This window comes from Runella sp. MFBS21 (genome assembly GCF_029433105.1).
In the GTDB taxonomy this organism is placed as follows: Bacteria; Bacteroidota; Bacteroidia; order Cytophagales; family Spirosomataceae; genus Runella.
This window is the reverse complement of the sequence record NZ_JARNTW010000008.1, coordinates 1-57,671: the sequence shown is the minus strand read 5'-3', so window position 1 is coordinate 57,671 and position 57,671 is coordinate 1. Positions and strand designations below refer to the sequence as shown.

Sequence of the window (57,671 nt, the reverse complement as noted above, 5' to 3'; positions counted from 1 at the left end):
ACCGAAGAACAAACAGTAGCGGCCACAGTCAACGAGAATACAGTAAAACTCACTGCGGTTCAGAGCAAAAATGCGGGAATCGTGACGGCGCCTTTAGAGCAAAAGCAAATTGCTTCGGTACTGAAGGTCAACGGTAAAATAGAAGTACCTCCCCAAAACGTGATTTCTATCAGCGTACCGATGGGGGGATATTTGAAAAACACCGATTTGTTGGTGGGTATGAATGTGCGCAAAGGGCAATTGTTGGCCGTTATGGAAGACCAGCAATACATTCAGTTGCAGCAGGATTATTTGACCGCCAAATCTAGAATCAGTTTTCTGGAAAACGAGTACCTGCGTCAAAAAGACCTGAACCAAAGCAAGGCCAGCAGCGATAAGGTCTATCAGCAATCGGAAGCCGAATTCAGAGGACAGCGTGTTTTGTTGAGTGCGTTGGCCGAAAAATTGAAATTAGTAGGGATTAATCCTGAAAGATTGAGCGAAAATACTATTTCACGCACGGTAAATATCTATTCGCCCATCAGCGGTTATGTGTCCAAAATCAACAGCAACATCGGCAAATACGTCTCACCAACCGAAGTAATGTTTGAACTCATCAACCCGACGGATATTCACTTGGCGTTGAAAGTGTTTGAAAAAGATGTAGATAAGCTCTTTATTGGACAAAAAATCATGACGTTTACCAACAACCGCCCGGATAAAAAATATATTTCCGAAATTATTATGATTGGAAAAGACCTTACCGCCGATCGAGCCACAGAAGTGCAGTGCCATTTTAAAAATTATGATAAAGCGCTCATTCCCGGCACCTATATGAATGCCGAGGTGGAGGTCAAAAACAACAACGCTTACGTATTGCCCGAAGACGCCATTGTACGCTACGAAGGCAAACAATACGCTTTTATCCGAAAGACTGACAGTGAATTTGAAATGAAAGAAGTAAAAATAGGAAATACCGAAAATGGGTTTACAGAACTACTTTTGCCTGAAAAACCCAATCAAGATTTTGTAATAAAAGGCACCTATACCTTGCTGATGAGTCTTAAAAATAAGTCAGAAGAATAGGTAGTGATTTCTAGGCTGTCGCTGTTTGTAGGGCATTGATCGGCTTTTTACAAACAGCGACAGCATAGGACTGTGTATATTAGGCATTGATGATAGAGCCTCCGTTGGGATGCAAAACTTGCCCTGTCATGTAAGAGCTGTCTTCGGAAGCTAAAAATACATAGGCTGGAGCAACTTCACAGGGCTGCCCGCCTCGTTGCATAGGGGTATCTTTACCAAAGTCTTCTAGGTTTTGGTCAGGAAAAGTAGAGACAACCAAAGGCGTCAGAATAGGCCCAGGGGCTACCGCATTTACCCGAATCCCTTTGCCTATGATACTGCCCGATAATGAGCGCGTAAAGCTGATAATAGCTCCCTTAGTAGCCGAATAATCAATCAGAAAGCCATTGCCCTGATAGGCTACTACCGAAGCCGTGTTGATAATACTACTTCCTGGTTTCATGCGTTTGATTGCTTCGCGAGTCAAGCGAAAAATAGCAAATACATTGACTTCAAATGTATCTTCCCATTGTTGATCGGGGATTTTTGTAAAATCATCGCAGGGCTTTTGGACAGCGGCATTATTGACAAGGATGTCAATTTTACCAAAATGTTCTAAAACAGTGTCAATGGCTTTGGCGGGCGTGGTGTGGTCCATTAAATCTCCGCTAATCAGTAAGCATTGACGATTTTCTTTTTCTATAAGTTGGCTAGTGGCTTGCGCATCTTCTTCTTCGATAGGATGATAAAGGATGGCAATATCAGCTCCTTCGCGTGCAAAATGGATGGCTACAGCTTTCCCAATTCCACTATCGCCTCCCGTAATAAGTGCTACCTTATTGTGTAGTTTTTGAGAGCCTGCATAAGTTTTTCGTATATATGTAATCGTGACCGGCATTTCTTCTGTCAAACCCGGGTCAAGATTTTGTGAGAGATTGATGGTATTCATTGCTATTCCTGAGATTAAAATCCTGTTTTACTTATTTAGTTTGTGTACATGTATTATCAGCGAGGTTGCTCATTCTCCTTGAGCGATAGCTGCTTACGATATATTTATTAAAAAAATGACCGTAGGAGTCGGCATTTAAAAATCCTTGATATACATGTAGAGGTACCTGATAATAGCGATACCGCGAACCATTAAGAAACTCTATTTCTAAGGTAGTGCCTTCATAGCCTATTGACTTTAAGGAAGAAGAAATGACATTCACTGTTTCCATTTTTTTAATTGATTGAATTGCCGAATAGATTCAGATGATAGTAGTATACGTTTAGGAATGTCTAAAAAAAGTATTCCATTGATAATGAGGTTACTAGTTGAAGTGTTTTGGGGTGGGAGATGCCCGATGTGGCAACACTTCTACAACCCTAAAATTCGACAGAGGATAGCAAAATATTTCTCTTTAGAGAAATCTCTCTTTATAGGATCACAAATGAGGCGGCATACCCAAGTTGTTGAGGAATACATGGGTCGGTGGAACAATATTTTAGGACGCTACTACCCAAAAACAACCATAAATTTTTTAGAACCATGAAAGCAACTTCCTCAAAATCAGAAATCGCCACTGGACTACGTGAATTGTTTGAAGACAGTCTGAAAGACATCTATTATGCCGAAAAAGCCCTCACCAAAGCCCTTCCTAAAATGGCTGATAAAGCTGTTTCGGGTGTGTTGGTAGAGGCTATTAAAGAACACTTGTCGGTTACAGAAGGGCATGTAAAGCGCCTTGATGAAGTATTTGAGGTAATAGGATTGAAGGCCGAAGCCAAAAAATGTGAAGCCATTGAGGGATTAATTAAAGAAGGGCAAGAGACAATGAACAAAACCAAAGAAGGTGTGGTGCGAGATGCGGGTATTATTGCTTCTAGCCAGAAGGTAGAGCATTATGAAATAGCTTCTTATGGTACACTTGTGTCTTTCGCCAAAACCTTAGGGGAGAATGAAGCGGCTCGCTTGTTAAGTGAAACGTTGGAAGAAGAAAAAGTAGCCGACAAAAAACTCTCAGCCATTGCAGAAAGTGCCATCAATGAGGAAGCGAGCAACTAACTTAGGCTATTCACCCCAATTTCCACAACAATGAAAAAACAGACAGACGCTAAACAGCAAGACCTTGCCAACAATAAAGAAAATGGTCAAGATAAATTTTTAACCACCAACCAAGGGGTAAAAATCAATGATAATCAAAACTCCCTAAAAGCAGGAGAAAGGGGGCCGTCGCTACTTGAAGATTTTATTTTGCGCGAAAAAATCACTCATTTCGACCATGAACGCATTCCTGAGCGCGTGGTACATGCGCGCGGAGAAGGTGCTCATGGGTATTTTCAGGTGTATGAGTCGATGGCCAGATTCACTAAAGCGGCTTTTTTGCAAAATCCCGACCAAAAAACCCCCGTATTTGTTCGATTTTCGACAGTAGCAGGTTCAAGAGGCTCTACCGATTTGGCGCGAGATGTCAGAGGTTTTGCGGTTAAGTTTTACACCGAAGAAGGCATTTATGATTTGGTAGGAAACAATATCCCCGTGTTTTTTATTCAAGATGCCATTAAGTTTCCCGATTTGATTCATGCCGTCAAGCCAGAGCCACACCACGAAATGCCCCAAGCAGCTTCAGCGCATGATACTTTTTGGGATTTTATTTCTTTGATGCCCGAAAGTATGCACATGATTATGTGGGTTATGAGCGATCGCGCTATCCCGCGTAGTTTGAGAATGATGGAAGGTTTTGGGGTACATACTTTTCGATTTATCAATAAGGCCGGCGAATCTCATTTTGTGAAATTTCACTGGAAACCCTTGCTGGGCGTACATTCGGTATGTTGGGACGAAGCGCAGAAAATTTCGGGCAAAGACCCCGATTTTCACCGGCGTGATTTGTGGGAAGCCATCGAAATGGGGCACTTCCCAGAGTGGGAATTAGGAGTACAAATAGTGGCAGAAGAAGACGAACATTCTTTTGGTTTTGATTTGCTGGATCCCACAAAAATCATCCCCGAAGAGCTAGTACCCGTACAGCGTATCGGAAAGCTTGTTTTGAATCGAAATCCTGATAATTTCTTTGCCGAAACCGAACAAGTCGCTTTTCATCCAGGGCATATTGTGCCAGGAATTGATTTCACCAACGACCCTTTGCTACAAGGAAGGTTATTTTCGTATACTGATACCCAGCTTTCCCGCTTAGGAAGTCCTAATTTTCACGAAATCCCAATCAACCGCTCCATTGCTCCTGTTCACAACAATCAGCGGGATGGTCATATGCGACAAACAATCAATCAGGGAAGGACAAGCTACGACCCCAATACCCTCGGGGGCGGTTGTCCTTTTCAAGCAAAAATGAAGGAAGGGGGATTTAGTAGCTATCCCGAACGAGTAGAGGCACATAAGATACGAGGGCGTAGTCAAAGCTTTTTTGACCATTTTAGTCAGGCAACTCTGTTTTTCAACAGCCAATCTGAGTATGAACAAAACCACATTGTAGATGCGCTTAGTTTTGAACTAGGAAAAGTAGAAACAGAAGCGATTCGTCAAAGAATGCTCAAGATGCTCTCCTATGTAGATGATGATTTGGCCGCTAAAGTGGCTTATAATTTGGGTTTATCAATTCCAGACGAATTAGAAAGTTTGCTCAATCAGAGCTATCCAGCAGATGCCGATAAAATGGCTTATCAGCCCAATATGGCCACCTCTTCAGTCGAAAAATCTAAGGCCTTAAGTATGGCATATACTCCCAAAAACTCGATTGCCACTCGTAAAATAGCTATTTTGGCCGCCGATGGCGTAGATGAAAAACAGCTTACCGCCATGAAAGAACGGCTGATGGCGGAAGGGGCAGTGGCAGAGGTAATTGCGCCCAAATTAGGATATATTGTTTCGGAGAGCAACCAAGCTCTTAAAGTAGATAAAAGTTTTTTGACGGCTGCGTCGGTGCTTTATGATGCCGTGTATGTACCAGGCGGAATGAACAGCATTGCTACGCTGACCGCTGAAGCAGATGCGATTCATTTTCTTAATGAAGCTTTTAAGCATTGTAAACCCATTGCGGCCGATGCTTTTTCTTTGCCGGTACTTAAAGAGACTTATTTTGGTAAACACCTTCCCGCCAATCACAAAGAAGCTTCCCAGATGATAGAAGGGGTGCTGGTGCATGATGGGTCGGAAGTCTTGAGGGCCGAGTTTATCAAAGCTATTGCTCATCATCGCTTTTGGCAGCGTGAAAAAAAACTTAAAATACCAGCTTAAATAAAGGACGTTTGAGGGGTCGGAGCAAAATCATAAAACAAGTAAAAACAGCCTCGAAGAGGATAAAATGGAAAGCTATGGAACATGCACAGGAAGAAGAAACATTGGTAGAAATCCTGAAAAATTTGGAAAGTAAGGGTTATACATTTGATTTTGGCTCAGAGTCGTCGGCCGAATTTAAAGATAAAATAGGGATTGCCGAAAAATACTACTATAGTCCCAATTTAGCAGAAAAGACTGAGGCGATTCCGCTCCTTGTACGAGAGGTACATCGCATTGAAGGAATGTCGGATCCTTCGGACAATTGTATCATTTATGCCATCGAGACAACCAACGGCTTGAAGGGCTTTTTGGTGAATGCTTATGGGGTTTATAGTGAAGACAAAGAAGCCGAACAAAACGCTATTTGTCCTCATGAGATTTCGGAAGAGCAAATTTATGATAATAATAAATTTGAAGCCCAGGTTAAATAGACCTCCCAAACGTCATTTTTTACCAGAGGCTTTAGCTGTGTTTAACTAAAGCCTCTGGTAAAAATGAATCTAATTTTGGCGGATACGTTGATAAATAATTTCAGGAATCCTTATCAAATCTCCCAAAAACATACCTCGTTGTTTAAAATACTTTACGAGTTGGACATACACATACAATTTATTGGAAGAGCTTCGCTTTATATCATAATACGACATGGCCATTTCTTCGATTATTTCCAATGGAATAGTGCGGTTGCTTATGATACTCTCTCCCTTATACGCCACCAATTCTCTCAATAAATTTACGCCATCTATTCCCACTTTTGCTGTTTTTTCCATACGTTTTTTATTTAAATGGATGTTTCAACAAAGTCACATTCTACGCCTGCCATTTGCTGAAGAATACTGGTCAATAAATTAGGATCTAAAGGTTTTATGATACATTTTACTACTCCCAACGACTTTGCTTTCCCTTCCAATACGGTATCTATCGAGGTGGAGTAGAGAATGATAGGCACAGCTTTCCAATTGAGGTGTTTTTTTATCTCTTTGATACATTCCAGGCCATTCCAGCGAGGCATGTTCATATCAACAAAGATAAAATCTGGTTGCAGCTCATCCAGCAATTTGATTGCTTCTTGACCCGAAGCTGCATAGGTACATTTAAACAGGGACGGGATTTTTTCTAAAGCCATCAGAAAAAACTCAAATTCATCCAAGTCATCATCAATCAATAGCACATGAAATTTTTTCATAACCAAACATTTTAATATCCAACATCCCTCGCAATCGTTTTGCGAAGTAATTTTTAAAGAAGTAGGGCAGGAAAAAAAGAGTGCTTTGGCGAAGACACACAACGGCTGTTGTAAATAGAAAATCTATTGTCTCTGCAACAGAGTAAAACAAAGGTGGACATTAATAATAGGTTTTCCAAACAAACACTTCTTTTTCGAGCCCATCTTTATGGACTTTTTTTTTATCTGACTTTTCTGGAATAAAAAAGGGGAAATGCTTTCCCAAAAACGTACAAAATATCCTTATATGTTATTGTGTATCAAGTGTTTTTGAAAGAAGGTGAGGGGTTGTAGTGATATACGTTAATTGGTGCGTTTTTTATTTTGAATGACTCAAACCCTCTATCAACATTAAGAGCATGTTTTGAAATCGGCGAAGGATTATTTGCTGCTTTACAAAAAGAGCATCTGTTGTAATTTTGAGATGTCAAACTAGATGAGAAATATGGTCCTTGGCAAAGCTTGTATTATTACTTTCGTAAATGGACGAAAAATGCTGTTTTTGATAGTATTATCACACATTTAGTATCCTATGAGCGGGTTGTCACACGCCACAGCAGGGACAATAAACAGTCAGAGCGTTTAAAAAGTAAGGTTAATTTCATTAGATACTGGTATTGACGGCAACAAATAAAGCGTAATAACTCTGGGCTTGTCTTTGGCTATTTATGTCTGTGCGGCTCATATTCACGATAGCGTATGCGGAATTGAACTCCTATCCACTCTGAATAAAACTGCCCCGGAACTCAAACTCATTCGTGCTGATAGTGCCTATAAAGGAGAGTTTGTTACGGCTGCTGGCTGGTGTGGGTACACCGTTGAAATTTCTCAAAAACCTCCCTGCGGGCAGGTATTTGTACCGCAAACAGGTCGCTGGCAAATTAAATGAAGGGTTACATGGGAAAATTTCTTTCGCCGTTTGTCCAAGGATTATGAAAAAACGGCAACGTCTTCGGTCTCTTTCATTTAGCTCGCTTTTTGTTCTATCATTTTGGCAAGAGTACCAAATTAAATTTCAAAACTTACTCTGAAACCGTCATCAGTATTCAAAAAAATGTAATGTATCTTGAACATACAAGGCATCGAAATCCAACTAATGCATTTACACATTCATTAGCGGCTAGCTGTGTTACTCTTTTTATCAACCACAACCCAAAGTTACTATAGCATTTCCATTGGGATTGAGAGCGTATTCTCCCCCAATCGCTGCGTAGATATTGAACAGTTCACGTTAAATTACGTTGAAACCTTTGTGCATGACACCATATAGTTATGTATAGTTATGTGCAGAAAATTTGTTATTCAGAATACAACAGTGTAAATGCGCAGAAGAGGTTTATAATGTGAATGAGACTGTTATCTATTCATTAATTTTTACGATTTGTTTCACTATTCTTTCGTTACTCTATATGTAGGATATTGAAATTTTTGACCTGCCTTCAATACCAACAGGTGCAGTTGAAAACAGCCTCTAAAATGGGGTTTAGAGGCTGGATTGACCGATTTTAATGGTAAAAATAAATAAAAAAGTCGTCAGTGTATATAATCACTCAGGCCGTTAGAACAAATTGATTTAATCGATATCACCAATCAGATTCGGGTAGTGTGGTCAATAACGGTAAGTAGTGTTGTCAGGATTTGTCATTACTTTAATTAAAAATCCGGGGCATCGAACAATTGAAAAATATGGGAAGAAAAGGGGCTAGTTTTCTTCGCTCGCACCAGTGCCTTCCGATTTCAATAGAGCAAGACTAAATCGTAACTGCCTGGGGCAAAGTCAGGCAACAGAAGCCACCCTTGTTCTACCGAGGCTTTCGCTGGTTTCCCATTGATGGTTAGTTGCCATTTCTTTTTTTTCTCAACAGGTAATTCCACCTTAGCAAGGGTATTGCCCGGCACCGTAAACTTCATGTGGTAACTTGATTGGTTTTGCCGGCATACTACTTCAACAGTTCCTCGTATGGTAGGGAGTCGCACCGTAGCGTATGTCAGTGAGCCGATTTGTGGTTTGATACTGAATGATTTCCAACCCGGTTCTAAAGGCTCTACCCCCATTAACTTACGGGGAATTGCGTTTGCGGGGACTGTACCCCAGGCGTGGTTCCAATCTAAATTGGATTTATATTTCTGGTCCCATGCCTCCATCGTCACGGTACTTCCCGAACGAATCATATTGTACCAACTACGTTCGGATTTTGACGTTAATAAGCTGAGTCCATAGTCGGCATCTCCTGCTTTGTAAATGGCATCCATCAGTAATTGTGATCCATAAGGCCCACACGCCATTCCACGGGAACGGATGAAGGTCATCACATCTTCTATCGACTCTGCTGGGACTAAGTTAAATGCCAGTGCAATCATATTAGCGTGTAGAGAAGCATGGTCGGTGTCCACTCCGTCGCGGAAGATGCGTCGTTTGCTATCCCAGAGTAATGAGTGAAATGCCCGATAGGTTTCATCAGCCAATCCGTTGAGCCATTCGACATCTCCTTTTTTACCAAGCGCATTGGCCAGTTTTGCCATATCTCTCAATGCCTTGTAGTGAATCGCATTGACCACGGTATTATAATCTGTGAATACAAAACCATCGGTTTCACCATTCCCAACCGTGCCAAAACCCCCAGCGTGTGGCCAATCGACAAGATCGCTTAACGATTTTTCCGTCAAATGAATAGCCTCTTTCAAGGCGTTCGACTGCTTCCCTTTACTAGTACTCATCAGGCCGTTTGGCTCACGAAGTGGAATGAGCAATTTGGCTTTCAAATCGTCATAGTAATGCTGAACAATCCTTAAGTCGCCTGTATAAAGATAATCGTTGTACGCCATTGGTACCGTGTAGAGTATGCAGTCTGTAAACCAAGTACCATGCTTAATCATGTATTCCAGCGACCGACGGGCTATACCATATTCACTGTCTACGTTATAATGACTCAATTGATTGATATACGCATCAACCTCATAAGGAATCCGCTCTCGATCCCCGTCCATGTATAGCCCTGCAAATGACACAACTTTCACACTATATTTACATAGCCCCCAAATTGCATTTAGAGTTGAGTCAGAGCTTTCAAAATGGGACGCAAAATCGTCAAATGGATAATGAACAAAGCTACGCGTAATGTCGGTTTCTTTCACCGATGCAACCTTGCCCTCTAACTCTACGTAGCGGAAGGGCAAAACCTCTCCTATATAAGCTGGCATCTTTACTGCCAACGGACCTGTATTCCGTTTGTCGGCTTTGAATTGTAGATGATAGGTATGACGGCCTCTTTGAAGCGGTATCCTGTATTCGGCGTATCGGATGGTCCCTCTTGGCTTCCGATTGATGCTTCCGTCAGCATGAATGGCTTCTCCCAGTCGTACAGTTAGGGAAGCCTTGTCTTCGGTTGTGCTAAGCGTAAATCGTAATTGACCAAAGCAAGCCTTCCCGAAATCAATCCGCATTACATCGCCCAGTTTATGAATTTGGCGAGGCCATTCATCTGTTTTCTGTAATGGATAATAGGCCGTCTGATAGTCTTTCTGTGCATCTGCCGTATAAAATTCGCTGATAGGCGACCAGGGAGAAGACTCATTTTTCTCGTTCCAAATCATGACCCTCCACGTATAACCTGTACTGAGTTGCAACGGTTGGCCCTGATACAAAACATTCACCGATTCTCCGGAATTGATTCTACCTGAATCCCAGATATCTCCGATACCTTTTTCGACACTATCACGTTGGGATGATACAATCACCCGATACGCAGCTTGAATGCCACCTGTCAGTTGCCAACCTAATACAAGTTGTTTAGGGTGAATCTGTGTACGGATAACCTCTTTTGGAGGAGCACCTGTCAGGATATACCCGTTTGATACCGCTAAATGGGGGTAAAGCAAGTGATTGACACGCAAATCAACAATCTGGACCTGCTGGCCGTTGGCCAAAAACGTCGTCAGGAAAAAAATACCGTACGTAATTTTCTTTTTTGATATAGAAAAAACATTCATAAAAAAAACGTTACAAAGTAAGGAATATGACTGCTGGTTGATTTTTAGGGGGTCATCTCCCTTTCCAGCCTTCATTTTGGGCCATCTTTACATCTTTATTTGTGTCAATGACCGTATTCGGAATAGGCCAGAGGTTATAATTAAAAGTCAAGGTAACCTTAGCTTCGGGCCAGAAAGCATATTTGCGAATGCGATCTACCGCAATCGTACCACCCATACGGAGCAATGTATTCCACCGAAACTCTTCATAGAGCAATTCACGGGCACGTTCGTCTAAGATAAGATTGAACTGGTCGTCCACATCGGCGGCAGTCACCAGATAGCTACATTGTGCCCGTTCACGTAATAGATTGATATCGGCTGCCGCGCCGTTTTTATCGCCCAACCGTTGCTTCGCTTCGGCACGTTGGAGAACAGTTTCAGAGAGTCTAATAAAATAGTCGTCACGAAACAGATTGCTTCGATTTTCACCATCGGCGAGACCCGTAAATTTGTCGGTGGCTATTTTGCACGATATAGGAAAAACCAGACTCTGGTTAATTTGATTGGTTGTGGCATTGGTACTTCCATTGTAAATAACTTCCCACGGAACCACTTTACCATAATAAGGAGAGGAAGGAACATTGGCAATAAAAATTCGTCGGAACACTATATCAGAGTTGCGCATGTCGTTTGCCCATTTTCCCTCATAGATGAGGTCGCGGGCATACCAAGTAGGAATGACCCCCGCAATGCCCCGACCGCCTAAGTCCTCAGCAGTACCTGTGAAATGGTCTTTGGCATAATCACGAAACACTGGACCAAAATTGCGGGCATAAGGCAAAACCGAATTATTGTCGCCTGCCCGGTAAGCTGCATAGTCTACTTGAAGTGTCCAGATAGATTCCTTGTTGCCATCCTGATAATTGACATTGCTCTCCTGAAATAAATCCCAAAATACATTGGGGGTGAAATTTACTTTATTGACAATTTCGTTGGTAGTAACCCCATTTTTGTAAACATTGATTGTCACTGAAGTTTCTTTTGCTCTTGCTCCAAAACGCGACTTCATCAACCCAAAAATACCTCCATTGATTACCTTGTCGGCATAGGCAATGGATTGATTAAAAGCTTTTTGTGCCGCTCCTGTATTTCCTTCGGCCGTCAGTTGTATTCCCTGAGCCAGACAGGCTCTGGACAATGTATGTTGAGCCGCTCCTCTAACCAGACGGCCTCCCTGAACCGTTGTTTCTGGCAGGTTATTTTCAATCGCCAGTAACTCATCAATGACAAATTGATAGGTGTCGACTCTACTTGCTCGTTGAAAATCATACCTGGGTTCTGTGACAATTTCCTTTACAATTGGGACCCCGCCGAACAATTCTGCCAGATTCAGGTAGGCAAAAGCCCGAAAAAAGCGAGCCTGAGCAATTGAATAGGCTTTTTCGCTTTCAGAAGGCCACGGAATCTGGGGTTGATTAGCCGCATGAATCGCAAGGTTTGCCCTTGAAATCATCAGATACCATCCGCTGTAAATACTATAGAACTCGCTACGGTCAGGACTGATATTACCATAGTCATTGAATGCGCTCGACTTTCTGATGCTCGGAACATCAATCATATCGGTACCGTTTCCACGTAGCACATTGTTACCCCAAATACTACGCAGTTGAGAATACAGGGTTACCAATACCTGATCGACCTGCGAGGCGGTACTAAATACATTATCTATTGTATAGAAAGTAGGAGGTACTTCGGTAAGCAGATTTTTATCAGACTCGCAACTTCCCAATAAGAGGGTTATCCCGAACAGTGTAATTCTCAGTGATTTGTAATATCTTTTCATTGCTATAAAATCTTTGATGTCTAAAAATTTAAGTTCAGTCCTAACGAATAAGTCGAAGCTACCGGCAGGCCGTTTTCTCGCATTCTCGAGCCGACTTCAGGGTCTCCGCCCACCCATTTAGTAAAAGTGGCCAGATTCTTGGCTGTTGTAAAGACTTTCAATGAACCCAACTTTACCTTGCTGAGAAATGCTTGGGCAAACGTATAGGACAATGATACGTCTTGCACTCGCACAAATGTTCGGTTTTGCAGTCCTAAGAAACGACCATCACCAGCGAAGGTAGCCGATGGATATTCGTTGCTTTGATTTTCGGGAGTCCAGTACGGAATATAATGGGTGTTATCATAGGGGCGGTTGGTTCCGCTGGTCATATAGGCCTGGGTATTAGACCGTAGAAAGAGATTATTTCCTCCGAAAGTGCCTGTTATCATCACATACAGGTTAAGGTTTTTGTAACTGATTGTGTTACTTAGGTTTAGCCGGAAATTTTCTTTTTCGAATCCCAACACTTTTCGGTCGTTGGCAGTAATGCCCGGTTTACCGTCCAAATCTCTGTATTTAGGTGCTCCCGGAGCGGCGCCGGTCAATTGTATATATTCGGTATCGCCCGGTTGTACTATTCCAATCTGTTCATAGCCATAGATAGCTCCCAACGATTTACCAATAAAGAGGTTGTTGGCGATGTCATCATCTTCTCGGCCATCATTGTCCAAATCTTCACCGTATAGAGAAACCAGTTTGTTGATATTTTTCCAGAAAGTTACCCCCGTACTCCAGTTCCAATCCCGTTTTTGCAAACCAACATACCTCACGGTAGTTTCGATGCCTTTATTGTTTACCTGTCCCATTGACGCTATCATTGTACTAAACCCTGTCATGACGGGAATGTTACGGGTAAAAATCTGGTCAGTTGTTTTTCCAACATACATATCTACATCGACAAACAGCCGGTTCTTTAACCAAACAGATTCAAAACCTACATTCCAAGAAGAAGTAGTTTCCCAACCCAAAAAAGAATTTCCAAGGGAGTTTTGGGAAAGCCCGTAGTAGATTCTTCCGGGGGTATTAGAAAATTCATAGCGTATTCCGCCACTTGCGCCGTTGGATACCGTCGATAGCGTAGTATAGGGTCCTATTCCCTGATTACCATTCTGACCCCAAGAAAATTTAATTTTCAAATCATCTAAACCTTGAAAGGACTGTAAAAAAGGCTCTTTGGTGATGCGCCATGCTACTCCTGCTGCCCAAAACTGCGCCCATTTGTTATCGACCCCAAATACCGAAGCCCCGTCCCGTCTATAAGAACCCGTAAAAAAGTATTTATGATCAAAGGCGTAGTTAATCCGACCCATATAACCTACGTTTGCCCGTTCGTATCCGTTAATATCCAGCCGTTGTACCGTTGCTTTGTGTAATCCCCGAATACCAAGTGCTGTATTTCCGTTGGCAGCAAAATCACTACCTGTCGAAGTCTGTTGTTCGTATTTGAGTTGGTCTCTTGTTGCTACTAAAGTGGCGTTGAAGGCATGCTTGCCAAACAACCTGTCATAATTCACAATGTTGTCCAACACATAACTGTTTGTGGTTCGCGTCTCTATGCTTCCATTCGCATTGACCAAAAAACCCTGAATAGTAGTAGGCGCATATCGGGTGAGGCCGCTGCCCTCTGCTACAAAGTAATTTTCGTAAAAGAAGTCTCCATAATAAACTTTATCTTGGTTGAGCAGGTAGTTTATTCGATAAGTCAAGCCTTGTACCCCAGGTATCTTGATTAAGGCATGTGAATTCAGACGATAGTCATGACGAACCTCCTCTCGGTTGCGTGTGCCGTCATTTACCCCCCACAAAGGGTTGATTGCTGATTCTGTGTAGGGATATTTCTCCAGATTTCCCTGGTCGTCTCTATACATGACGCCATAGGGAGACATCATTTGGGCAGCACTCAAACTGGCAGCACCTCCAAAATAATCGCGTTTGGCAAAACCGGCGTCTACTCCCACTTCCAGCCATTTAGTCACATTGGCTTTGAGCTTGCCTAGTAAGGCAATACGATTGAATTTATCGCCTACTACAATACTATTATTATCATCAAATGAAGTGGAAAGATAATAATTGATTGTTTCGGTGGCGCCGGAAATGGCCGTTTGATAATTTTGCATGATACCCGTACGACTGACTTCATCAAGCCAGACCGTTTCATGGCCTGCTTCTCGATTAGCTACTTCGCCGGGTCGCATCCAATTGGTAGAGCCTGCCGCATATTTATTGCGGTCATTTACCATTTTTATCCAGTCGTCTCCACGCAGCATTTCGGGGCGATTTTGCCATTTCTGAAAACCAAGAGAGGTGTTGAAACTAATGACGGGTTTGCCGGTGCGCCCGCGTTTAGTTGTAATGGCAATGACACCATTGGCCGACCGAGAACCATAAGCCGCCGCCGATGTAGCATCTTTCAGTACATCTATTGTGGCAATGTCATTAGGATTGATACTACTCAGGCTGCCCATGTAAATGACTCCATCCAACACAATCAGTGGAGTATTTGAGCCATTAATAGAATTCTGGCCACGAATCAGCATCCCGGGTTCTCCGCCAGCGGCATTAACAGCTCCTATATTCAGTCCCGCAATGCTTCCTTTCAGGGCTTCGAGTACATTAATATTGGGAGCCATAGCAATGGGAGAATTCTCTAGATTAAGTGACCCTACAGATCCTGTAAAATCCTTGCGCTTTGTTGTTCCGTATCCTACCACTACTACTTCTTCCAAGGCTTTTTCGTCTATCTTTAGCGATATTTCCAAAACAGTTTGGTTTTCTACCGCCACCTCTTGAGTTAAATACCCTACAAAAGACAATACCAATATGGTATTTTGTTCAGGAATTTCTATCGAAAAGCCTCCATTTGAATCCGTAATTGATCCTCGTAGGGTTCCTTTTACTAAGACCGTTACTCCGGGCAAGCCAACTCCTTTTTCATCTTTTACCCTTCCTTTGATGGTTCGCTCAATATTGGCAGCATCTTGTTGTTGATGGGTGATGGGAGCGACTAAATCACTTTCTATTTTCTGTTTTGTTGCTACCTTTCTCAATAAAATTCTCTTTCCTGATATGGAGTATTCTATCGAAAGGGGAGGGAGAAGTTCTTTAAGAACCTCCTCAAGCCTTTTGTTTCTAACCTGTACATTTATCCGCTGTTGTACATCTATTGCGTTAGAACTATACATAAAACGGACATGTGCCTGTTCTTCTATCCGGGTAAGTATTCCTTTAAAGTGAGTATTCTCTGCCTGAATAGAAATAGGTTTGTCCAGAATATTTTGTCCGTTGCTATGAATGGCACAGGCAGTCATGCAACAAACGAAAAGTAAAATAAACTGCGGGATAGATAGTTTCATAATTTTCCAAACCCAAAATGGAATCTGTAATTTTTTGTTCATAATTTAGCATTGTTTTAAGGGTGAAAGAGCTCTGAAAACAAGTGCCATTCATTTCTGGATACCAGCCAGAAATGAAGCTCAAATAGATGTTTGAGTAGCACAATACTAGCCGGCAATGTTGGCGCATTGCCGGCTTTTTATATCATTACAATTAAATTAATGCATATGATTAATCGTCAAATTCATAGAAAAATTATCCACACCCACTACCAGAAATAAAAATACTTGTGCCTCTGATTTCGTAAGTCACACGCAACACTTCGCACATATAGTCTAGTTGTTCATACAAGTCTAGCCCGTTTAAATCTCCAGTAAAGACACATTTTTTAAGTGTGGGATTGCCCACCATAATTTCTACTCCGTATACCTTTTGCATCAATGCTAGAATATCCTCTACTGGCGTATCATCAAATAAAAATGGGGATTTTGTTGGTGGGAGTGCTATGATTTTAGGGATATCGACCAATCCCTGCCGTATCGTTTGTAATTCTGTGTCAAAGACTACTTTTTGATTAGCAGTGGCAATGACACCATTTCGTTTCTTTTCCAATCGGTCATTACCTGTATAAATGGATACTTTTCCTGTTGTTACAGACACTTCAATCGTTTTTAGCTTTTCTTCCGGTTTAATCCGAAAGCTTGTTCCCAGCACCTCTGTAATTAACTCTCCTGTATATACGAGGAATGGTAATTGTGGGTTTGGTCTTACCTCAAAAAACGCCTCCCCTGTTAAGTACACAACACGTGTCTGTTTTCCATAGTTTTCACTGGCAACTATTGATGCGCCTGCTTCTAACGTAACAAGGCTACTATCTGGAAGTATGATTAACTGATGTGAAAGTGTGGTGTTTTTGCTTTCAATCCCCACAGGAGAAGATTCTGATATTTTTCTAAATGACTCTTTATAGAAAAAATACCATCCCCCTCCCAATACCATCAACAGACAAGCCGCAATACTGGACCAAACTAACCATATGGGGCGAACTGGTTTTTCTTTTTCGCTTCCTATTTCTGCCTGTATTCCAGCCCATATTCTAGTTTCATTATTGGCCACCTCTTGACTTTCCTTAAAAAACGGGGACTCGTTATGCCGTTTATAATGCAGCGCAGCCCATCTTTCAAGTAATGCAGCTTCTTCCGGTGTACACTCTCCAGCAATATATTTTTCCGCAAGTATGTCAAACTCCTGTCTGGTCATCTTTCCAATTAGTTCAAAATTTCAGTTATCGCAAACAAATTCATTCAGGCGCTGACGTACCATTTTCAGCGATTTCGTAATATGATATTCTACCGCTTTATCGCTTAGTCCCATTTGCGCTGCAATGACCTTTACTGACAATTCATTTATTTTATTCATCCTAAAGATAGTGGCTGTCTTTTCAGGTAATTGACTAAGTACTTTCTCAATTGCTTCCGATAACTGATTCTCGTTGAAAATGTGATCTATATCAATATTTTCAAAAACCTCATGCAACAATTGGTATTCTCTGTATTTACGCAGATTAATTTTTTTTCTAAAATAACGGTTGGTCAGATTTCTGGCGGCAATAAAGAGAAAAGCACTTAAATTCTGAATTCTCGACTGTGCCCTGTTTTGCCAAAGACTCAGCATTAGCTCTTGTAGTATTTCTTCTGCTTCCTCCTTTGACCCAGTTTGCTGATACACAAACCCGTATAACTGATGCCAGTATCGGCGATAGATTATCTCAAACGCCTTAGTGTCATTGTTTTTAAGCAAACTTACCAATGAGTCGTCTGTCAACTCTACCTTCTGCATTTAGGATTTTATTTTGTTAAATTTTCACTAAAGTTCCAGATAAACCTAAAATCCCTAAAAAAACTTCAAGTTTTTTTAGATTTTATAATTCAGCTTCTCAGGAAATAGACACTACTGGGAGTTGGGCTAACAAATAGGTTTGATAAGTCATGGCTTCTGTTTCTTGTCAGTAAGTACTCATCTTGAATGAAAAAGAATATCCACTTGATGTGAATGTTTGCCTATGAAGCAAGTGATAAAGTTCGTTTGGCTTACAACTGAGCCTTGTTTTTACCCCAATGCATAAAAATGATGGAGGAATACGCTGATTTTGGCTCATAACCACCCTTCGAGTCAGCAGATATGGAACTGACGGAAAGAGGGGGAGAAGGGAGGTGTTGTTGGAGTTGGTTGTGTAGTGCTAGATCAGTCGAACTAGCACAGCTTGATTACCGCTGTTCCAAAAGTCATTATTTTCTGATGCTACAACCAACGTTTGGGCATTGATAAAATGAGGAATACCATACACCGCACGCGGGTTGGCATAGGTCTTCCAGCTTTGGCCTCGGCCTCTGAACTGAAATAAACTCGAGCCCGTTGCCTTTTCAATTCCAGTAGGCCTTCATAGGGCTGCGCGAAGGAACTATTGCAAATAAAAGAAATGCTTGAAAACAGTAGCCATAGATAACGGCCATAATAAGATAATGCTGTCATAATCTTTTTGTAGCAAATGTAGGTCACACCTACGCCGCTTGCATAGTATAGAATCGATATTTTAACAGCCTATATCTTTCTGAAACCGTAAGGGAGTGAACAAAAGCTGTTGCTCGATAACGGAAGGATTTACCCCCGCAAAGACCTTGAAGTCGTGGATCATGTGCATTTGGTCATAGTAGCCAGCTCGGTACACAATTTCAATCCAGCTAAGCTGTGGAAACGCATCACGCAGGCGGTAAGCCTTCGAAAACCTTAGGATATGGGTATCTTTTTAGGGTTCCTCCCGCTATGCTTCACAAGAAGTGGCATAACATTATCTCAGGCAATTGTATGATTGCCTGAGATAATGAACGAAATAAGTCGTTGATGAGTAAAAAAGTGAGATTTAAAGTAACAAGTTGAGTACATGGCTTATACTGAGCAAGTGTTCTAGTAGTTGCATCAACAAACTTTCCAGCCAATAGTGTGCAACTTCAACCTATACAAACAAAAGTACAGCTTTTATTTTTTTACTTTACCAGGGGTTACTCCATACTGACGCTGAAAAGCCTTTATGAATTTAATGGGCTGAGTATAACCCACTTGGCTAGCCACACTTTTTACATTATACCCTTCCTCCAGCATTTTGAGAGCATTGGCAAGACGGTTTTCCATGTAGGATTGATAGATAGATTTTCCGTAAATATCTCTGAACATTTTCTTTAATTTAGAAGCGCTAAATCCTACTTCTTTGGCTAGACTCTCAATAGAAGGCATTTTTAGACAAAAATTTGTGATATATTTTTTATGTAAATTGGCGACTAATTGTAGATCACTTTTTGGGGATTCTTGTGAAGGGTTTTTTGATTCAATGCATAAATTTTTCAAAAAATGTAAAATGATAGGCGTAATAAAGTAACTATTTTTAATTTCACTTTTAAGTAAGGCAATACTTTGAAGAGTTTGAGTTTCTTTTGTGGAAAAGTCAAACTTAGTGGTTATTAAATCAAATTCTAGTTTTCTTTCTATTTCGTTAAAATGTGAAGACGATAATTTACTCTTCAGCCATTCAAGACTTACACATATTGTTATTAGATTTGTATCTTCTCCCTCTATATTCCAAGAGGTGTCTTTATGACTTGTTATAAAGATATCGCTAATTGTTATATATGTTTTATTCTTAAATAAATATGTTTTGGAGAGAGGTTTATGAATGCAAATAGCCCCTTGATGCATTATAGGGTGTAGGTTGGATTGAATTTGGCTGATAGTCCTTATGACAACCAATGGCTCATCAATGTAAGATAGATGCGAATCCCATGGAGATAGTGTGCTCATATTGTAATTGCTTATTTTTAATAAGTACTTCAATAAGCAAATTTTGTGCTACTAAAGAAAGCTAGGGATATGTTGCAATAAAAGGGGGATAATATTAACTATGTTTGCTTTGTAAGCTATTTAGTAAGCTATATAGTTTTTTCTTGTAAGTTCTACTTAAAGGGAGGGTGTAGTTGTCAATGTGGATATGATTAGAAGAAAAGCTTTTTACGTAATTGAGATTAACAATGTAAGAATGGTGAACGCGGACAAAACGAGAGTCTAATTTTTCGGTTAGTTTAACTAGAGAGACTTTGATGGTAAATCTTAAGTATGATGAATTGAGCCAGCGAGACGTATAAATAGTACAGTAATTTCGCTCTGCTTCTAAAAATAAAATTTCATTCAGGTTTAAGCTGATTTGTTCGTTATGGTTGCCTGTAATGAATATGCTTTTATCAGGATTAGATTTGCTGAGAAAAAGCCTAACTAGAGTTTTAAAAGTTAATTTATGAATAGGATTTACTAAATACGCAATTCTTTCATTGTCGATAATTGAAGGATAGTTTAGCGATTCATAGGAGGAGGCAATAACAATCGCTGGCAGGCCAGAGTCTATTATTGTTTTTAATAAATTAAGGCATATTCTTTCACCCAAAAATAGGCTTGTAATGATTAGTGAGAGTTTAGTATTTGATAAAATTGCTAAGGCCTCGTGTTCACCAATTGCCAGTAAAATGTCTTTGTATCCAAAATCGGTTAATGTTTCCTTTATGTCTGTAATATCTGAAGCGTTATTTGCAACTAGTAGAATTTTTGATGATAAATATAGATGCATACAATATACATGGCTTTAAGCCCTTATTTGGCAAAATTTAGCTTTATTGTTCATTAAAGCCAATAACTAATAGGCATTGGGGAACATTTGAAACACTTAAATCCGAGATTGGGAAATTTATTACACACTACAAAAAAGTATATAAAATTACCTAGCAAGTATAAGGAAATATTCCTAAAGGATAAGTCTACTAAATGATAAGAAGGGGCTAAGTAGCAAAAAAAAGTGGACAATTTACATATGTTATAAGTTAATATATAATGTATATATATATACAAGTTTATTTGTGTTAATAGACATATATAAATTTTGAAAATTTATCTTGCTAAAAATGTGTATCTATCTTTATTAAACCTCTGTGACTTTAAGTACAAACTCCCTACAGAGAGATGTGTTTACAAGCTATTTTTGATTTTATATTGATGAATAAACAATCAATAGGTACTATGCTTTGTGGGATTTGTATTCAAAAATACAAACAAATTTCATAAAGAAAATTGTGAATATATAGGGTGGTTCTTACTTTGAAATTATGTGGATATGACTTGTAAATGAGTGATGAAAATGGTTGATGTGATTTTTCTGAACTTGTATATTAAGATTTGATTTTGTTGCTATCAAACTTGAATTGTTAATTGTGAGAGAATTGAGATTGTTTTTGATTCTCATGTGCTTACTTATGTCGTTATTTGTTTGTGATGTGTGGAGTATTTGGAGAATAAAAATTCGTATTTGTGTTGTTTTAGATTTTGATCTATTTGGGATAGGAAGTAGAGTATATAATATATGAACACTGATTTTATAGCTTCATTGAGAAGATAAATTTTAATACCATATTTAAGTTCTTCTAAATAATAGGAAGATTGAGGTACGAGTTTATATTTGTGATTTGGCATAAAGTTTGCTACATGAGTATGCCAAGCATTTTATGGAGTAAAATTTCTTGATATTTAACGAGATTTGGTCATTAGTCCCCTTCTTTTTGCAAGTTATCCCTGTCTTCTTTTTGCCTGTATCAATTTTGTAAGTAAAAATTTAGTGACGTCTAAGGACACAAAGTTGAATTCTTTTAACAGGCTTTTTTGTCTATCTAAACTTCGCTTTATTATCTATTACTGTTCATTAATCTAAATAATAAATATGAAACATTTTACATGGCTCTACAGTATTACATTGTTTCTATGCCAACTGATTCCTGAGTATGCGGAGGCTCAGATAAGTGGTCTTGTTTTTCGAGACCTGAATGCTAATGGTGTCAAAGACAGTACTACGGTTTTTTATGAGCCCAGTGTAGGGGGAGTTACCGTCACTGCTTTTAACAGTACCGGAACACAAGTAAGTACAACTACAGCTGTAAATGGTAGTTACTCACTCGCTATAGGAAGTGCTGGTAAATATCGCGTTGAGTTTACTGGATTTCAAAGCAAAGATTTTGACGGTGCTATTGGAGGAAGTAGTCAATCTAGCATCCGATTTGTGGATGTTCCAGTAGGAGGTTTGACAGGCGTAGATTTAGGTATTAATTATCCCGATCATTATAGCAATGGCAGTCCTCCCACGCTTTTTACGCCTTGTTATGTAACGGGAAATGAGGTGCAGGCTAGCAATGAAAAAGTATTTGTTAAATGGGCCTATACAGAAGAAGGAAAGCCTCAAATGTTTGGAGGCTCTGCTCAAAACCCACAAGCACTAGCTAATTTAAATCAATTAGGAACGGTATGGGGGTTGGCCTATAATCGCCAAAAACAAGAAATATATACAGCTGCATTTTTGAAAAGGCATACTATCCTACTCAATAACAGTAACCCAGACAATGGTTTAGGAAATATTTTCAGCCTAGACCCTAACAATGGAAATCCGTCTATATTATTCAATTTATATAATTTGGGAATAGATGTTGGTACTATCCCTGATAATGCCACTCGAGGAATCACTGGAGGTACTTCTACGCCCAGTCAAGATAGCATAGCTTATGATAAGGTAGGAAAATTGGGAATAGGTGATATTGATATTTCTACGGATAATAAAACATTGTGGATTGTGGTCGTGAATGAAGTCAATCCACGCTTGGTTGCTGTGACTTTAGATAGTGATAACAACCCCGCTACTGTTCCGACGGCTTCCGATGTTAAGAGTTGGCCTATTACTTTACCATGTACAGGAGGCACAAGTCGCCCTTTTGGGTTAAAATATTACCGAGGACAGCTTTACGTTGGTATCGTGTGTGATGCTTCTACCTCCCAAAACACAAATGATTTGAGTGCAACTGTCTTACGTTTTGACCCAGCTACACAGGCATTTGCGAATGTACTCCAATTTCCTCTAAACTATACCAAAGGGATTGCTTTAACCCTTGGTGCATGTGCCCAATACACGGGCTGGTATCCTTGGACAAATGATTATACATTCCCTCCTGTAGGTACAACCGTGTGTAGTAACAATGCAGGTAATGACCTAGTTCGCCCTACTCCTATGCTAAGTGATATCGAATTTGATGTGGAGGGATCGATGATTCTAGGTTTTACCGACCGTTGGGGCAACCAAGTTGGAAATGGTAATTATAGTCCTCTAGGAGGTGGTTTTTATGATGTAGTCTCAACGGGTGGAGATATTCTTAGGGCTGCTCCTGATGGAAGTGGGGGGTACGTAATCGAAAATAATGGGACTTCAGGGGGAATCACAACAGCCTCTGCCAACAATGGAGATGGAATAGGTGGTGGAGAATATTACAATGACAACTATGCATTTCACCACGAATCAGCCCAAGGGGGAATTGCGATATGGCCTGGTTCGGGAGAGGTTATTTCTACGGCTCTTGATCCAATTGATGCGTTTACGGGAGGTATACGCAAATTTAACAATACCACAGGCGTAAATTCGAAAGCTTACCAAATTTTCGCTGGTGGATTTGGGAAAGCAAATGGGTTGGGAGATTTGGAGACTGCGGGCAGTGAAGCACCGATTCAAATAGGGAATCGGGTGTGGAAAGATGAAGACGGTGATGGAATTCAAGACCCTCAAGAGCCGCCTTTGGCAGGTGTAACGGTCGCTCTTTACGAAAATTGTACAGGCTCGGCAGTGGCTACTGCTATAACCGACGCCAACGGAAATTATTATTTTTCTTCAGCTTCTGGAACTTCTACTTCAAGTACTATCTATGGCTTGACATTGAACTATAATACAGCTTATTGTTTGAAAGTGACATCATTAGGAAGCGACCCTTCGGTCAGTGGGCTGACTCTGACGGTAGTTTCTCCCGCCAATGGAGAGACTTCGGGGAGTCCTAATTCTGGTGCAACATCCGTCAATAGTGACGCGTTTGTGGAAGGTGGATTGCCTACAATTCACTTTACGATTGGGAATGCGGGAGAGAATAATTATACCTATGATTTTGGATTTCCAAGCTGCGTTAAACCTAATGCGGGCCAAAATTTAAAAATTTGTGCACCTGCTACAAGTGCAAACTTAAGTACAGCAGCAGTAGGACAAACTTGGAGTCAATTAGGAACCTCCCCTGCGGTAGCTTCCATCAATGCTGCTGGTCAAGTGACGGGGTTGACGGTTGATGGCACTTATTTGTTTGTTCTCTCTGCGGGAGAGGGTTGTACGGATACCGTAAGTATCACCCGAAATAGTGTCAATGTGGCTATCACAGGTCCTACCATTGTTTGTTCAACGGAGTTGCCAGTAAGTTATACCGCTACCCCTAGTGGAGGAAGTTTCAGTAGCGGCTTACCAGCGGGAGTAACTGTATCAGGCAATGTACTTACGATTTCTGCCGCAGCAGCATTATCTAGCTTAGAATTCGATTATACTTATACAGATCCAACCACAAATTGTTCGGCAACGGCTTCAAAATCAGTTACAATCAATAATGGAGGAACGAAAATCAATATAGCCACTGATACATTATGTATCAATCAAACCTCTACCTATACTGATCCTAGTGGAGTGACTGGGACTTGGAGCGGACCTGGTATAACAGATACTGGAAATGGAGCTACTTTAAATTCTTCCGCAGCATTGACAGCTCTTGGAGTAAGCGCTCCCGTAAGCTTTTATATTTATTTTACCCAAAATGATGGCAATTGCTCTCGTGTAGACAGTGGTTTAGTATATATTGTGCCTCGACCCACGGTAACTATTTCGGACCCAACGACCATTTGTGGTAATGCGTTACCAACTAATTTTACGGCGTTGCCCATAGGAGGTAGTTATAGCTTGCCTGTGGGGCTGCCAGCGGGAGCTGTTAGTATCAATGGTAATATTTTGACTTTGAATGCAAATTCGGGACTAGCCTCATTGACTTTCAGTTATGAATATACTGATCAAGCAACAAATTGTAGCAACACAGCTAGTCATACCATAACGATCACTTCTCCACCTAATGCCGGAAGTGACAAAACACTTGCATGTTCCAATCCGGTCACTGGTTTGTTACAATCAAGCACCGTACTGACGGGCTTTAGTCCAGAAGGGGGCACTTGGTCGGGGCACTCTTCAAACCCCTCCGTGGCAACCATTACCAATCTGGGAGAAATAAGTGGCATGACAGTGGCTGGAACCTATCGTTTTATTTATACCGTCAATGGATGTAATGATACAATTGCGGTAGTGGTAGAGCCCTGTACAGGATGTGTAAAGCCGAATGCTGGAGCGGACGTAGCTATTTGTCAGCCCGAAACAACGGCGAAATTGACGGCGGTGACCCCAAGCGGGGTGTGGACTGCTCAAGCAGGAAATCCAGCCAATGCCACTATTGACAATGCTGGAAACATAACAGGCCTTAGCGTCAATGGTACTTACTATTTTATTTATTCGGTGACGTTGGGGGGGCAAACTTGTGCCGATACTGCAGCGGTCATTAGAAGAGAGAAGCCCGTTGCATCCATTGTGTCGCCTGTCAATGGAGAGGTGTGTACCAGTACTGGAACAGCGCAGTTATCTGCGACTCCTATCAATGGAAGCTGGAGTGTTTTGGGAGCTCCTGCGGGAGTAGCCGTTACTAACAATGGCCAAGTGACTGGACTGACATCTGTTGGTACCTACCAATTTATTTATACCCTTAATGGTTGTAGCGATACAGTTTTGGTGACGGTAAAAAATTGTGAAATCCCTTGCCCTAAGCCCACCATAGCACTTGTAGGGAGTCCTCTTTGCTCAGCAGATAATGCTTCTTTTTCTCTAACGTTCACTATCACTGGACAAACCGGCACCGTAAAAGTAAGTGCAGGAACACTTTCTGGATCTAATCCTTTTACAGTGATAGGAATTCCTAATCAAACTGTGCTTAAAATCACAGATAGCTTAAGCAATGTTTGTGTCTATGATACCCTCGTGTCGGGACCAAATTGTAATTGTATTCCCATTATTCCTACCGTTATTTCTCAAAGTCTAACGGCTTGTATTGGAGACACTTTCCCTACCTTGAAAACTACAATTGTCGGTGCCGCAGTAGCTGAATGGTTTGACCAACCTTCTGGTGGCACCCTTTTGTTTTCGGGCTTATCTTATAAGCCGTCTGGAACGGTAGCTACTACTAAAATATTTTATGTACAAGCCCGAAGCTCTGACTCTAATTGTTCAATAAATGCGGTAAGCCAGCGGGTTGCGGTGACTGTAAATGCTCAGAATTGTGATGCACCCGTAGATTTGGCATTGAAAAAAATGATTGATAAGAGAATAGTTCAGTTAGGAGATTCACTAACTTATACGATTAAAGTTTGGAACGAAAGCGCCAACACCGCAACGGGAGTAGAAGTGACAGATTCATTGGCTTCCACAGTAGCTTTAGGTATAAATAGCTTATTAACCAACCGAGGAACTACTACAGTTAGTGGTAATGTAATTAAATGGACTATTGGAACGATTGCGGCCGGTGGCGATACCGTAACACTCTCATATCGTGTGAAGGCGATACAAGAAGGGGTTCATTTTAATACTGCTGAAATTACAAAAACCAATGAGCATGATATCGATTCTACGCCCGGTAACGGTAAAGAGGAAGAAGATGATTTGGATAGACAATGTTTTACGGTTCCGATAAAGCTTTGTACTGGAGAAAAAGTACAAGTGAAGGTTTCAGATAAATATAATAATGTCCAATGGTTTAAGCAGGGAACTCAGGGTGCCGTGGCCTCGGGCAATGAAGTATTGTTTGGTGAAACGGGGACGTACACGTTTACAGCTTCCAATGCTCTTTGTCCGGTAGAAGGATGCTGTCCGGTTATTATTCTTCCAGGAGACAATTGCTGCCCTCCAAACCTTTGTATTCCTTTAACGCTTAAGAAAAAGAAAAAACCAAGCCAACTGTAACTGTAGAGTCATAAAATTTGGCTGGATCACTTCTAAACCCATCTCTCAGATGTTATAATTTAGAGAGATGGGTTTAGAACATACATAAATATGCAGAAGTAATTTATGGTTTATTCATAGACAAATGTTGTCGAAGAAATATTTTCGTGGCTGTTTAGGGTCACGGTTCTCGCCAACTAGACGTATGAGGCATAATTATACCCTTTTAGAATAGGTTGCACAGATGCAACCTTGGCTCTCGCCGAGGGTGGGGAGCAAACGCAGGGGCGACCAAGGTCGAGGGGAATCACCCGGCCTGCACGAAACACCGTGAAGAAAGGTCGGGAATACGGCCTAGGTTGTTTATGGAAGACCCTTGCAGTACTAGGAGAAAGTCCCTTTAGAAGGGTTTTGAACAATTGATGAAATCAGTGATTTTATTGCAGTTGTTGCATGAGCAGAGTTAAAATATCAGCGTCATGACTCATAAGTAACAGCATATCTTTACCGGTTAATTTGTTTAATGAAATACCCTGCTTATAAACCTTAGTAGTATTGACAGTACTCAACTTGACGGATGTAACTTTCTCTGGTCCTTCGAAAATAAGCCGTTTATTAGTTAGATAAAGCTCGCCAATGTTAATACGTTTGAGTATAGGAAACGTTTCTTTTTGAGTAGGTAAACTGTTTGATTGTAGATCCAGCAGGTCAAAAGATCGATTAAATTCGTAATGGTCATAATAATTATTACGCCGGGAAGTTGCCCGTTCTTCGTACCATTGAACACTACCAACATGTAAGTAACATACTTCAGACTTTTGGAGAGCAATGGCCACTTCAATGGATTCCAGTGGCTTGTTTTCGACAGCCCAATACCGCCTAAAACGTTCGATCTCCTGCTCTTCTTCAGCACTCAAGTGTATGCCTAAATTCTCAGCGATACGTTGCAGCTGTTGCTCTTCATCAGGAGTAATTCGAGCATTGATACTTAGTTGCTTCACTAACTGATTAAGGTGCGCTCGGCAAACTTTCTCAAAAATAGCTCCAGCTAACTCGGAAGAAATAGACGTTACCGTCTGCAATTCCAGCAGGGCTGCTTTGTCTTCGGCAGTTACTTGTCCATACACAATGGCTTTCTCTACCCGTTGCCGATACGCAACTTCCCCGATACGATTATGTATCATCTCAACTGATTGACTGGGAAGTTGAAACAATGTCCGCAAATGATTCAGTTCCGCCAAGCCATTACCCCCTAACAACTGATTGGTTAATTGATAGTTAAAATAAACGGCATAAAACTCTTCTAGATTGAGCATAAATTGGCTTAACGACAAGCCATATCTTTGTTCAATCGCCGCCAAATCGGTCGAGTTTATCGTCAAAATTGATTGAGTAGCCAGTAAGTTATTCAACTCAATAACTGCGTTTTCTACCGGTTGCTGACGCAGGAGTCGCTGCATAAAACTCTGTGTAATCAAAGGCCTGATCTCAAAGACTGCTGACATCATATTTTCGATAAGTTTCATAAATCGGTTTATTCCAGTCACAAACACCTCCATGATGTGAACAGGCACCTCTTCCTTTCGCATTTGAGGGGCTATAACTGCCATCACAACATACAGTTTGGTAATAAAGTACCCTACGCAGGAGTGGGTTCTCCTTCTCATAAAGTTTTGCTGCTGTTTTATGGCCCGCCTCGGCTGCTCCGGCAAGGTCCGATAATGCTTCTGACTTACGACCTAATCGAAGATAACACAAAGCTCGCTGATACATCTGTTCATCATTTAAGGAATTTAGACCGTTGTAATGTTCGATAGCAGATTGGTAAGCTTTGATACGAACGTAACTGAGGGCCAATCCTTCATGAAGTCGACGTTGATCTGCTGACTCATTGGCTGTTGCAAAACGTGCCGAATGATTATAAAGCCTGATTGCCTTAGCGTAACTTCCTTTTTTTAAAGATGCTTCTGCAAGGGATAGATACCCTCGCAGGCTATCTATCCGCAATGTTTCCTTGCGATTAAATTCAGCTTCAGCTTTTTGTTTTTCAACAGCGGCTAATCGCAGTTTTTCATTGTCCAGATCAATGCGACCTTTATATTGAAAACCTGTCAGTACTGATAAAAGTAACGTCACCCCCCAAATCCCCGCTTTCAAAGAAGAGGTGAAGTAAAATTGCAATTTCAGCTCCAACATACGCCTTCCCCAGTCGGAAACAAAAAAAGCAAATGCTAAAAGAGAAAAGCTGAATCCTAAATGAGTACCCCAAGTGAAAAGAGCTGCTACCGTTACAGCAAGGGCCAATATATTCCACAAAAAACCTCCGGATGAGGTAGTAGAATTACCCTTATTTCGAGATGATTCTTTAAAGTAATCAGGAAGAACTCGATGACGTGCCGTTATAAGATTGGGTACGTAATTTTTCATGAAAGTTGAGAAGACAAAAAACATTATGAGGGACTTGTACTTTCAATATATTTAAAAGAATAAATGAAATGGATTATACTTAGTAATTTTATTAAAAGTCGTAGACGAGTTTATGTCTCATTAATAAAATACATTTTGTCAGTTTCATTTAAAAAAATTAGTCTATGCTAGAAATAAGTTATTTCCTCTGACAAAAACAATTCTGCATGTGGCGACTTATTCCTGCCGGACTCCAGGAAAAAATAATTAAGAATGGAAAAGATATGCTCAAAGAACAGTAGGAAGACCATCCGCCGATGTTCAAATTGTTTTCCCTTGTCGGCAGTGCCACGGCTATTAAGTGAGCTAAATCCCTTTGAACCTACGATTGCCTATGGGTTGTGTGATTTGGGGAGGGGTTTTCCTGAATTAGGCTATGTATCTTTGGAAGAGCTTAAAAGTATTCAATACCCCCTTCTCTTCCCATTCCACTGATTGTACGGGACGAACATTTTGAGGCCGAATATTTGATGAGTGTATATGTAGAAGCGGCACTCCGGCATCAACGAATCACTGAAAATCTGGAGCATTGGCAACAGGCGCATCAAAAACTGCGGCAATCGCTTAAAGTGCAATAAAGCACATCATCTATGTTATTCTCAAAACAGTTTTGCAATTGGGTGACTGTGTTGGTATCAATCATTGAGGCTTGGAAATGCTATATTGAATTGCCATTGGAGAGCACTCAGTTTTTCTTTTAGTTGGGTGAGTGCTTTTATTAACTCCTCAAATGTAGGAGGGCTTTCTTCGTAAATCATTTCCTCCAACATTTTTTTATAGTCTTCTTTCCACGCTTCCATCATAACCATTGGAGGAATTGGATTTAATGTTTGAGGGTTATGCAGGTTGTAATCTACCTTTCCCACTCTAGAAAATGTAAACCGATGCGAGACAATCGTTTGATATAGTTCCTCATCAGCTATGGCGCGATCAACTGTTTCGGTTCTCGACAGATGATATACGTCATACAAATGACGGCTCAGCCTATCCACTCTTATCTTATCGACAGGCCGATGAAACTCTTCATGCAGCAGAAACAATTTCTCTAAAAAAGTTCTTTCGGCATCTACCGTAGGGATATTTATCAGGGGAGCCGCAAAATCTCGTCCCTCATAAATTTCGTCGACTAGAGAGCCGAAGGTACGAATGGTGTATGGTTCACGCAGTGAACGGCACCCGATTTCCAGGTGTACCTGAGGAAATAAATACCCAGGTGGTTTAATAATATTAGGATAATGAACTTCAATAATTCTGGGGTCTTGGTCGCTGTCGGTTGCCGCTACCGCCTTTAGCGAAACCTCAAATCCCTTAGCGGCATACATCCGTTGCAGCTCTTCAAAAAACGGACCTGTAGTGTATGCACCTGCCTCTTTTCTCAATGCTGTTCGTTTACTTTTTGAAAGTTCGCCTTCAAAACCAAAAAAAGATCTATCAATGGCCAAATCAATATCTTCCGAAACCGCTGGATGAGCTTCCAAGCTTTGCTGAGGGATGTTCCTCCTTTGAAAACCAAATGGCTGGCTATCTCCGTTTGAAAAATGATGGCTAATGTCTGTGTGACCCACCAGTCTTTCTCGACGGCAAACGCAGGCATTCCGGTTTGGGTACTTATGGCTTGAAAAACAGCTTCTTTTTCAGCGGCTGATATAGTATAAAAATCATTCTTTGCCATCTTTCAAAGCCTTTTTCATGATTAATTGAATCCAAACTGGTGCCAAAGCTATGTCATGCTTTAAATCAGCAAGCTTCTCCGTTTTGAGCAACTTTAAAATTTTTTGTTCTTCCAACTCACTTATTTTACCATTGCCGATTTCTTTTAACGCCTGTATCACCAGCCTGCTTATTTTTCCTTTTGCCAAAAGATTCTTGGGGGTGGTCTTTTTAAATTTAATTGTTCGCTTGCCGACTTTTATCTCGCGTGGTGACCCATCGGTCAATAATACGATTTTCATCGGCACCTGAGTGCTTAACCCGAGTGCATTCAGGGCATAGGCTCCGCTTGGAACTGTTCTGATTTTGTCCCGCTTTGCGATGGCCTCAGCCACCTCTTCCGCCGATGGTAACACAACGCCGATAAGTTTGCTTTCTTTGGGTCTTACGTAAATGCCCTGGGCTACCCGTATCAAGGATTTTTTATCTTCGAGACGATCCAAGGCTTTTCGTACAGCTTCCGAAGAACCATAATGTGTAAAATCATCAGGGAACACCAATGTCCCCTTTGGTCTTGACTTTATTGACTTTTCTATTTGTTTTTCAGAACTTTGCATACGCAAACCTTTTACATATCTGTCACAAATTTAGAAATTATTTGTGACAGATACAGGATAATAATCGTCACAAATTTTGTCAAGATATGTGACAACACCAATAGGCAGACGTCACTACAATGATTACACTTAATGCTGATTCAACTTAAACATTATAGGAAGTATCAGGCACTCTCAATCTGGTTAGTCCTTTGTCGGAAAGATAGACAAACTTACTAATGTAAACCAAGAAATTATAGATTAGCTTTGAGCATATTATTACCCATAATTTTAACCGATACTGGCAACTATTTTATGCTTATTAGCATAAATCTTTGCCGGTATCATCATTTTTAATTCTAAATTTTGTGCCGTGATTGCTTATGACTAATCCACGGCCTTCATTCGTTCTGGCATCGAAGTCAACACAAATAACACCCTCCAGAATTGCCTGGATAAAACCTGTTATATCCGGCTCCCAATAGGCCGTTGCTTCTTTATACGTTATACTTCGAGGGTTAGAATGCATTTCTCCTTCAATAACAATTAGCCGTCTCAGCTTGGAAGGAAGTGCATTTAAAATGGTATTATGCAACCAGTAGGGAGGTGCTTCGGCCTGTGCCGTATTCTTAATGATGATCCTGTCGGTCTCATTCAGTACACAAAAACTCCGCTTCGTTTGACCGCTTATGGTATGACGAAAACTGATACGCCTCTGTATATCGGTATCGGCCCATCCATAATCATTGACGACCTCTTTAATTATTCCCTTCGGTTCGGGGTCTTTGTGAAAAAGAGTTAAAAGAGGCGTTCCGCCATGAAATTTAATTTACCAATCATTCAAATCGGGAGAGTCTGCATTATTTTCCTTTACCCCAGCAATATCAACGTTTTGGTATTGATTCAAAAAATCCAACATCCTTCACAAATTTTGTACTTGATCCAAAATAAATGGTTGTACCTATGTTGTACCAAAGAAAAAAGCCGCTACGAAATTTCTTCGTAACGGCTTGATTTTGAGAGTGGTGATGGACGGAATCGAACCGCCGACACAAGGATTTTCAGTCCTTTGCTCTACCGACTGAGCTACATCACCATTTTTTGTCGGTATTTCCCGTCGTTTGGGAGTGCAAAAATGTAGGATAGCTTTTTAAAACGCAAATTTTTTGTCAAAAAACTTGAAAAATATTTGCTAAAAAAATCTGTAAGGCCATATCGCACTGTAAGACAGTGGTTTAGTTGTTCTGTTTTTTTACCTTTTTTGAAGTAATCAGCTAGGGAGCTAAAAATTTTATTTGCGATTGACATAATATCGATACGTAGCACATTCTTCCAAGACTTCACGGGTATATTGAGCGTCGGGATATTGTTGTTTGAGAACTAGGAAGTAGCTGTGCAAACGCTGTCTGAGTTCTTGGTTCATTTTTTTTGTAAAGGCAGCTTGTTCTGAAGCGGAGTATCCTATTTTTTCGCTCGCGGCAGCTTCATAAACGGCAAAAGCATTGCGTTGGCAAAGTGCTCCGCCATAAGCCGCTTTAGCCGAAAGCTCAGGAGCTTTTGATAGGGCTATAGCTTTGTCGAAATAAGATTTGGCTTTGCTAGCCACATAATAATCATCTTGTGACAAATCTCTCTTAGGATACATGTATTGATACTCGCTACTGCTGCGTTGCCGATTGGAGAGAATCCAGCTATTGCCCCAATATCCCATATTATACGCACCACAGCCCAAAAGATAAGCTGCTTGGGCATCTCCTTGTTTCATTTGGGCTTCCAGTTCGGCCATACGTTTCGCAAATTGGTAAGGAGTTATTGCAGGATTGGCCTTTTGGCCATTATCAGGGGTCAAATAAAAAGGATTTTGGTCTAGATAAGTTGCAAAAGGCTCTTGTTTCCAAGTTTGAACAGGAATTTTTTCAAATGCATTAGCCGCTAAAATATATTCGTGCAAACCTAAATGTTTACGCCCAATCAGAAGATTGATTTGATCTTGATGTACTCCTGAAAGTTGGAGGAGTTTTTTATCAAAATTAGTCAAATTGGGTGCTTGAATGTACTTCAACACTTCTTGAAGCAGTTCAATAGAGGTACTGTCTTCAATAGCATAGCGGTCGGTATTTGTCGCAAAGCTAACAGAGTACCCTTCGGGCGTTGTGGGACGTGCTTGCCAGCTTGCTGCTATATCAAACAAAAACGCTTTGGCGAGATATGTTTTGGGAATATCGGTTGATTTGCTACTACAACCAGAAAGCCAACCTGCTTTTTTTTCAGAATCAATTGGTTGACCTCGGTACATTTTGGCCAGTAAATCACAAGCACGTGTGTAGGCATTGACCACCCTAAAATTATTTGATTTCGTAAATCCTTCAAGCATACCAATAGCTTGATTTTCAAACTCAGGCGTAATTTTGTCTTGTTTTGCAATCAACAACAGCATTGTTTGCACTTCGATTTGTTGCTTCAAAAAAGTATTGGAGGTCTGCATTGATTTGGCTTTTTCCAAAGCTTTGGAGGCTTGCTCATAATCCTTATTGATATAGGAAATGTACGAATTGGCAGTGTTCCAAAAAGCGGAGGATGAAAGAGCGGGATTTTGGGCACATTGGGCGGTAAAATCGCCTAGTTGTTCAAAATAGGTTTTACTTTCTTTTTGGCGTTCTTGGTACGCTGTTGTATCTTCTACATAAGGAACAGGATTGAGGGTATAGTATTCGTTTTTATTGATTTCACGCGCTGTAATAAGTTCTAGTAATTTATTTTTAGGATTAAGCTCAACAATTTTTTTCAAGAAAGGTAATCCATCTTCTAAAGGTTGAATGGCACAAAGAGCATATACCGCTGCTTTTTCGGCATCGTTTTGACAATAACTAAGGGCTTTTTCTTGGAAAGTAATCCCTTTGATACGAAGGCTCAAATCTGCTTCTTTACGGCGTGAAGGACAGCGCTCAAATACTTGCGCAAATTCGTAAATTGCTCTAGCTGTGTCGCCTAAAGCCAAGCTTGCTCCGGCTTTGCGACTGTAAGCCCAATCGCTGATGAAAGTTTTGTTTTTGAGTGGTTTTATAAAGCGTTCGTAGAGCTTGAGGCATTCTTCTGGCTTTTGTAAAATCATCGCGAGTTTGACCGCCTGAAACCCGTACCTTTCTTTTAAAAAATCATCTGGAGCGTTTTGAGCTTGCGCTTGGACTTGCATATATGCTTGTTGTAAAACTAGGGAATCACGCTGGGTCTCATCCCACGAATAGAGGGCTGGGGTATACGCTTGGTCGATTTTTCGAGCCAATTGGAGATAATTGACGGCGGATTTGTTGCCTTTGAGGAGCAAACGCTGCGATAAAACATCGGTTTTGTTTTCTCCGTAAAAATAGTGGTATGCTATCTCTTCCGATACATTGGCGTATTGGGCCCACGCTTGCGAATTGAGCGTCGGCGCCACCTCTAAAGTGTCTTCGTATTCTGACAAATACAAGAACTGTTGCGTATAATTATAGCGGTTATCACCTGCGTGACTCTCGGCACTTTCGGGCATAAAGTAGCTCGTAAATTCATTTAAATCAGCTGGTCCACCTGCACAAGCAAGTAAGATTAGAATAGCGATGATTTTAGCGGAAGGCTCGAAAAACTTGAAAAAGCGATTGTTTTTCATAAAAAGAAAGGTTCAAAGAATCTAAATGGTAAAACGCAAAAGTAACTTCAGAATTTTGTATTTCTTCAGCAAGTAATCTACTACTTATTATGAGGTCTTCAGGGTGACATTCTTCAATTCGTAAAATATCCCCCTGACGAATGGCTATACCCCAAGCATGGGTGTTTTTGAGAGCAACGTACTGATGAGGATATTGAGATTTTTTTAAGAAAACAGTATTCTCTAATTCTTTGGTAGTGAGGTGATTGATGAAGGAAATAAACTTTCCGTTTCGATACACTATTCCCCAACGAAAAATAGGAAGCACTACATCTAAAGGCAATGGATAGTCGGAGATATAATCAGCATATCGGTGAGCTACATCGAGGTCTAGAATAGAATTGGGAGCATTGGGAGTTTTCCAGTTGCCCATGTTGTAGTACATCAACATGCCTTTTGCAATGGGAGGTACACCTGTAGTTCGATAAAACTTAATTTGGTGTAGACGAATCGTCGCCGACAAGGTAATAGGTTTTGTGGAAAGCCCAGATTGAGTAAGTTTTTTCTTCAATACCAAAAGAAGTTTAAAGTATTTAGACTTGGTGGTAAGCGACCAGTCACAGTCAATTTGTACTTCGTCCACCCCAAAGCTTTGCCTTTGAGCATGGGATATTTGTGAGATTTTAGTAGCTATATTTTCTCCCAATTCATCGATACCCCCCCAAGTTAGGTTTTCGAGGCTGCGATTAGTAATAAATACCGTAGGCACAATTGAAACGGGAGGGGATTCTGCAAAAGAAATAACCGCTTTAGGAATGGCTTGCTTGCTAACACCATCCCAATCCACATCAAAAAATTTGACGTAAAGCTTATCGATTTTATGATTTAACAATGCTTGTTTTTCAAAAGAAGATAATTTAAAAGTAGATTTCCAGTAATAAAATGCCTTCGAGATGACTTTAGGCTTAGTAGGTTGGGAGGGGGCAAAGGAGTGCATATAAATAGACTGGGGACGCCCTAAGTATTGGGCTACTACGTCAAACTGCCCGTTATGGTATCGGTCGAGGTAATGGATGGTGTAAGGGGTAAAATCACTTATTTTTTTATCGACAATAGTTGTGTAGGGCTCAGAAGTGAACCAGCGCAAGTGCTGTTTGAATGGAATAAGCACACAAAAACATACAAGTCCTATCGAAAACAGACGCTCCCATGCAAGGCCATTTAAAGCTCTTGGAATGAGGTATTTTGCTACAAACCAGCATACAACTAACGTAGGAGCTAAGCAAGCACGTCGAGCCAAATCATTGAAAAAACCATAACGATAGAATGCTAAAATAGTAAGCACGATCAATGCCAGTGATAGAAGTTTTGTATCTAATTTAGAAACCAAATTTTTCTTAAAAAGATAAAATCCTATCAAACCCCAAATTCCTACTTCCAAGGCCAAAAAAACGAAAAGTAAAAGATAATCATGAGAGGATTTTAGAAAATTCCACCACCAGCCGTGCTGGGTAAAAATGGGAAAATGACCGGCATAAAAAATCAATATCGGCAACGCCGTCAGAACGATACTTACAAGTGCAAAAGCTGAGCGTTTGGTTGTTTTGAGGGAGAAGGTATTGGAAGAAATTACCATAAAACCTACAAACGGAACAAGCCCTAAAGTGGCTAGAGGTGACCAATATAAGCCACTTATAAGTAGTAAGCAGGCTAGTAAAAAAGCCGCGTTTGACAAAGTTTTTTGGCCTACGGGAAGTAGAGTTTTTAATAATAATCCTATGCCAAGCCATGAGAACAGAGAGTGTTGAGGTGCTGCTATGAATGATTCTACATGACTTGGAAACATCAGCCCCCCTGGAGTTTGGATGAGTTCTATGGTGTGGTCATTGCGCCATAAGTCTACAATCGACGCTTTAAGAGAGGCCGATGATTTGAAAATCTCTACTAGCCACAAAATCCCTTCGGGGCTATTGAAAAACAAAAATAAAAGTAGCAGACGCGTGCCACCCAGCTCTTGTAAAAGCCTGAAAACAAGAAATAACCCTAGCCAAGTCCAAACAAAAAAATAATAAGACGCCCAAGATATACCACCCGTCCATTTGGCTAGGAGTGTAGGCACTAAATAGTAGGCATGATAATAAGCTAAGTAGGTTTGGTCATGATAAACAACCGGCCATGAGTACCGGATTAAGTTGTTTATCAGTAAATTGTGTTTGAAATAATCGAAATGCTGGGGCCTAAATCCTCCTACACCACTCAGGTATGTCCAACCAAAAGATAGTATCAAACATACCAAAACTGACTTAAAAAATAGGATGCCTTGTGGACTTTTAAAATATAAGAAACTACGAGAATAGGAAAGCTTGAAAGAGGGGAAAGTTACTGCCAATAAGCCTCCTAAGATAGCAGTACAAGGCAATGCTATCCACCATTCAAACCACCCCCACCAAAACAAGCAAATAGGCAAAAAAAGATAAAGTAAGACGGCGGTAGTAATCATGGAGATTTTAGGAAAGATTGCAATGAGTGTCCCAAGTTATGGATTGAAAAGAAATATATAAAACATTGTTTTCTTTCAAAGACTAATCCATTTGATAAATCTTTGGACTATTAAAAGAACTTTTTGCGTAATATTGCACCCTTGAAATCCTATAAAACGCTCATGAAAGATTCAAAAAAACACGCCTTCGTTAGTATCCTATTGTTGTTGCTTAATATGCAAAGTTTTGGGCAGGCAGCCTCTTCTCTGAAAGATGATTTAAAATCAATGACTGCCTTGCTCAAAGGGGAATTCGATAATTTTCAACAATTTGTTAGAGAAATTGATACTAAAGCACCAAATCGGCATCGTCGTACACATATTGTTTTTTCGCCAATTCAAGCCCCTACACTTGGCGAAAATGTATTTTATGTGAAGCATTATTATGACAATAATCCCAATCAGATTTATCAATGGATTTATGTTTTCAAAGAAGACCCGGCTGAAAAAGCAATACGTTTAGATAAGTATACTTTTAAAGTCGATTCTGCTTATGTCAATTTGAATCAGAAGCCCGATAAAATCAAAACATTGACATTTGATAAACTCGAAAATACAAAAGGATGTGCGGTCTATTGGCGTCGCAATGGGGATAAGTTTGTGGGATATATGAAAGATAAAGCCTGTCTGATGGAGTCAAAGAAAGATAAGAAAAAGTTCTACATGACCGATAGCCTCCTCTTATCTAAAAATGATTTTTGGTTTCGTGAAGAAGGGTTTGACGAAGCTGGAAAACGTTTGTTTGGCCCTACGGATAAAGTATATCATCAACTCAAGCGTTGCGAGGTCTATGTTGGATGGTGGCGACTCAAAAAAGAAGGCACTGAAGATAAATATGATCTTAATCGACAGGTTTATTTACACGATCAAGGTGGCCGTTTGCGATTGATTGATGCTGAAAAGAAACCTACCAAATACACGGTTGAATTGTCTAAAGTGATTTTTGGAAAAGACTTAGAGGTATTAAAGTTGGCATTGTACGAAGACGGCAAAAACGAAGCACTGGATTTTGCTTGGACTTCTTCCAATGCAGGTATGATAGGAATGAATGTAAAGTGGTTTCAGTCAAGTTTTGCTAAATTACCGCCGCCTGCATCAACTAATAATAAGTAATTGATTGGATTTGTACATGTAGAATTGAGTCGTTATTTTCGTTCAAAAATAACGACTTTTTTATGCGCTTGCCTGTATATCTTGATTACAATGCTACCACTCCTGTAGATAGTCGAGTGTTGGAGACGATGCTTCCGTGGTTTAGTGAGCATTTTGGAAATGCTGCAAGTCGAACGCATTTATATGGATGGACTGCCGAAGAAGCAGTAACAAATGCACGTAAACAAGTTGCAAAGTTTCTGAATGTAAATCCCAAAGAAGTGGTTTTTACGAGTGGGGCTACTGAGGCTAATAATTTGGCTATCAAAGGGTTGTTTGAAAAAAAATCAGTTCGAGGAAAACACATCATTACCGTTGCTACTGAGCATAAGGCTATATTGGACACTTGCCATCATTTGGAAGAATGGGGGGCCGAAGTCACTTATCTTGTTCCGTCTTCTGACGGTCTCATTAGTCTTCAGCAATTGGCCAATGTTCTTCGAAAAGATACGATATTGGTTTCGGTGATGTATGCCAACAACGAAATTGGCGTGATTCAGCCCATTCGTGAGATGGCTACTTTGGCTCATTCGGTGGGAGCAGTATTTCATAGTGATGCCACACAGGCCGTGGGCAAAGTAACCGTCGATATGCACTCTGACGGCATTGATTTATTGAGTTTATCAGCCCACAAGCTATATGGCCCCAAAGGAATAGGAGCACTAATAGTAAAACAGGGTATTGAAATCAGTCAGCAGCTAGATGGCGGTGGGCACGAGCGAGGGCGCCGCTCTGGTACGCTCAATGTGCCTGGAATTGTAGGTTTGGGGAAAGCGTGTGAAATAGCACAAAAGGAGATGAAATCCGAATCGGAGAGGTTGAAGCTTTTACGCGATCGCCTCGAACAAGGGATTTTGTCCCAAGTCCCGCATACGTTTGTCAATGGTAATATAGCTGCTCGTTTGCCTCATTTGACCAATATTTGTTTTGAAGATGTAGACGGCGAAAATTTACTTTTGAGCCTCAAGGATGTGGCGGTATCGACCGGCTCAGCTTGTACGTCGGCTTCGGTTTTACCTTCTTATGTGTTAAAGGTATTAGGCCTTACCGACGATCAAGCTTATGCTTCACTGCGTTTGAGTTTGGGGCGATTTACAACCGACGACGAAATCACCTTTGCACTTCAACATATCAAAGAGGTTGTCGAACAAATGCGCGTGGGTAGTTTGATGTAAGTTGGTTAGAATCCAATACTCGAAAACTTACCATTGTTTCGGCGCCATAGCGAATAGTCTTTGGCGTTGACTTCACCGTCTAGGTTCATGTCAGCGGCAGTGTATACTCCAAATTTCCCGTTTTCCCCAAGCCAAATGGCATTGTCTCGGGCGTTGATTTCAGAAAAAGCTCCTTTTTGGACGTCTCCTGCAAGTAGGCAGTAAAAGTTTCCCACCTTGGTTTGTCCTGATGAGGGAGCATTGGGAGGGATGAAGGATTGCTGACTTGTAAAATCATATGATATTTTGCCACCCGTGATACCTACTGCTTCATGCGATACTACACCGATATGATTGCGATGCTCTACCACTACATAAAACTTATGGCTTGCATCAAAAGAAGGGCAGCCAGATTGGGGACGGATGGTGCCATTTTGGTGTATGAGAGCGGCTGTTTTGAACACTGTAGTAACTTCATCCAAAGGAGAAGTACGGAGTGATACCAGTACCCAATCGACTACGTCACTTGGATATGATTCTACTTTTTCGGAGCCATTGTATAGCCATAGTCCTTTGGAATAAGGTTGTCCACTAGGGGTTTTAGCAGCAAAAGCGCTGCTTGGAGTTTGCCCAGGAAGTAGCCCTTGCTTATTGAGTATATTGGTCATGCTTGAGCCATTCATGGCTCCTTCCAAAAATGCTTTTATTTCTAAACATACACTAGAGGCAAGGGGCTCAAATACGCTAATGACTACCTCAGCTTTATCGCTTTCGCAATCGTTGACGGTTTGAGTTACATAATAATACACATCGCCAGTAGTAGTGGTAGAAGGTACGGGAGCGGTAGGACTACCATTGGTAGCAGCGGCGGTAGCATACCATTTTAGATTTTCTCCTTGGGCCGAAATTGGTTCTGCGTTGTCACCTTTGGTATAGCTGATGGTAGAAATGAGGGTGGGTTTGTCGGGTTTTGCTTTGATAAGAATTTCTATCTTGGCTTTTTCACTTTCGCATCCCCCCACTGTTTGAGATACAAAGTAGGCCAAGGTCGTAGCTTCATTAGTAGTGAGTAAAGGTGCTAAAGTATCGCCAGTACTACTAATATCGGAAGAGTACCATCGTAGACGGGTTCCTTGGGCGCTAAGGCTGCTTGGTACTTGCTGCTGACAATACGTTACATTTTCAACTTGGGGTGGAGTAGGCTTAGGGCTTATAGTAATCTCGATTTTCGACCTATCGCTTTCACACCCTTCAATAGTTTGTGTTACAAAATAGGTTAGCTTAGTACTTGATGATGTGACAAAAGTAGGAGTAGTACTTTCACCCGTACCCCCTGTTTCGAAGGCATACCATTTTAGTTCAGTGCCTTGAGCCGTGAGGGGATTGGGATTTTGGCCCTCGCAATATCCAACGTCAGAAACCTCAGGACGGCTAGGTTTTGCTTTTATATTAACCGCTATTTCTGCGCGATTACTCTCGCAACCATTGGTATTTTGAGTTACAAAAAAAGACAGCAATTGGGCTTTTTCGGTGGATGGTACAGGTGGAGTAGTAGTATTGGATTCACTCTGTATAGATGTATACCATCTTAGGTTCTCGCCAGAAGCGGTGAGAGGTGTCGCCGTATTTCCTTCACAATAGGCGTTATTAGTAACAGTTGGAAGGGTAGATTTTTCTTTAATAGTAACTTGGATTTCGGCTTTATTGCTTTCACAGCCGTCTATAGTTTGTGATACAAAATACGAAACTAAACCCGCAGTCGTGGTAGCAGGGATAGGCGCAGTGGTCTCTGCGCTACTACCTGTAGCCGAAGTATACCATTTAAGTTGAAGCCCTTCGGCACTCAAAGCAAGAGGGGATTGGTCTTGGCAGTATTCGACATGAACAACTGTGGGCGCCTGAGGTACGGCATTGATAGTGACGTCCAATTTTGCTTTTGGGCTTTCACATCCTTGAGGCGTTGTTTGGGTTACGTAATAGGAAGCTGTCCCCAAAGTTTCAGTAGAAGGAGTAGGGGCGAGGGTACTTCCTTCGGTGGCGTCGGCGGAGGTATACCATTTGAGGTCGGTTCCTACGGCAGTAAGTGGATTACTATTTTGACCTTGACAGTAGCTAACATTAGCGATAGCAGGAGCTGATACGTTAGAGCAATCTATACCTAAAGCCCCGATTTTGTCTATGTTGGTGTCTAACCATTGGAGGCGTTGTTCGGTCCAGTTTTTAAACCAATCTACTTCTTCTTTAAACGTGTTGCCGACGAAATAATTAGGCCATATCCACTCACCCAAAATGGGCCAACGCTGAAAGTTACGTACCTGTGATTCGGACAGTAGCTCCTCATTGTATCTAATAAAGGTATTGATGTAGTCATTGGTCCAATAGTTGGTACGGAGTTCTTTCCAGCGGTCTCTTACTTTAATACAAAAATCCCTATCTTCTAGCAGCCTTGCCCACCAAAAAGGTACTTGCTTGTCGTCATTGGGACAAAACTCCCTGACAAAATCATAAGCCCAGTGGTTGGTTTCCCAACCTTGACAAAAATTAGCATTACCGTATCCGTGGTCATAATCCCACGGAGCCCCCATTTTGATTTTGGGATTGCGGCTATCACGGTCTTTATGCATAAAAATACTGAGCCTAAAGGCGTCGATATTGTAAGTAAGTTCGGTCAAGAGGAAGTAGTCAACAAATGAATTAACATCGATGTATTTGCCATAGCCGTTGACGGGATCTTTAAATTGAGAGGACTTGAGGGTATTTTCAAATTCAGTGAAATGATTTTTGATGTAATTGTATTGTGCCTCAGTAATATTGGTTTGTTTGGGGTATTCAATCATCACGTTAATTTCCGTGTTGTGATTACCGGGATAAGGTGATTTCCAAGAAGCGTTGCCAGTGCCAGTATTTTTATCGATTTTAAGAATATATCCTCCGGTCACTTCGTCGCCGCTATTATCTGTCTCTTTGAGAGAGGCGATATTGATTCGGTTGGCATCGCGTTTGATTTTTTCCATGACAATATACACCCCCTTGTAGTCGTCATCTACCACCAATTCTACATAGCGGGTACGAGTGGCATACATACCGATTTGATTGGATAAATGGTACGTAAGTACATCCCGCATGAGCGACTTGTCGGTGTAGCTAGCGTTTAGTATCCAATCGCTCTCAGGGGGCATTCCTAGGATAGAAGCCTTAACGCTTTTGGTTGAGCCAGCGTTTTCTCTTGTTTCAAAACCATATGGCTTTTTAGGAAAAAATTGGGAAGCAGAGCCTCGAAATTCAATACCTATGGTGCCGTCATAGTTATTAAAAGGGTCGGGTTGGTTGTTGTTTTGGGAGTTGCGATAGTAGTTGCGATTGCCGGAGCCATTGTCAATCACACCCATATGCACATTTACTTTGGTTTCATCAATGATAGTTTGTCCTTGGGTATTGATAACAACAATGGGCAAATTCGAAGATTCAAAGTGCTGGGCTTGGGTTTGGAGGGCAATGCTTACACTACCCAAAATACCAATAAACGTTGAGAGGTAGGCTTTGTACATGGTAGAAGATTATGCTTATTTAATGCTTTTCATGCTGTATCCAAAAACCGTACCAAATTAGATGAATAGAATTTCGTACCTTTGTATCCGATAAAGAGTACATAAAAATATTGAGGACCAAGATATTTTGGGAATGTACTATAAAATGGGAATTCACTATGGAATCTAAAAGACAACAGAAAGTAGCTCGGCAAATCCAAAAAGACCTGAGTGATATTTTTCAAAAAGAAGGGCGAACTTGGTTTGACAATGCTTTTATTACTGTCACCATTGTCAGGATGTCTCCTGACTTAGCCATTGCACGTGTATACCTGAGTTTTTTAGTGACAAAAAACAAAGGGCTTCTTCTCGAACAAATCCAAGAACGCAATAAACAAATTCGTCAATTACTGGGTCAGCGTATTCGTCATCAGTTGAGAATTGTACCAGAGTTGCATTTTTACCTTGATGATACTGCTGAGTATGCTGCCAAAATGGATGCGCTCTTTGCGGGGATTACCATTCCTCCCGCTCCCGAAGAAGAAAACTAGTAGCTTATATTGTGCAGTGGGGCGTCGGCTTTGCTGCACAATCATTTATTAAAAAACATGAATTTAGAAGACATTAGACGCGAAATCGATACCCTCGACGACCAATTGTTGCTCTTACTTAATCGCCGAATGGAATGGGTTCATAAAGTAGGAGAACTCAAACGTGCTACCAAAACGGTCATCTACCGTCCCGAAAGGGAGAAGTTTATTCTGGATCGTGTCAAAAAACTCAATAAAGGTCCTCTTTCTTCTGAAGCGATTGAAGCTATCTACTTAGAGATATTTGCCGCAGCGCGCAATATCGAGCTTCCTGAGCGTATTGCTTACTTAGGCCCAGAAGGAAGTTTTACGCACCAAGCAGCCGAAAGTCGTTTTGGAGCGATGAGCGAATACATGACGCTTCCCACTATAAAGTCTGTATTTGAGGCAGTTGCCACGGGGCGAGCCAAGTTTGGGGTAATTCCTATCGAAAACAATCAAGAGGGAATTGTGTATGAAACGGTAGACTTGCTCAATGAAACTTCCGTCAATATCGCTGCTGAACTCAAAATCCCTGTACACTTTGCGCTTGCTACTGAGTGTGAAAACCCTTCTAAAATCAAGCGGATTTACTCAAAAGATATTGCATTTAGACAATGCCGTGGTTTTCTGAACAAATACTTTGAACAAACACAGCCCGAAGAGATTCAGGTAGAATCTACTTCAAAGGCGGCTAAATTGGCCTCCGAAGATCCTGAGAGTGCTGCTATTTGTTCGGTGATTGCCGCTCGTTTGTTTAGTCTTCCTACGCTTTTTGACAATATCGAAGACAATGGTAACAATCGTACTCGCTTCTTTATTTTGGCAAAAGACTTTGTAAATCAGCCTAGTGAAGATGACAAAACCACCATCATCGCCCGCTTACCTGACACCGACAAACCAGGGATATTGGCGAGCTTTTTGCAAGATTTTAAACGAGCTAATATCAACCTTACCAAAATCGAAAGCCGACCTTACAAAGGAAGTGAAGATTTCAACTTTTGGTTTTTTATTGAATTAGAAGGGTATTTTAAAAACGAAAACGTACAAAAAGTTTTTAAAAAACATAAAAACTACATCAAGTGGCTTGGTAGCTATGTGCGTAATGCCTAAGGCAATCCAATCAACATGGCAAGGCTTCACACCTTGCCATGTTGGTTTTCAATGCAATGCCCGCTGTTTGACTATTCCTCCTCGGGTATCATCTACTCCATGTTGTACAATAAAAGCTTGAGGATCAATATGAGCGATTTCGTCTCTTAGTCTACTTACCTCAAGTCTTGTAACGACCGAATACAACACGTTTTGTTTTTTGGTCGAACCACGCTTTCCATATCCTTTTTCGCTGTTAAGCACTGTGACTCCTCTTTTGAGTTTTTCGGTAATCATTTGGTGAATCTCCTCGTGTTTTTCTGAGACAATAATTACCGCAGTATATTCTTCTAATCCATGCACTATAAAATCAATCGTTTTGGCAGCAGCAAAATAAGTCAAGATAGAATAAAGTGCCACATTGACGCCTAAAAAGTAAGCGGCAGCAGTAAAAATAACGATGTTGAAAAGTAAAATAACATCACCTACTCTAAGCCATGAAATCCTACGAGTAATAAGCACTGCGGCGATTTCGGTTCCGTCCAATACCGCCCCTCCCCGCATCGCTAGGCCAATCCCTGCTCCAATGAAGAACCCTCCAAAGATGGCAGTAAGGAGTGGGTCAGGGGTTACATCTGGATAATGCATAAGCGACAAACAAATGGCTAACCCGGCGATGGCAATGCAGCTTTTTATAGCAAAAATCAGGCTGATTTGACGATATCCAATGAAGATGAAGGGGATATTGATGATAGGAATCAAAATGGCTAAAGGAATGTTGAAAAGGCTAGAAATTAGCATTGAGATTCCCGTTACACCCCCATCGATAAAATGACTTGATAGTAAAAATCCTTTGAGACCCATACCTGCACTTAACACACCAGCTGTTACTAAAAGAGTGTCTTTCAGAAGGTTTTTCCAAGAAAATACATTACTCATAGCTTAAATTATTAGTTAGCCGTTTAATAGTTGTCTGAGAATCAAAAAAAGTAAGCAGCCTCTCCTAAAAATACTGAAAAAAGGAGACAAACATATATTCTTAAGGTGTTATTTTGAGGCTTCTAATAAAAGCAACAGGCTTAGAAGGCTTAAAAGTGCCTTGTATTGAGATTTTTCCTTTACTAAAAAAATAACTCCATGACAGACAGCATTATCGCTTGGCAAGATTTTGAAAAAGTAGGACTTTATGCGGGTACTATCGTGCAAGTGGAAGAATTTCCGAAAGCGCGAAAACCCGCCTAGAAAATCTGGGTAGATTTAGGGACGCATCTTGGAATCAAAAAAACTTCAGCGCAAGTCACGAAGTTATATTCAAAAGAAGAACTTTTGGGTAAACAGGTGCTTTGTGTTACTAATTTCCCCCCAAAACAAGTAGCTGATTTTATGTCGGAAGTTTTAGTAACAGGCTTTGCTTTGCCAGAAGGTGAGGTGGTATTGGCTCAGCCTGACCGCCCTGTGCCCAATGGAACGAGATTGGCATAATTTACAATTTTGTTTAGTATTAATTAACTTTTTAATTTTATAGTAAATTATTTTATTATGTTTGTATTAAATAATAAATAATTTTATGAAAAAGACCCTTTTCTTATTTTTACTACTCACAAGTTTTTTACCCCTTTTGGGACAAAATAGCTATTCACTTTTGCCCAAACCCGTTCGATTAGAGGCAAAGACGGGAGTGTTTGTATTGGGAGCCAAGCCCATTATAGCAGTAGCGAGTACCGATCCAGCACTTCGGCGGATGGCCGAAAGTCTAGCGGGGCAGATAGGCCTTGTTAGTGGGCGTGACACCAAGGTATTTGCCGGAAATTTTAGGGTCAAAGACGGCATCAATTTTGTCGTTAGCAAAGACGTCAAACTAGGAGAAGAAGGATATTTTTTAGAAGTATCTCCCAAACGGATTGTCATCACTGCTGAGAATCCCAAAGGCTTTTTTTATGGCCTACAAACCCTCAAACAACTGATGCCTGCTGCTATTTTTGGTTCGGCAAAGGCCGACAATGTCACTTGGACTGTACCTTGTTGCTATATAGAAGACCAGCCTCGCTATGCTTATCGGGGTTTGATGCTAGATGTAGCGCGGCATTATTATCCCGTGAGTTTTATCAAAAAGTACATTGATTTGCTGGCACTTCATAAGATGAACACGTTTCACTGGCATCTCACTGATGATCAAGGATGGCGTATCGAAATCAAAAAATATCCTAAGTTAACAGAGGTAGGTTCGAAGCGAAAAGAAACAATGCTTGGGCATTACAACGATCACAAATACGATGCAAAACCTTACGGTGGTTTTTATACGCAAGAAGAAATCAAAGAAGTAATCAAATATGCACAAGAACGTTTTGTGACGGTGGTGCCTGAAATCGAAATGCCGGGTCATGCCTTAGCTGCGTTGGCAGCATATCCTCAATACGGCAACAATCCCGATAAAATCTACCAAGTGGCCACTACTTGGGGTGTGCACGAGAATGTGTTTGCTCCTAGAGAAGAAACATTTCGCTTTTTGGAAGATATTCTGACCGAAGTAATTGATTTGTTTCCCAGTCCTTATATTCATATCGGTGGAGATGAATGTCCAAAAATACAATGGCAGGAAAGTCGTTTTTGTCAAGATTTAATCAAGAAAGAAGGACTCAAAGACGAGCATGAATTGCAAAGCTATTTTATCCGTCGAATCGATAAGTTTATTACTGCTAAGGGGCGCAAGATGATTGGATGGGATGAGATTTTGGAGGGAGGAATTTCGCCCAACGCTACCATTATGAGCTGGCGTGGTACCCAAGGAGGAATCGATGCTGTCAAACAAAATCATGATGCTATCATGACGCCTACGCAGTTTTGTTATTTGGATCATTATCAGGCTGACCCCAAAACTCAGCCTATTGCGATTGGTGGATTTTTACCCCTTGACAAAACTTATTCTTATGACCCTACCCCAGAGAGTTTTAATGCTCAAGAATCAAAGCATATTTTGGGAGTACAAGGCAATGTATGGACCGAATATATGCCAACCGCCGAATACGTAGAGTATATGACATATCCTAGGGGAATTGCCTTAGCAGAAGTAGGCTGGACACCTAAAAACCTCAAAAACTTCGATGATTTTAAACAACGCTTAGAAGTACACAAACAACGCCTTGACTACCTCAATGTAAATTATTTTGGTGCTCCTATCAACAATAAATTTACGTATCGTTGGCCTTTGAAAAAATAGCAATCGTACTTATACCTTAATATTTAAGAAGGACTTGTGGAGTTGTTTTAATAACTTTGCGAGTCCTTCATTTGTTATTATAAAATATCCATGCATCTGAATAAAATTTTGGGCTCCCGTGGTTTTTTGAAGACCAAATGGTCTGGTTTTCCTAGTGCATTGGGAATATTGATAGGTAGTTTTTGGATGATTTCTTGTGGGGGATCTTCCATTACTACCCAGCCGAAAGCGCCTTTAGAGGCATATAAATATACAAATATGCAAATTCAGAACGAAAAACATAGGTCTGTCGTGCAGGTACCCGTCGATATATCGATTGCTGACGTGACAAAACATTTGAATGCTCAAGTTCAAGGACTTATCTATGAAGACAATAGTTTTGAAGATGGGAATCAAGATAACTTCAAAGCAAAGGTCTGGAAAAGAGGGCCTATAGTGGCCGATGCTCGCGATTCTTTATTGTTTTATACGGTACCCCTAAAAATTTGGGCTGAAAAAGGATACAAGGTGCTCGGCATAGGTGGCTCACAAGCCACCGAATTTCAGATAAACCTTAAGTTTATGACATGTTTTGGGGTAGATGCTGATTGGAAAGTCAATACGCAAACTGCCTCAGCGGGATTTGACTGGGTAAGCAAACCTAGTATTAAAGTTGCGGGGGTTGAGGTGCCTATAACTGGTATTGTGAGTAGATTGATTAATGAAAACCTCGCAAAAATTTCACAGGCAATTGACGACAATATCCGCCAAAATATTTCTATCAAGCCATATGTACTTCAGGCATGGAATTTGATACGTGAGCCTCGGCTTTTGTCGGAAGAGTATCGCACTTGGCTGCTCATCACGCCTACTGATATTTTGATGAGTCCTTTTAAAATTCAGAATGGTAAAATCAGTGCTACCGTGGGGATTAAAGGGTTTACTCAAACTTATACGGGCGAAAAACCAGTGACCAAGCCAGCACTCAATATTCCACCGTTGATTGTCACGAATGATATCCCGCAAGGATTCCAGATAGGGTTGATAGGGACTTTGCCTTACGAAGAGGCTTCTAAACTTGCCGCATCGCAGTTTGTAGGAAAAACTTTTGATTTTAAAGAAGGAAAATACAAAATTGAGGTGACCAGCGTCGATATTTATGGTCAAAATGAAAAGTTGATTATCAAAGCAGGACTTAAAGGAAGTATCAATGGGGTGATTTATCTGAAAGGTACGCCTTTTTATGATGCTTCAACTAAGCTTTTATCGCTCAAAAATGTTGATTATGACCTCAATACCCATAGTGTTCTCGTAAAAACGGCCAATTGGTTGTTGCAAGGACGATTTGCCAAACAAATTGAACAGCAGTTTGTCTTTCCAGTAGGTACTCAAGTAGAAGAAGCCCAAAAAGCCATTAGACAACAGCTTACTAGTCGCAAAGTAACAAAAGGCGTAAATTTAAGTGGGCATTTGGAGGGACTTGAACCTGACCAAGTCTACTTGACTCCCTCAGCCATAGTAGCTTTGATAGTAGCCAAAGGTCAAGTAGAGGTCAAAATAGACGGCCTCCTTTAAGTCAAAAATGGGGGTTGATTTATGGTTTTTACGATTTTTTTCTTTTTATTTGATTTTTAATGACAACAAGTATTTTTAGCTTTGTGCCCAATAGCGTAACCAAGCCGTCTTATCGTTCTGATTTGGGGTTTAACCAAAGCAGGAAGGAAAGTCCGGACAGCGTAGAGTACCGTACTTCCTAACGGGAAGGCAAACAGCTGGAGACGGCTGTTTGACAGCAAGTGCAACAGAAAATATACTACCACTTTACTATTGTAAGTGGAAAAGGTGAAAAGGTAGGGTAAGAGCCTACCGCTCGTTTGGTGACAAATGAGGCATGGTAAACCTTACGGGCTGAAAGACCAAATAAGTACTGATTGTGGGGTTACTCGCTCCAACGCCCTACAAAGGCTGTCAGTATGGGTAGGTTGATAGATTTCGACGGTGACGTCGAAACCAGATAAATGATAAGAGTCTCGGTATATATCGGGAAAACAGAATCCGGCTTATAGGCTTGATACGCTATTTAAATAAATTATTTATATTATTATAATACCCCTTGCAGTAAATAACGCTCATTGCCCATGAAAAAAATCAACTTACTGTCCACTCTATTAATTGTGTCATTGGCATTAACGAAAGTTGATGCACAGGCTCCTGCCCCTAAAAGTGCAGGGTATGAAGGCCCAAACAAATTGAATACATGGGCACTGACAATTACGCCAGCTCTTACGCAATTCTATGGTGACTTGCGCCAACACGATTTTAAATTGGGGCCAGAAGAACATCTAACGGGAGGTCTGGGTCTTGGTTTGCATAAGCAAATTACCCCTATTTTTGGGGCAAGCCTCAATTTCTGGACTGGTAACCTCAATGGGTCAAAAGAGCGTTTGTACAATGCTCATTTTGAAACGAAGGGCTTCTTACAATCTTCAATCAATGCTCATGCTAACCTAAAGCCTATTTTGTTTGGGTATAATAAGCTAAAGCGTTGGAAGTGGGATGTATATGTAGGCTATGGCTATATGTGGTACAATTCAAGGGTGTATCGCTTAGGCACTAACAAAAGCGTAGAATTGATTAGAACTAATACCAATGCCAGTTCTAAAACTGCTGGTGAATGGGAACGTGACGGATCTACTTACACCCGAGAAATTGTCTTCCCTATCGGATCTGCTATTCACTTTGAAGTATCTCCTCGTATTGATATAGGTTTAGACTTTACTCTAAATCACGTAAACTCTGAGAAATTAGATGTCACTTATGGTGGCGGAGGTGGTGAACAATACGCTCGTCAAGATATTTGGTTGTTTAACAAAGGGGATTCTAAACAAGACAAGTGGGGAAGTATTGGCTTGGGAATTACCTATAAAATTGGTAAAAGTGCGGTTATGGCTAAAAAAGATGCCAAAGGCAATTGGGTACATGATCCCGCCAAAGGTCGCTACCACTTGCGCTATACCAATCCTTTGGACTTGATTGCACCGCCTTACAACCCAACCATGAACGATGCCGACTCAATTGCAAAAGCAAACATGCCTAAGCCGGTTGATCCTCGTTTGTATACCGACTCTGACGGTGACGGTGTGGCGGACCTTTTTGATAAAGAACCTAGCACCCCTGCTAACAGTATTGTGTCGGGAGGTGGAGTTGCGATGGATCTTGAAAAATATATCAAAGATATTATTGCTAAAAATCTTCCAAAAGAAGAATGTGAAGCCATGTTCGGTAATATCGAATTTGATACCGATAAGGCCATTATTAAAGATCCTTCACAGCAAATTTTGAAACAAGTAATTGATTTGCTCAACTTGCGTCCAAACTGCCGTGCCGTCATCATCGGCCACACAGATGCACGTGCTTCTGACAATTACAATATTCAACTTTCAAAACGTCGTGTAGAAGCAGCTAAACGTTATATGATTCGCAATGGTATGCAAGACCCTAGTCGTATCATGGTAGAATACTACGGTGAGCTTCGTCCTATTTCTGATAATAAATCGGCTGTAGGAATGAGTCGTAACCGTCGTGTGGAGATTCGGATTCTTCCAATGAATGATTTGCGCTCACCATATCCTGCTGGTTTCCGTACAGGACGTAAAAAAGACCAAGAGCCGGGCAAAGTAGCAAAAGAGCCTAGAAAACGTAGAAACTAGGTATATAGCATAGCTTACAACAAGCATTAATCGCCGTTTATCGCACTGATAGACGGCGATTTGTTTTTAAGGAATTTCGAAAAAAAGCGCTTCGTCAAAACTCCCGTGCTCACCGTACTTGCAATAGCCCAATTGATTGGTTAGTAAGGTAGTCGAGCCAATTTTAAAAGAAGGAATGTGGGCATGACTATGACCGTATATCCAATAGGTGGGTTGTTTTTCTAAAATTAGTGCATCAAGATTACTGGCAAAACCTTGCTCCAATAAACTGCCTTTGTGCTTGGGATGTACACAACTTAAAGAAGGTAAATGATGGCTCACTACTACAGTGGGAATATCAGACTCAGAAGGAAGAGCTTTCACCAGAAAGTCAACGGAAGGCTTGTGTAGTCTCTGGGTGTATATAGCCGTAGTGAGCTTGCGGCCTTGATAATTGATAAGCTGGAAATCACTCATGTTTTTTTCAATATAAAGGCCTTCTAATTCGTTGATATGAGACCACAAGGTGGTGAAAACCAGTCGAATGCCCCGGTAAATAGTGGAAAAGTTATTTACCAAATGAATGTTTTTGGTGACGTTTAAACACAACGGTTTGTCTAATATGGATACATCCCAGCTTCGATAAAACTCATGGTTGCCACATATCCAAAATACTTTTTCAAACTGCTTAGAGAGTTGTTTGAAGAAGAGTTTTTCTACATTTCGGGTTTTGAAATAAGATAAATTGGTGATATCACCCGCCAAAATAAGTATCTCTCCCGAAGGCTTAATAGGATAATGGGTTAAGAATTGGATATTTTCGGCAAATTCAAAATGTAAATCAGAGCAGTATTGTATTTTCATAAAAAGGATTGGGTATTACCATTAACTAAATGAGGCTAGGTAGGCTGTAATAAATTTAAGAAATTAGCTCATAAAATCCATTTTGCAAGCTCTATATGTTTTATCGCTTAGTAATTTTTACAATCATTGGTTTTGCGGTAGCAGAAAAGGTATTTGGCCAAAACAAAATGGTTGATAGCCTCAAGCATTGGTTGGCAGTTCACCCTACGCAAGATAGTATGAGGGTGGTTACTCTACATAGGCTTTCGTATCGATTATCCGAAATAGATCAACCCTCTGCATGGCGTTATGCCAATGAAGCCAATCAGCTTGCCAAAAAACTAAACAACAACATTAGTTTAGGACAAAGTATAATCAACTATGCCATCTTAGAGTCGCTGGAAGGGAATTATACCAAAGGGCAGGACTATTACCTTGCTGCACTCAAACTTTTTGAAGCCAGGGACTGGGATAGAGGCAAAGCTATATGCTATAACAATATCGCCGAAAATTATAAAAGTATGAACCAATTTGAAAAAGCATTGGAGTATACTTTTAAGGCTTTAAAGTTGAATATGGTTACCAATCAAGCACGAGGCATGGCTGTCAATCATGAGCAAATAGGTGATTTGTACCGCCGCATGGGGCATTATGAAGAGTCTTTGGCCTACCTCAAAAAAGGCTTGGTATTGGCTAAAGAGGCAGAAGAAAATTATCTGATTTTACCCCAAATTTTACTGGGAGTTGCCCGTAACTATAACGACCGACGGGAGTTTACGGTGGCATTGGAATATTTGGACGAAGCCATTGAAGAAAGCCAACGCTACGGTGAAAAACTACTTCAAATTCAATGTTATGAAGAAAAAGCCAACACTTATCGTCTCCAACAAGATTTTAACAAAGCCAAAGAATGGTATGAAGAGGCTTTAAGTATGGCGAAGTTGTATGGTTCGGCAGTAGAAATGGCTCGTATCAACCAAGAAATGGCTAGTCTGGCCGAAATGGAAGGTAATTATAAAGATGCACTTTCCTATTTTCAGACTTATAAGACTTTAAATGATTCGATTGAACGTAAAAAAAATGTAGTGAGGGCTGAGCTGATTGAGCTGAAATACACTGCTTTTGAGAAAGAAAAAGAAAACCAACTCTTGAAAGAAATCAAAGCCAAACAAGAAGCCGAACTTCATCAAAAAACCCTTTGGCTCGTAGCGCTGACTTTGGTAGTAATAACCCTTATGGGGATATTGGGTTATGCTTTTTATCGAAATCGTATCAAGGAAATCAGAGAGGCCCAGAGACTACAAGCTGAGACAATTTACCAAATGCAGGTGTCTGATAAAATCAGAACCCAAATTGCGCGGGATCTACATGATGATTTAGGGGCTACGTTGAGTGGTGTGGCGATGCTGAGCCAAGCTGCCAAAAAACAACTGGGGGATAAAGATTCTAAAATTAAAGAATTGCTCGATTTGATAAGTATCAATTCGCAACGTACCGTAGCCACAATTCGGGATATTATCTGGACGACGCGCCCTATGAACGATAGCCTGGAAAGTATTACCAATAAAATGAAAATCTTTGCCTCAGAAATGCTCGATCCTAAACATATTCGGTATGATTTTAGCGTGGCCGACGAATTGAATGGTTACAAATTGCCTTCTCATCAGCAATACAATTTTTATCTGATTTTCAAAGAAGCAATCAACAACGTGGCCAAATACGCCCACGCAAGTCATGTATGGATTGAAATTTTTACCCAAAACCAACAACTGCGCCTAAGAATCAAAGACGATGGTGTGGGCTTTGACAAGGAAGTAGGACAGGTCAGTGGCAATGGACTCTTTAATATGGAAAAGCGCGTGGAAGAATTAGACGGAACGCTAAAACTCCAAACGGCCCCCAACCAAGGTACTACCATTGACTTGGCTTTGCCTTTAGGGACTACTCAAATGGTGGCTTAGTTATTTGTTGAAAGGTGTTTCATTGACCCAATGAAAACCTCTTGAAGTGAGCAAAAATGGCTTTTTGATTTTTTGTAATTTCATACTTAGCGAATCATCCTTCCATTTTCCTTTTAAAAACAGCGTGCTAGAATCAGGCTGAGTATACGAAAATGGGTATTTTTTATCATCACCATACCATTCTTTCAAAGTAAAGCTATGTTTGGCTTGATTATATTCAAACCCAATCCTTTGTTGAAACCCTTGTGAGTTGGTGATAGAAATCATATCAAAGCTTCCTCGTCTATCTAAAAACACACGCTCCCAGCGAAGAGTATCGGTGGGAGATACGATTTGATTGTTTTTCTTAAAATCAACAACTTCATAGGGACCATACAGGGCCGATTGAGGACTTTCTTGATACTGCCAAGATTGATAGCCTTGCATACAACCCATAATGATATAGGAACCGATAAGAAGGGTTTTGAGTCCGAGTCTTCCCCATTTAAACCATTTTTTTGAAGAAAAAAGTGGGTAATCTCGGGCGGGAGTAGGCTGATTTAAAACAAAAAAATACATTAATCGCTTTATATCGGGGGCAATCAGGTAAAAAGCAGCGAGCAACAATTGTGAAGAAAAAATCTTTACGGGTACATCATAAAAGAAATTCAATATCACGACATTGCTCATCACCGCCACAATAATCAAACTTCCTAAAAGAGTGGTACGTCGGAAGAAAAGTAAAAAACCGCCAATGACTTCGCCCATACCCGTAAAAAACTGATACCCTTTCGAAAACGCCATGAATGTCCAGAGAAGACCCATAGGACTCATATCGCCTAATTGCTCAAAAAGGCGATAAGTAGTGATAGTGCCAAATTGGGAAAAAAACACCTTCGCAAAGCCATAACTTAGCATAGTAATCCCCAAATAGAAACGCAATAGAACGCAAAACCAATAATTGAATGAATGATAATGAGCACGTTTGCGGTCTGCAATGCTCCAGACGACTGTTCCAATAAAAGCAGTGCTGCTTATCAAAAATAGCTGTACCCAATTCCAAGTAGTATCTCCGCTGCCATTGGGTCTAATCGTAATTTTAGGAATGTTGAAAAATGTCCTTCCTGCCCAGTTGATAGTTGTATCCCAAATATGTTGGTAAAAATCCCCAATACTTCCCCCATGAAGGAAAAGGGAAAACAAAGCTTCAAATAACTGTGGAAAGAAGAAAAGAAAGAAAAAGCGAAAACCAATTTTTTCGAGAAGAGACCAAGAGGGAGTGAGAGGCGCAGTTTGGTGCATGATAGGCAAAGGCATTAGGTTAGGATATGAAATTTACGAAAAAATGGCTTGATATGTCATTTTTGAATAAAATTCATAAAAAAAGCGTCAGCCGATTTCAAATCAGCTGACGCTTTGGAAGGCAACTAGGCTTTACTCACGATAAGGTCCAGATTCCCTAAAATCGGGGATAATAATTGGTCGATACCCATTAGCCTTAAACTCTTTGAATTTGAGTTGGTTATAAGCTCGAAATCCTTCTTTGTCCTCAGGAATTTTATTTAAAAAGTCTTCAAATTCACTGTATTCACCAAATATCTGAGATATAAAAGGCTCAAAAGTATATTTGTGAAAGGGTTCATCATAAGGTTTAATTAGATTTTGCATGTACCAAGTATAATTTGAGTCTAAGAATTCTCTATATTTTTTACAACAATGCTTATTTAAAATTTCAGTATTTTCATAATTATTTTTTAGCAATGAATAAACTTCCTTTTCATTACTTCCAAAACTCTCTAAGTAACTGTCGAAAATTTTTTGATTGATATTGATAAGGGTTTCCTTCTCTAGTATCTTTGTTAAGCTAGTGTCTTGGATGTCTAGCAAATGGTTTTTAAGTAAATCTATGGTGACGTCAGATCGTAATAGATGAGTTTTTATTTCTTCCACTGGAAATAAGTTGCTTAATAAGAATTCTTCCAAAAATTTATTTATGTTAGTTCTAGTACCTGTATTTGAATGTTGATATTGAGTTGATATAAAAGAAGTTATAGCATTTCTTAGTGATTGGTGTTGGAAAGTAGTGGAAATGTTTTTGTTGCAAAAAATCAAGCTTTTCAAAAGGTTTTGAGAAATATTGTCAAAGTCTCTGTTTTTTTCTTTTCGAACAATTTCAATATAGTCATCTATTTTTTCTTTTTTGTCCTCAATTAGTTCTTGAAGCAATTCTGGATTTTCAGATGATTCTTTGAATTTTTTCATTGAAAAGGTTCCAAAAAGTTGATAGTTGAAATATAAGTAATGATTGTCTTTTTTTAACAAAGGTCGAGCTAAACGGGTTGATTTTTCTTTTCTTAATCCTCCTTCTAATCCACTGTGGTCGTATAGGAATGAAATTGCACATTTAATTTCTTCAAACGTATAGTCTAATTCTGATTCGTTAATTTGTTTCGTCATTTCATCAAAATTTTGTTCTGAAAATTTGATATAATAACCCGAAGGAGATTCTAGACAGCTTGAATAGGCTAATAAGTCATATACAAAAGTAGATTTAAATTTTATAAGCTCAAGAACAAAAACATCTTCAAAAAGTAACTCTTCTTTTACTAAGCTATATGTGATTTTTAGACTATTGATAAAACGCCGAATATCTCTAATATTTTTTAAAAATTTGTAAATTAGACTCGGGTGCATTGCAAATTGTCGTTTAAGTTAGTAATTTACATTCTTTTAATTATGACACGAGAAGAGTTACATAAACTAATAGATTCCGAGTACGATAAACTTGAATCTATGCCATTGGGGCACACATTGTACGATTTAGAAGTAAGGGTTGAAATGATCAAGCAGAAGGTTGGTCAAGCCCTGCTACAGAGCCAAAGCGGTGCGTGTAATGATCGTCGAAAAAAAAAAGATACTGACACGCAGCGGG

At 40.5% G+C, this 57,671-nt stretch carries 37 protein-coding genes, 1 tRNA gene, 1 other RNA gene and 2 pseudogenes (1 of these 41 running past the window's edge); 17 read left to right on the top strand and 24 right to left on the bottom strand.

All coding sequences use genetic code 11. The features are described from left to right. Nucleotides 1–1,065 carry the 3' portion of an efflux RND transporter periplasmic adaptor subunit gene (locus tag P1X15_RS16895; RefSeq protein WP_277339311.1) on the top strand. Its footprint begins 63 nt before the window's first position, so only the last 1,065 of its 1,128 coding nucleotides appear in the window; its start codon lies off the left edge, out of view; its stop codon occupies nucleotides 1,063–1,065. 79 nt (nucleotides 1,066–1,144) lie between these two features. Here P1X15_RS16895 and P1X15_RS16890 read toward each other — a convergent pair whose 3' ends face one another. Next, nucleotides 1,145–1,993: an SDR family oxidoreductase gene (locus P1X15_RS16890; protein ID WP_277339310.1), complete on the bottom strand. Its 849-nt coding sequence runs from the start codon at nucleotides 1,991–1,993 to the stop codon at nucleotides 1,145–1,147. Nucleotides 1,994–2,024: 31 nt separating this feature from the next. Then, nucleotides 2,025–2,264: a KTSC domain-containing protein gene (locus tag P1X15_RS16885; protein WP_277339309.1), complete on the bottom strand. Its 240-nt coding sequence runs from the start codon at nucleotides 2,262–2,264 to the stop codon at nucleotides 2,025–2,027. A 311-nt stretch (nucleotides 2,265–2,575) separates the two neighbouring features. Here P1X15_RS16885 and P1X15_RS16880 point away from each other — a divergent pair, with 311 nt between their 5' ends. The 3 genes from P1X15_RS16880 (at nucleotide 2,576) to P1X15_RS16870 (ending at nucleotide 5,754) form a co-directional block, all read left to right on the top strand. Continuing rightward, complete coding sequence (locus tag P1X15_RS16880) at nucleotides 2,576–3,091, top strand: ferritin-like domain-containing protein (protein WP_277339308.1); 516 nt, start codon at nucleotides 2,576–2,578, stop codon at nucleotides 3,089–3,091. A 30-nt stretch (nucleotides 3,092–3,121) separates the two neighbouring features. Then, on the top strand, nucleotides 3,122–5,281 hold the full coding sequence (gene katE, locus P1X15_RS16875) for a catalase HPII (RefSeq protein WP_277339307.1): 2,160 nt from the start codon (nucleotides 3,122–3,124) through the stop codon (nucleotides 5,279–5,281). 77 nt (nucleotides 5,282–5,358) lie between these two features. After that, a complete protein-coding gene (locus tag P1X15_RS16870; protein ID WP_277339306.1) occupies nucleotides 5,359–5,754 on the top strand; it encodes a hypothetical protein in 396 nt (131 codons plus the stop codon). A gap of 69 nt (nucleotides 5,755–5,823) precedes the next feature. Here P1X15_RS16870 and P1X15_RS16865 read toward each other — a convergent pair whose 3' ends face one another. The 7 genes from P1X15_RS16865 to P1X15_RS16835 form a co-directional block, all read right to left on the bottom strand. After that, nucleotides 5,824–6,093, bottom strand: coding sequence for a hypothetical protein (locus P1X15_RS16865; protein ID WP_277339305.1), 270 nt, complete (start codon nucleotides 6,091–6,093; stop codon nucleotides 5,824–5,826). 11 nt (nucleotides 6,094–6,104) lie between these two features. Next, nucleotides 6,105–6,509, bottom strand: coding sequence for a response regulator (locus P1X15_RS16860; protein ID WP_277339304.1), 405 nt, complete (start codon nucleotides 6,507–6,509; stop codon nucleotides 6,105–6,107). Between the two features lie 1,776 nt (nucleotides 6,510–8,285). Further along, nucleotides 8,286–10,538: an alpha-L-rhamnosidase C-terminal domain-containing protein gene (locus P1X15_RS16855; RefSeq protein WP_277339303.1), complete on the bottom strand. Its 2,253-nt coding sequence runs from the start codon at nucleotides 10,536–10,538 to the stop codon at nucleotides 8,286–8,288. A 52-nt stretch (nucleotides 10,539–10,590) separates the two neighbouring features. Beyond that, complete coding sequence (locus P1X15_RS16850; RefSeq protein ID WP_277339302.1) at nucleotides 10,591–12,363, bottom strand: RagB/SusD family nutrient uptake outer membrane protein; 1,773 nt, start codon at nucleotides 12,361–12,363, stop codon at nucleotides 10,591–10,593. Between the two features lie 20 nt (nucleotides 12,364–12,383). Then, nucleotides 12,384–15,800 (bottom strand): TonB-dependent receptor, encoded by a 3,417-nt coding sequence (locus tag P1X15_RS16845; RefSeq protein ID WP_277339301.1) that lies wholly within the window; start codon nucleotides 15,798–15,800, stop codon nucleotides 12,384–12,386. Nucleotides 15,801–15,993: 193 nt separating this feature from the next. Beyond that, nucleotides 15,994–16,998: a FecR family protein gene (locus tag P1X15_RS16840; RefSeq protein WP_277339300.1), complete on the bottom strand. Its 1,005-nt coding sequence runs from the start codon at nucleotides 16,996–16,998 to the stop codon at nucleotides 15,994–15,996. A gap of 21 nt (nucleotides 16,999–17,019) precedes the next feature. Then, on the bottom strand, nucleotides 17,020–17,577 hold the full coding sequence (locus P1X15_RS16835; protein ID WP_277339299.1) for an RNA polymerase sigma factor: 558 nt from the start codon (nucleotides 17,575–17,577) through the stop codon (nucleotides 17,020–17,022). 909 nt (nucleotides 17,578–18,486) lie between these two features. Here P1X15_RS16835 and P1X15_RS16830 point away from each other — a divergent pair. Continuing rightward, nucleotides 18,487–18,615 carry a hypothetical protein gene (locus P1X15_RS16830; RefSeq protein ID WP_277339298.1) on the top strand — a complete coding sequence of 43 codons (129 nt, stop codon included), beginning with the start codon at nucleotides 18,487–18,489 and terminating at the stop codon, nucleotides 18,613–18,615. A gap of 159 nt (nucleotides 18,616–18,774) precedes the next feature. On the opposite strand, the gene P1X15_RS16825 is transcribed toward P1X15_RS16830, so the two are convergent. Further along, entirely contained in the window at nucleotides 18,775–19,590 is an 816-nt protein-coding gene (locus tag P1X15_RS16825; protein ID WP_277339297.1) for an AraC family transcriptional regulator, read from the bottom strand. Nucleotides 19,591–19,684: 94 nt separating this feature from the next. Beyond that, complete coding sequence (locus P1X15_RS16820; RefSeq protein WP_277339296.1) at nucleotides 19,685–20,407, bottom strand: LytTR family transcriptional regulator DNA-binding domain-containing protein; 723 nt, start codon at nucleotides 20,405–20,407, stop codon at nucleotides 19,685–19,687. 1,140 nt (nucleotides 20,408–21,547) lie between these two features. Between P1X15_RS16820 and P1X15_RS16815 the strand changes: the two genes are divergently transcribed. Beyond that, complete coding sequence (locus P1X15_RS16815; protein WP_277339295.1) at nucleotides 21,548–26,722, top strand: SdrD B-like domain-containing protein; 5,175 nt, start codon at nucleotides 21,548–21,550, stop codon at nucleotides 26,720–26,722. Nucleotides 26,723–27,138: 416 nt separating this feature from the next. Here P1X15_RS16815 and P1X15_RS16810 read toward each other — a convergent pair whose 3' ends face one another. Together P1X15_RS16810 and P1X15_RS16805 are read right to left on the bottom strand one after the other, a co-directional pair. Then, a complete protein-coding gene (locus tag P1X15_RS16810) occupies nucleotides 27,139–28,227 on the bottom strand; it encodes a hypothetical protein (protein WP_277339294.1) in 1,089 nt (362 codons plus the stop codon). Then, nucleotides 28,190–29,128, bottom strand: a complete 939-nt coding sequence (locus P1X15_RS16805; RefSeq protein WP_277339293.1) for a hypothetical protein — start codon at nucleotides 29,126–29,128, stop codon at nucleotides 28,190–28,192. The genes P1X15_RS16810 and P1X15_RS16805 overlap by 38 nt, the downstream gene beginning before the upstream one ends. Before the next feature lie 252 nt (nucleotides 29,129–29,380). Here P1X15_RS16805 and P1X15_RS32595 point away from each other — a divergent pair, with 252 nt between their 5' ends. After that, nucleotides 29,381–29,602, top strand: coding sequence for a DUF2958 domain-containing protein (locus tag P1X15_RS32595; protein ID WP_409049689.1), 222 nt, complete (start codon nucleotides 29,381–29,383; stop codon nucleotides 29,600–29,602). A 200-nt stretch (nucleotides 29,603–29,802) separates the two neighbouring features. Here P1X15_RS32595 and P1X15_RS16800 read toward each other — a convergent pair. From P1X15_RS16800 to P1X15_RS16775, 6 genes and pseudogenes are all read right to left on the bottom strand, one after another. Continuing rightward, nucleotides 29,803–30,761: pseudogene (locus P1X15_RS16800) on the bottom strand (nucleotidyl transferase AbiEii/AbiGii toxin family protein). Nucleotides 30,762–30,825: 64 nt separating this feature from the next. Further along, a complete protein-coding gene (locus P1X15_RS16790; RefSeq protein WP_277339290.1) occupies nucleotides 30,826–31,434 on the bottom strand; it encodes a DUF6088 family protein in 609 nt (202 codons plus the stop codon). Between the two features lie 301 nt (nucleotides 31,435–31,735). Then, on the bottom strand, nucleotides 31,736–32,242 hold the full coding sequence (locus P1X15_RS32590) for an MvaI/BcnI family restriction endonuclease (RefSeq protein WP_409049690.1): 507 nt from the start codon (nucleotides 32,240–32,242) through the stop codon (nucleotides 31,736–31,738). Nucleotides 32,243–32,436: 194 nt separating this feature from the next. Continuing rightward, nucleotides 32,437–32,509 (bottom strand) — tRNA-Phe (locus P1X15_RS16785). A 195-nt stretch (nucleotides 32,510–32,704) separates the two neighbouring features. Further along, nucleotides 32,705–35,059, bottom strand: coding sequence for a hypothetical protein (locus P1X15_RS16780; RefSeq protein ID WP_277339289.1), 2,355 nt, complete (start codon nucleotides 35,057–35,059; stop codon nucleotides 32,705–32,707). After that, complete coding sequence (locus P1X15_RS16775) at nucleotides 35,016–37,538, bottom strand: hypothetical protein (protein WP_277339288.1); 2,523 nt, start codon at nucleotides 37,536–37,538, stop codon at nucleotides 35,016–35,018. The genes P1X15_RS16780 and P1X15_RS16775 overlap by 44 nt, the downstream gene beginning before the upstream one ends. 162 nt (nucleotides 37,539–37,700) lie before the next feature. Between P1X15_RS16775 and P1X15_RS16770 the strand changes: the two genes are divergently transcribed. Then, nucleotides 37,701–38,690 (top strand): chromophore lyase CpcT/CpeT, encoded by a 990-nt coding sequence (locus P1X15_RS16770; RefSeq protein ID WP_277339287.1) that lies wholly within the window; start codon nucleotides 37,701–37,703, stop codon nucleotides 38,688–38,690. A 62-nt stretch (nucleotides 38,691–38,752) separates the two neighbouring features. Beyond that, nucleotides 38,753–39,904: a cysteine desulfurase family protein gene (locus P1X15_RS16765; RefSeq protein WP_277339286.1), complete on the top strand. Its 1,152-nt coding sequence runs from the start codon at nucleotides 38,753–38,755 to the stop codon at nucleotides 39,902–39,904. Between the two features lie 5 nt (nucleotides 39,905–39,909). Here P1X15_RS16765 and P1X15_RS16760 read toward each other — a convergent pair whose 3' ends face one another. After that, on the bottom strand, nucleotides 39,910–43,431 hold the full coding sequence (locus P1X15_RS16760; protein ID WP_277339285.1) for a CotH kinase family protein: 3,522 nt from the start codon (nucleotides 43,429–43,431) through the stop codon (nucleotides 39,910–39,912). A 158-nt stretch (nucleotides 43,432–43,589) separates the two neighbouring features. Here P1X15_RS16760 and rbfA point away from each other — a divergent pair, with 158 nt between their 5' ends. Beyond that, the gene (gene rbfA / locus P1X15_RS16755) at nucleotides 43,590–43,961 is read left to right on the top strand and encodes a 30S ribosome-binding factor RbfA (protein WP_028665180.1); all 372 of its coding nucleotides are present in this window, start codon (nucleotides 43,590–43,592) and stop codon (nucleotides 43,959–43,961) included. 57 nt (nucleotides 43,962–44,018) lie between these two features. Then, nucleotides 44,019–45,092: a prephenate dehydratase gene (gene pheA / locus P1X15_RS16750; RefSeq protein ID WP_277339284.1), complete on the top strand. Its 1,074-nt coding sequence runs from the start codon at nucleotides 44,019–44,021 to the stop codon at nucleotides 45,090–45,092. Nucleotides 45,093–45,140: 48 nt separating this feature from the next. On the opposite strand, the gene P1X15_RS16745 is transcribed toward pheA, so the two are convergent. Next, nucleotides 45,141–46,010 (bottom strand): YitT family protein, encoded by an 870-nt coding sequence (locus P1X15_RS16745; protein ID WP_277339283.1) that lies wholly within the window; start codon nucleotides 46,008–46,010, stop codon nucleotides 45,141–45,143. 198 nt (nucleotides 46,011–46,208) lie between these two features. On the opposite strand from P1X15_RS16745, the pseudogene P1X15_RS16740 reads away from it, so the two are divergent. The 5 genes and pseudogenes from P1X15_RS16740 (at nucleotide 46,209) to P1X15_RS16720 (ending at nucleotide 51,977) form a co-directional block, all read left to right on the top strand. Then, nucleotides 46,209–46,553, top strand: a pseudogene (locus P1X15_RS16740) (tRNA-binding protein). Between the two features lie 85 nt (nucleotides 46,554–46,638). After that, nucleotides 46,639–48,288 carry a beta-N-acetylhexosaminidase gene (locus tag P1X15_RS16735; protein ID WP_277339282.1) on the top strand — a complete coding sequence of 550 codons (1,650 nt, stop codon included), beginning with the start codon at nucleotides 46,639–46,641 and terminating at the stop codon, nucleotides 48,286–48,288. 90 nt (nucleotides 48,289–48,378) lie between these two features. Continuing rightward, a complete protein-coding gene (locus tag P1X15_RS16730) occupies nucleotides 48,379–49,842 on the top strand; it encodes a DUF4403 family protein (RefSeq protein ID WP_277339281.1) in 1,464 nt (487 codons plus the stop codon). 95 nt (nucleotides 49,843–49,937) lie between these two features. Next, nucleotides 49,938–50,346, top strand: an RNA gene (gene rnpB / locus P1X15_RS16725) — RNase P RNA component class A. Nucleotides 50,347–50,405: 59 nt separating this feature from the next. Further along, nucleotides 50,406–51,977 (top strand): OmpA family protein, encoded by a 1,572-nt coding sequence (locus tag P1X15_RS16720; RefSeq protein WP_277339280.1) that lies wholly within the window; start codon nucleotides 50,406–50,408, stop codon nucleotides 51,975–51,977. A 66-nt stretch (nucleotides 51,978–52,043) separates the two neighbouring features. On the opposite strand, the gene P1X15_RS16715 is transcribed toward P1X15_RS16720, so the two are convergent. Next, complete coding sequence (locus tag P1X15_RS16715) at nucleotides 52,044–52,820, bottom strand: metallophosphoesterase (RefSeq protein WP_277339279.1); 777 nt, start codon at nucleotides 52,818–52,820, stop codon at nucleotides 52,044–52,046. A gap of 95 nt (nucleotides 52,821–52,915) precedes the next feature. Between P1X15_RS16715 and P1X15_RS16710 the strand changes: the two genes are divergently transcribed. After that, complete coding sequence (locus P1X15_RS16710; RefSeq protein WP_277339278.1) at nucleotides 52,916–54,760, top strand: tetratricopeptide repeat protein; 1,845 nt, start codon at nucleotides 52,916–52,918, stop codon at nucleotides 54,758–54,760. On the opposite strand, the gene P1X15_RS16705 is transcribed toward P1X15_RS16710, so the two are convergent. Both P1X15_RS16705 and P1X15_RS16700 read right to left on the bottom strand, forming a co-directional pair. Further along, entirely contained in the window at nucleotides 54,761–56,056 is a 1,296-nt protein-coding gene (locus P1X15_RS16705) for a DoxX family protein (RefSeq protein ID WP_277339277.1), read from the bottom strand. Between the two features lie 117 nt (nucleotides 56,057–56,173). Further along, nucleotides 56,174–57,433, bottom strand: a complete 1,260-nt coding sequence (locus tag P1X15_RS16700; protein ID WP_277339276.1) for a hypothetical protein — start codon at nucleotides 57,431–57,433, stop codon at nucleotides 56,174–56,176. Nucleotides 57,434–57,671 lie beyond the last annotated feature (238 nt).

Coding starts and splice junctions, on each gene's coding strand:
- P1X15_RS16890 (WP_277339310.1), bottom strand. CDS start 1,993: ATGAATACCATCAATCTCTCACAAAATCTTGACCCGGGTTTGACAGAA.
- P1X15_RS16885 (WP_277339309.1), bottom strand. CDS start 2,264: ATGGAAACAGTGAATGTCATTTCTTCTTCCTTAAAGTCAATAGGCTAT.
- P1X15_RS16880 (WP_277339308.1), top strand. CDS start 2,576: ATGAAAGCAACTTCCTCAAAATCAGAAATCGCCACTGGACTACGTGAA.
- katE (WP_277339307.1), top strand. CDS start 3,122: ATGAAAAAACAGACAGACGCTAAACAGCAAGACCTTGCCAACAATAAA.
- P1X15_RS16870 (WP_277339306.1), top strand. CDS start 5,359: ATGGAACATGCACAGGAAGAAGAAACATTGGTAGAAATCCTGAAAAAT.
- P1X15_RS16865 (WP_277339305.1), bottom strand. CDS start 6,093: ATGGAAAAAACAGCAAAAGTGGGAATAGATGGCGTAAATTTATTGAGA.
- P1X15_RS16860 (WP_277339304.1), bottom strand. CDS start 6,509: ATGAAAAAATTTCATGTGCTATTGATTGATGATGACTTGGATGAATTT.
- P1X15_RS16855 (WP_277339303.1), bottom strand. CDS start 10,538: ATGAATGTTTTTTCTATATCAAAAAAGAAAATTACGTACGGTATTTTT.
- P1X15_RS16850 (WP_277339302.1), bottom strand. CDS start 12,363: ATGAAAAGATATTACAAATCACTGAGAATTACACTGTTCGGGATAACC.
- P1X15_RS16845 (WP_277339301.1), bottom strand. CDS start 15,800: ATGAACAAAAAATTACAGATTCCATTTTGGGTTTGGAAAATTATGAAA.
- P1X15_RS16840 (WP_277339300.1), bottom strand. CDS start 16,998: ATGACCAGACAGGAGTTTGACATACTTGCGGAAAAATATATTGCTGGA.
- P1X15_RS16835 (WP_277339299.1), bottom strand. CDS start 17,577: ATGCAGAAGGTAGAGTTGACAGACGACTCATTGGTAAGTTTGCTTAAA.
- P1X15_RS16825 (WP_277339297.1), bottom strand. CDS start 19,590: ATGAGCACACTATCTCCATGGGATTCGCATCTATCTTACATTGATGAG.
- P1X15_RS16820 (WP_277339296.1), bottom strand. CDS start 20,407: ATGCATCTATATTTATCATCAAAAATTCTACTAGTTGCAAATAACGCT.
- P1X15_RS16815 (WP_277339295.1), top strand. CDS start 21,548: ATGAAACATTTTACATGGCTCTACAGTATTACATTGTTTCTATGCCAA.
- P1X15_RS16810 (WP_277339294.1), bottom strand. CDS start 28,227: ATGAAACTTATCGAAAATATGATGTCAGCAGTCTTTGAGATCAGGCCT.
- P1X15_RS16805 (WP_277339293.1), bottom strand. CDS start 29,128: ATGAAAAATTACGTACCCAATCTTATAACGGCACGTCATCGAGTTCTT.
- P1X15_RS32595 (WP_409049689.1), top strand. CDS start 29,381: ATGGAAAAGATATGCTCAAAGAACAGTAGGAAGACCATCCGCCGATGT.
- P1X15_RS16790 (WP_277339290.1), bottom strand. CDS start 31,434: ATGCAAAGTTCTGAAAAACAAATAGAAAAGTCAATAAAGTCAAGACCA.
- P1X15_RS16780 (WP_277339289.1), bottom strand. CDS start 35,059: ATGAAAAACAATCGCTTTTTCAAGTTTTTCGAGCCTTCCGCTAAAATC.
- P1X15_RS16775 (WP_277339288.1), bottom strand. CDS start 37,538: ATGATTACTACCGCCGTCTTACTTTATCTTTTTTTGCCTATTTGCTTG.
- P1X15_RS16770 (WP_277339287.1), top strand. CDS start 37,701: ATGAAAGATTCAAAAAAACACGCCTTCGTTAGTATCCTATTGTTGTTG.
- P1X15_RS16765 (WP_277339286.1), top strand. CDS start 38,753: ATGCGCTTGCCTGTATATCTTGATTACAATGCTACCACTCCTGTAGAT.
- P1X15_RS16760 (WP_277339285.1), bottom strand. CDS start 43,431: ATGTACAAAGCCTACCTCTCAACGTTTATTGGTATTTTGGGTAGTGTA.
- rbfA (WP_028665180.1), top strand. CDS start 43,590: ATGGAATCTAAAAGACAACAGAAAGTAGCTCGGCAAATCCAAAAAGAC.
- pheA (WP_277339284.1), top strand. CDS start 44,019: ATGAATTTAGAAGACATTAGACGCGAAATCGATACCCTCGACGACCAA.
- P1X15_RS16745 (WP_277339283.1), bottom strand. CDS start 46,010: ATGAGTAATGTATTTTCTTGGAAAAACCTTCTGAAAGACACTCTTTTA.
- P1X15_RS16735 (WP_277339282.1), top strand. CDS start 46,639: ATGAAAAAGACCCTTTTCTTATTTTTACTACTCACAAGTTTTTTACCC.
- P1X15_RS16730 (WP_277339281.1), top strand. CDS start 48,379: ATGCATCTGAATAAAATTTTGGGCTCCCGTGGTTTTTTGAAGACCAAA.
- P1X15_RS16720 (WP_277339280.1), top strand. CDS start 50,406: ATGAAAAAAATCAACTTACTGTCCACTCTATTAATTGTGTCATTGGCA.
- P1X15_RS16715 (WP_277339279.1), bottom strand. CDS start 52,820: ATGAAAATACAATACTGCTCTGATTTACATTTTGAATTTGCCGAAAAT.
- P1X15_RS16710 (WP_277339278.1), top strand. CDS start 52,916: ATGTTTTATCGCTTAGTAATTTTTACAATCATTGGTTTTGCGGTAGCA.
- P1X15_RS16705 (WP_277339277.1), bottom strand. CDS start 56,056: ATGCCTTTGCCTATCATGCACCAAACTGCGCCTCTCACTCCCTCTTGG.
- P1X15_RS16700 (WP_277339276.1), bottom strand. CDS start 57,433: ATGCACCCGAGTCTAATTTACAAATTTTTAAAAAATATTAGAGATATT.